The organism is Microbacterium sp. LTA6, from assembly GCF_045690355.1.
Classification (GTDB): domain Bacteria; phylum Actinomycetota; class Actinomycetes; order Actinomycetales; family Microbacteriaceae; genus Microbacterium.
Window position 1 is genome coordinate 454,717 of record NZ_CP147855.1, and the last position, 57,671, is coordinate 512,387.

47 protein-coding genes (1 of these 47 running past the window's edge) are annotated in these 57,671 nt (G+C 67.9%); 13 read left to right on the forward strand and 34 right to left on the reverse strand.

The genetic code is table 11. The features are described 5' to 3' along the window. The 8 genes from LTA6_RS02135 to LTA6_RS02170 form a co-directional block, all read right to left on the reverse strand. Positions 1-2,800, reverse strand: partial view of an efflux RND transporter permease subunit gene (locus LTA6_RS02135; protein WP_407358537.1) — the 5' portion only. Its footprint begins 833 nt before the window's first position; only the first 2,800 of its 3,633 coding nucleotides appear in the window; the start codon lies at positions 2,798-2,800; its stop codon lies off the left edge, out of view. A gap of 233 nt (positions 2,801-3,033) precedes the next feature. Further along, positions 3,034-6,909, reverse strand: a complete 3,876-nt coding sequence (gene rpoC / locus LTA6_RS02140; protein ID WP_341975818.1) for a DNA-directed RNA polymerase subunit beta' — start codon at positions 6,907-6,909, stop codon at positions 3,034-3,036. 81 nt (positions 6,910-6,990) lie between these two features. After that, complete coding sequence (locus tag LTA6_RS02145; RefSeq protein ID WP_341975819.1) at positions 6,991-10,485, reverse strand: DNA-directed RNA polymerase subunit beta; 3,495 nt, start codon at positions 10,483-10,485, stop codon at positions 6,991-6,993. 217 nt (positions 10,486-10,702) lie between these two features. Next, positions 10,703-11,014 (reverse strand): hypothetical protein, encoded by a 312-nt coding sequence (locus LTA6_RS02150; protein WP_363551208.1) that lies wholly within the window; start codon positions 11,012-11,014, stop codon positions 10,703-10,705. 129 nt (positions 11,015-11,143) lie between these two features. Further along, the gene (locus LTA6_RS02155; RefSeq protein ID WP_341975821.1) at positions 11,144-12,799 is read right to left on the reverse strand and encodes an ABC transporter ATP-binding protein; all 1,656 of its coding nucleotides are present in this window, start codon (positions 12,797-12,799) and stop codon (positions 11,144-11,146) included. Positions 12,800-12,819: 20 nt separating this feature from the next. Then, positions 12,820-13,770, reverse strand: a complete 951-nt coding sequence (locus LTA6_RS02160; RefSeq protein ID WP_341975822.1) for an ABC transporter permease — start codon at positions 13,768-13,770, stop codon at positions 12,820-12,822. Positions 13,771-13,828: 58 nt separating this feature from the next. Further along, complete coding sequence (locus tag LTA6_RS02165; RefSeq protein ID WP_341975823.1) at positions 13,829-14,833, reverse strand: ABC transporter permease; 1,005 nt, start codon at positions 14,831-14,833, stop codon at positions 13,829-13,831. Positions 14,834-14,919: 86 nt separating this feature from the next. Further along, positions 14,920-16,596, reverse strand: coding sequence for an ABC transporter substrate-binding protein (locus LTA6_RS02170; protein ID WP_341975824.1), 1,677 nt, complete (start codon positions 16,594-16,596; stop codon positions 14,920-14,922). Positions 16,597-16,767: 171 nt separating this feature from the next. On the opposite strand from LTA6_RS02170, the gene LTA6_RS02175 reads away from it, so the two are divergent. Then, positions 16,768-17,688, forward strand: coding sequence for a sugar kinase (locus LTA6_RS02175; RefSeq protein WP_407358538.1), 921 nt, complete (start codon positions 16,768-16,770; stop codon positions 17,686-17,688). A gap of 159 nt (positions 17,689-17,847) precedes the next feature. Here the strand turns inward: LTA6_RS02175 and LTA6_RS02180 are convergent, their stop codons facing one another. The 6 genes from LTA6_RS02180 to LTA6_RS02205 form a co-directional block, all read right to left on the reverse strand. Further along, positions 17,848-18,093 (reverse strand): GIY-YIG nuclease family protein, encoded by a 246-nt coding sequence (locus LTA6_RS02180; RefSeq protein ID WP_407358539.1) that lies wholly within the window; start codon positions 18,091-18,093, stop codon positions 17,848-17,850. A 122-nt stretch (positions 18,094-18,215) separates the two neighbouring features. Continuing rightward, on the reverse strand, positions 18,216-19,088 hold the full coding sequence (locus tag LTA6_RS02185) for a MurR/RpiR family transcriptional regulator (protein WP_363551202.1): 873 nt from the start codon (positions 19,086-19,088) through the stop codon (positions 18,216-18,218). A 14-nt stretch (positions 19,089-19,102) separates the two neighbouring features. Then, positions 19,103-20,608, reverse strand: a complete 1,506-nt coding sequence (locus LTA6_RS02190; RefSeq protein WP_407358540.1) for a glycoside hydrolase family 3 N-terminal domain-containing protein — start codon at positions 20,606-20,608, stop codon at positions 19,103-19,105. Next, positions 20,605-21,438 (reverse strand): carbohydrate ABC transporter permease, encoded by an 834-nt coding sequence (locus LTA6_RS02195; RefSeq protein WP_341975829.1) that lies wholly within the window; start codon positions 21,436-21,438, stop codon positions 20,605-20,607. Before LTA6_RS02195 ends, LTA6_RS02190 begins: the two co-directional genes overlap by 4 nt. Next, the gene (locus LTA6_RS02200; protein ID WP_407358541.1) at positions 21,435-22,406 is read right to left on the reverse strand and encodes a carbohydrate ABC transporter permease; all 972 of its coding nucleotides are present in this window, start codon (positions 22,404-22,406) and stop codon (positions 21,435-21,437) included. Before LTA6_RS02200 ends, LTA6_RS02195 begins: the two co-directional genes overlap by 4 nt. 13 nt (positions 22,407-22,419) lie before the next feature. Then, positions 22,420-23,715: a sugar ABC transporter substrate-binding protein gene (locus LTA6_RS02205; RefSeq protein WP_407358542.1), complete on the reverse strand. Its 1,296-nt coding sequence runs from the start codon at positions 23,713-23,715 to the stop codon at positions 22,420-22,422. A gap of 141 nt (positions 23,716-23,856) precedes the next feature. On the opposite strand from LTA6_RS02205, the gene LTA6_RS02210 reads away from it, so the two are divergent. Beyond that, positions 23,857-25,107, forward strand: a complete 1,251-nt coding sequence (locus LTA6_RS02210) for an LCP family protein (RefSeq protein WP_407358543.1) — start codon at positions 23,857-23,859, stop codon at positions 25,105-25,107. A gap of 7 nt (positions 25,108-25,114) precedes the next feature. Here LTA6_RS02210 and LTA6_RS02215 read toward each other — a convergent pair whose 3' ends face one another. Continuing rightward, positions 25,115-25,891, reverse strand: coding sequence for a hypothetical protein (locus LTA6_RS02215; RefSeq protein ID WP_407358544.1), 777 nt, complete (start codon positions 25,889-25,891; stop codon positions 25,115-25,117). A gap of 83 nt (positions 25,892-25,974) precedes the next feature. On the opposite strand from LTA6_RS02215, the gene LTA6_RS02220 reads away from it, so the two are divergent. From LTA6_RS02220 to LTA6_RS02230, 3 genes are all read left to right on the forward strand, one after another. Beyond that, positions 25,975-26,841, forward strand: a complete 867-nt coding sequence (locus LTA6_RS02220; RefSeq protein WP_363551192.1) for a fused MFS/spermidine synthase — start codon at positions 25,975-25,977, stop codon at positions 26,839-26,841. 120 nt (positions 26,842-26,961) lie between these two features. Next, a complete protein-coding gene (locus tag LTA6_RS02225; RefSeq protein ID WP_341975835.1) occupies positions 26,962-27,486 on the forward strand; it encodes a hypothetical protein in 525 nt (174 codons plus the stop codon). A gap of 46 nt (positions 27,487-27,532) precedes the next feature. Then, positions 27,533-28,021 carry a SprT-like domain-containing protein gene (locus LTA6_RS02230; protein WP_407358545.1) on the forward strand — a complete coding sequence of 163 codons (489 nt, stop codon included), beginning with the start codon at positions 27,533-27,535 and terminating at the stop codon, positions 28,019-28,021. Between the two features lie 11 nt (positions 28,022-28,032). On the opposite strand, the gene LTA6_RS02235 is transcribed toward LTA6_RS02230, so the two are convergent. The 4 genes from LTA6_RS02235 to LTA6_RS02250 all read right to left on the reverse strand — a co-directional run bounded on the left by LTA6_RS02235 (position 28,033) and on the right by LTA6_RS02250 (position 31,574). Then, positions 28,033-28,401, reverse strand: a complete 369-nt coding sequence (locus tag LTA6_RS02235; RefSeq protein WP_407358546.1) for a DUF3054 domain-containing protein — start codon at positions 28,399-28,401, stop codon at positions 28,033-28,035. A 154-nt stretch (positions 28,402-28,555) separates the two neighbouring features. Further along, positions 28,556-29,212 carry a 2-phosphosulfolactate phosphatase gene (locus LTA6_RS02240; RefSeq protein WP_407358547.1) on the reverse strand — a complete coding sequence of 219 codons (657 nt, stop codon included), beginning with the start codon at positions 29,210-29,212 and terminating at the stop codon, positions 28,556-28,558. A gap of 140 nt (positions 29,213-29,352) precedes the next feature. Then, positions 29,353-30,816 (reverse strand): ABC transporter permease, encoded by a 1,464-nt coding sequence (locus LTA6_RS02245; protein ID WP_341975839.1) that lies wholly within the window; start codon positions 30,814-30,816, stop codon positions 29,353-29,355. Next, entirely contained in the window at positions 30,813-31,574 is a 762-nt protein-coding gene (locus LTA6_RS02250; RefSeq protein ID WP_341975840.1) for an ABC transporter ATP-binding protein, read from the reverse strand. Before LTA6_RS02250 ends, LTA6_RS02245 begins: the two co-directional genes overlap by 4 nt. A gap of 140 nt (positions 31,575-31,714) precedes the next feature. On the opposite strand from LTA6_RS02250, the gene LTA6_RS02255 reads away from it, so the two are divergent. After that, positions 31,715-32,995 (forward strand): cation:proton antiporter, encoded by a 1,281-nt coding sequence (locus LTA6_RS02255; protein WP_341975841.1) that lies wholly within the window; start codon positions 31,715-31,717, stop codon positions 32,993-32,995. A gap of 46 nt (positions 32,996-33,041) precedes the next feature. Continuing rightward, positions 33,042-34,538, forward strand: a complete 1,497-nt coding sequence (locus LTA6_RS02260) for a dGTP triphosphohydrolase (RefSeq protein WP_341975842.1) — start codon at positions 33,042-33,044, stop codon at positions 34,536-34,538. A gap of 24 nt (positions 34,539-34,562) precedes the next feature. On the opposite strand, the gene LTA6_RS02265 is transcribed toward LTA6_RS02260, so the two are convergent. From LTA6_RS02265 to LTA6_RS02295, 7 genes are all read right to left on the reverse strand, one after another. Then, on the reverse strand, positions 34,563-35,198 hold the full coding sequence (locus LTA6_RS02265; RefSeq protein ID WP_341975843.1) for a response regulator transcription factor: 636 nt from the start codon (positions 35,196-35,198) through the stop codon (positions 34,563-34,565). Beyond that, positions 35,195-36,379 (reverse strand): sensor histidine kinase, encoded by a 1,185-nt coding sequence (locus LTA6_RS02270; RefSeq protein WP_407358548.1) that lies wholly within the window; start codon positions 36,377-36,379, stop codon positions 35,195-35,197. Before LTA6_RS02270 ends, LTA6_RS02265 begins: the two co-directional genes overlap by 4 nt. A 66-nt stretch (positions 36,380-36,445) precedes the next feature. Then, positions 36,446-37,237: a class I SAM-dependent methyltransferase gene (locus tag LTA6_RS02275; RefSeq protein WP_407358549.1), complete on the reverse strand. Its 792-nt coding sequence runs from the start codon at positions 37,235-37,237 to the stop codon at positions 36,446-36,448. A gap of 44 nt (positions 37,238-37,281) precedes the next feature. Continuing rightward, a complete protein-coding gene (locus LTA6_RS02280; protein WP_407358550.1) occupies positions 37,282-38,427 on the reverse strand; it encodes an AMP-binding protein in 1,146 nt (381 codons plus the stop codon). An 80-nt stretch (positions 38,428-38,507) separates the two neighbouring features. Continuing rightward, positions 38,508-39,434 carry a 1,4-dihydroxy-2-naphthoyl-CoA synthase gene (locus LTA6_RS02285; RefSeq protein ID WP_407358551.1) on the reverse strand — a complete coding sequence of 309 codons (927 nt, stop codon included), beginning with the start codon at positions 39,432-39,434 and terminating at the stop codon, positions 38,508-38,510. 84 nt (positions 39,435-39,518) lie between these two features. Further along, positions 39,519-40,475: a permease prefix domain 1-containing protein gene (locus LTA6_RS02290; RefSeq protein WP_407358552.1), complete on the reverse strand. Its 957-nt coding sequence runs from the start codon at positions 40,473-40,475 to the stop codon at positions 39,519-39,521. Between the two features lies 1 nt (position 40,476). Then, positions 40,477-40,809, reverse strand: a complete 333-nt coding sequence (locus LTA6_RS02295; protein ID WP_341978518.1) for a PadR family transcriptional regulator — start codon at positions 40,807-40,809, stop codon at positions 40,477-40,479. A gap of 117 nt (positions 40,810-40,926) precedes the next feature. On the opposite strand from LTA6_RS02295, the gene LTA6_RS02300 reads away from it, so the two are divergent. After that, a complete protein-coding gene (locus LTA6_RS02300) occupies positions 40,927-41,946 on the forward strand; it encodes a GNAT family N-acetyltransferase (protein ID WP_407358553.1) in 1,020 nt (339 codons plus the stop codon). Positions 41,947-42,121: 175 nt separating this feature from the next. Next, complete coding sequence (locus LTA6_RS02305; protein ID WP_341975850.1) at positions 42,122-43,102, forward strand: o-succinylbenzoate synthase; 981 nt, start codon at positions 42,122-42,124, stop codon at positions 43,100-43,102. A 19-nt stretch (positions 43,103-43,121) separates the two neighbouring features. Here the strand turns inward: LTA6_RS02305 and LTA6_RS02310 are convergent, their stop codons facing one another. Then, positions 43,122-43,748 (reverse strand): helix-turn-helix domain-containing protein, encoded by a 627-nt coding sequence (locus LTA6_RS02310; protein ID WP_341975851.1) that lies wholly within the window; start codon positions 43,746-43,748, stop codon positions 43,122-43,124. A 144-nt stretch (positions 43,749-43,892) separates the two neighbouring features. On the opposite strand from LTA6_RS02310, the gene LTA6_RS02315 reads away from it, so the two are divergent. Together LTA6_RS02315 and LTA6_RS02320 are read left to right on the forward strand one after the other, a co-directional pair. Then, positions 43,893-46,655, forward strand: a complete 2,763-nt coding sequence (locus tag LTA6_RS02315) for an MMPL family transporter (RefSeq protein WP_407358554.1) — start codon at positions 43,893-43,895, stop codon at positions 46,653-46,655. Then, a complete protein-coding gene (locus LTA6_RS02320; RefSeq protein WP_407358555.1) occupies positions 46,652-48,625 on the forward strand; it encodes a YhgE/Pip family protein in 1,974 nt (657 codons plus the stop codon). Before LTA6_RS02315 ends, LTA6_RS02320 begins: the two co-directional genes overlap by 4 nt. Before the next feature lie 357 nt (positions 48,626-48,982). Here the strand turns inward: LTA6_RS02320 and ccsB are convergent, their stop codons facing one another. The 5 genes from ccsB to LTA6_RS02345 form a co-directional block, all read right to left on the reverse strand. Continuing rightward, positions 48,983-49,948, reverse strand: coding sequence for a c-type cytochrome biogenesis protein CcsB (gene ccsB, locus LTA6_RS02325; protein WP_341975854.1), 966 nt, complete (start codon positions 49,946-49,948; stop codon positions 48,983-48,985). Between the two features lie 4 nt (positions 49,949-49,952). Next, positions 49,953-51,692 carry a cytochrome c biogenesis protein ResB gene (locus LTA6_RS02330; RefSeq protein WP_407358556.1) on the reverse strand — a complete coding sequence of 580 codons (1,740 nt, stop codon included), beginning with the start codon at positions 51,690-51,692 and terminating at the stop codon, positions 49,953-49,955. 19 nt (positions 51,693-51,711) lie between these two features. Continuing rightward, positions 51,712-52,509, reverse strand: a complete 798-nt coding sequence (locus LTA6_RS02335) for a cytochrome c biogenesis CcdA family protein (protein ID WP_407358557.1) — start codon at positions 52,507-52,509, stop codon at positions 51,712-51,714. Positions 52,510-52,525: 16 nt separating this feature from the next. Continuing rightward, complete coding sequence (locus LTA6_RS02340) at positions 52,526-53,176, reverse strand: TlpA disulfide reductase family protein (protein WP_363551165.1); 651 nt, start codon at positions 53,174-53,176, stop codon at positions 52,526-52,528. 73 nt (positions 53,177-53,249) lie between these two features. Further along, positions 53,250-53,654 (reverse strand): MerR family transcriptional regulator, encoded by a 405-nt coding sequence (locus LTA6_RS02345; RefSeq protein ID WP_407358558.1) that lies wholly within the window; start codon positions 53,652-53,654, stop codon positions 53,250-53,252. Positions 53,655-53,713: 59 nt separating this feature from the next. Here LTA6_RS02345 and LTA6_RS02350 point away from each other — a divergent pair, with 59 nt between their 5' ends. Continuing rightward, positions 53,714-54,622, forward strand: coding sequence for an NAD(P)/FAD-dependent oxidoreductase (locus tag LTA6_RS02350; RefSeq protein WP_407358559.1), 909 nt, complete (start codon positions 53,714-53,716; stop codon positions 54,620-54,622). A 46-nt stretch (positions 54,623-54,668) separates the two neighbouring features. On the opposite strand, the gene LTA6_RS02355 is transcribed toward LTA6_RS02350, so the two are convergent. Next, on the reverse strand, positions 54,669-55,298 hold the full coding sequence (locus tag LTA6_RS02355; RefSeq protein WP_407358560.1) for a histidine phosphatase family protein: 630 nt from the start codon (positions 55,296-55,298) through the stop codon (positions 54,669-54,671). Then, complete coding sequence (locus LTA6_RS02360; protein ID WP_341975862.1) at positions 55,298-55,672, reverse strand: DUF5684 domain-containing protein; 375 nt, start codon at positions 55,670-55,672, stop codon at positions 55,298-55,300. The genes LTA6_RS02355 and LTA6_RS02360 overlap by 1 nt, the downstream gene beginning before the upstream one ends. Positions 55,673-55,800: 128 nt before the next feature. Here LTA6_RS02360 and aspS point away from each other — a divergent pair, with 128 nt between their 5' ends. Continuing rightward, a complete protein-coding gene (gene aspS / locus LTA6_RS02365) occupies positions 55,801-57,582 on the forward strand; it encodes an aspartate--tRNA ligase (protein ID WP_407358561.1) in 1,782 nt (593 codons plus the stop codon). Positions 57,583-57,671 lie beyond the last annotated feature (89 nt).

The window sequence follows — 57,671 nt, forward strand, 5'->3', positions numbered from 1 at the left end:
CACCGACCCGCACGGCGGTGCCGCGGATCTCGCTCGCCGCCTTCTGCGCCTGCGCCATCCGGTCGGCCTCTGCCTGCTGCGCGGCAGACTCCGTCTGGCTCTCACGAAGCTGCTCGAGCTGCGCGTCTGCGGACTCGATGCCGGCCTGCGTCTGCTCGATCGCGGACACCATCGCCGCGATCTGCTCCTGCCGCTCGCGCTCCGCGTCGATCGCCGCCTGCTCCTCCGGTGTATTCGGTGCAGGCACGGCGGGAGCGGATGCCTCCAACTGCGCGAGCTGGGACCGCAGGATGCCGAGCTGGTCACGGAGGTCGGATCGCTGCGAGGCCGTGTCGTCGATCTGCTGGTTCAGCTCGCGTTCCGCCTCCTCCTTCTGCTCCTGCGCCTTCTGCTTCTGCTCGGCCTCGAGCTGATCGGCCGCCGCCTTCTGCGCGTCGGAGGTCTGCTTCGGCGTGATGGGGAGCACCATGCCGGCCACCGCGTCCACGCCGCCGCTGACGGAGGCGGTGCGGATGACGATATCCCGCTCCTCCCCATCCAGGACCACGCTGCCCGCCGGAGTTCCGTTCAGCGCGGCCGCGATCGCGGTGGCGATCTGCTGCTGGTCGAAGCCGAGCGCCGCCGCCTTCAGGGGATCGACGGAGACCTGCACGATCGGCTGCTCACCGCTGATGTCGCTGGTGGCCTTCTGCACGCCCCGCGCATCCTCGAGAGCGGTGACCAGAGACTCGCTCGCGGCCGCCAGCGCCTTCGGATCGTTTCCGATCACGCGCAGTTCGATGCCGCCTCCCGCTCCACTCGAATCGGCGGTCAGCACGTCGAACTGCTTCGGGTTTCCGAGCGTGGCGAGCTTCTTGTCGATGGCGACCTGCACGGCCGCCGCCTTCGCACCCTTCTCGAGTGTGACCTCGAAGGTGTTGACGTTCTCCTCCCCTGCACTCGTCGCGCCTCCGGGGATCGTCGATCGCACGCTCTCGACCCCCGTGACGCCCTGAAGCGCACGTTCCACCGGTTCGGCCGCTTCAATACGCGCCTCCACGTCTGCGGCCTCACCGGGCTTCTGCGTCACGGTGATGCTCTGCTGGCCGGATTCTCCGAGGAAGTCCGTCGGAATCTGTGTGGCGAGGAAGAAGGTCCCGAGGAGCACGACGGTCGATCCGGCGAGCGTGATGACGGGCCGTCGATGCGTCGCGCCGAGGAACGACATGAAGGTGCGCTGCAGGCGGTCTTCAGGGGCGCTCATCTCGGCGCGGGCGAACTCGCCGGCATCCATCACCGTCTCGGTCTCCGCGACCGGCTCCCCTTCTGTCTGCTGGGCCGCCGCACGTCGCAGCGCCCGCGGCCGCAGGAAGAGGTACGCCAGGACAGGAACGACGGTCAATGCGACCACCAGCGAAGCGGCCAACGCGATCGTCACCGTGATCGAGAACGGCCGGAACAACTGCCCCGTGACGCCGGATACGAAGGCGATCGGCAGGAACACGGCGATCGTCGTGGCCGTCGAGGCAATGATCGCGCCTGCGACCTGTTTGACCGAGGCGACGATATCCGCCGCCGTGGGCACGCGTCTCTCCGCGTGCCGGTTGATGTTCTCGATGACGACGATCGAGTCATCCACGACGCGTCCGATCGCGATGGTGAGCGCGGCGAGCGTGAAGATGTTGAGGGTGTTGTTCGACCAGAGCAGTCCGACCATCGTGATCAGAAGCGAGAGCGGAATCGAGACCGCCGCGATGACGGTCGAACGCCAGGACCGCAGGAACGCGAAGATGATGATGACCGCGAACAGGAGGCCGAGGCCGCCCTCGGTCGAGAGGTCCTCGATCGACTGCTCGATGTACGGCGCCTGGTCGAAGATCGGAACGAATTCGGCGTCCAGCGAGGCAGCGGCCTCGTCGAGGATCGCGGTCACCCCGTGAGAGATCTCGACCGCGTTCGCACCGGCGGCGGGCAGGACCTGGATCGTGAGCGCGTCCTTCCCATTCACCCGGGAGATGGAACCCACCGGTTCGGGCTTCAGGGCGACATCCGCGAAGTCCTGGATCTGGACGACGCTGTCCTGCACCTGGACCGGGAGCGCGCCGATGGCTTCGATGCTCTCCACGCCCGGGCCGACGTTCACGGCGACCTCGCCCGCGTCGGTGCCGATCTGTCCCGCGGACAGCACGGCGACATTGCTCTGCAGGGTGGCCAGGACCACGGCGGGATCGACCTTCAGACGCTCCACGTCTGCCGGTCGGAGTGAGATCTCGAGCTGCTGCGACTCACGGCCCTGCAGCGTGGCTTCGCGCACGCCCGTCACCGCGCGGATCTTGGGCAGGAAGCTCTGTTCGAGCGCGTCTGCGAAGGTGTTGGGGTCTTTCGTCGAACCGGCGCTGAGGACCATCGCCGGCAGGTCGGCTGCCGATCCCGACTGCACGACCACACCGGAATCCTTCGGCAGCGCGGACTTCACCGCATCGACGGCTGCCTTGATCGCACGAAGAGTCTCGTCGGCGTCGAGCTCGAACGGCCACGTGACCGCGACCTGCGCGCTGCCGGTCTGCGTCGTCGAGCTGATCGACGTGAGTCCGTTCACGCCCTTCAGAGCGTCCTCGACGGGCTCCGTGGCGAGCTGAACCATCTGGTCCGGTGCGAGCCCACTGGAATCCACCGAGATGTACGCTCCCGGCTGCTTGATCGACGGCATCAGCTCCTGGCGGAGCGATGTCATCGCGAAGAGGCCGAAGACCGCGACGGCGATCGTGATCAGGCAGACGATGGCACGGTTCGCGAGGCTGGCACGCGTGAGGAATGTCATGTGTGTGGTGAGTTTCGTTCGGTACGACCGGAGCAGAGACGTCGCGCTCCCGGGCCCTGGCCGCAGTGGAGCAACGATCTTTCTCAGCAAACCGTGTCCGGCTTCTCCTGCCATCCGCCGCTGGTACCGGCCGCGTCGTACCACGGCACGATTCATCGCCGCCGAAATGCTTGCCACACACACGAAGAAGGCCCCGGGGCGAACCCCGGGGCCTTCTTTCACTCAGTCACACCTCAGTTGTACGTACCGGGGGTGATGTCGTCCGTCGAGAACGCGTCGAAGTCGACGTAGCCGAAGTCGCCGTCCGCGTACGCGCCGTCGGATGCGAAGATCCGGTTCGGGTAGCGCTCGCTCTTGGCTTCTTCCGTCGCCTCGACCGTGACGTTGCGGTACTTCGCAAGTCCGGTTCCCGCGGGGATGAGCTTTCCGATGATGACGTTCTCCTTGAGACCGACCAGCGGGTCGCGCTTGCCCTCCATGGCGGCCTGCGTGAGCACGCGGGTCGTCTCCTGGAAGGATGCGGCCGACAGCCACGACTCGGTCGCGAGCGACGCCTTCGTGATACCCATCAGCTCCGGACGACCCGACGCCGGGCGCTTGCCCTCGGCGACAGCCTCGCGGTTGATCGCCTGGTAGCGCTTGAGGTCGACCATCTCACCCGGAAGCAGGGTCGTGTCGGCGTGATCGACGACGGTGACCTTGCGGAGCATCTGACGAACGATGACCTCGATGTGCTTGTCGTGGATCGGCACACCCTGCGAGCGGTAAACGCCCTGCACGCCGCCGACGAGGTAACGCTGAACCTCACGGGCGCCCATGACACGCATGACCTCCTTGGGGTCGAGCGTGCCGACGAGGATCGGCTGACCGACGGTGACGTGCTGGCCGTCCTCGACGAGAAGCGTCGCACGCTTCAGCACCGGGTAGACCACTGCCTCGTCGCCGTTGTCGGGCGTGAGGATGACCTTCTTGGCCTTGTCGGTCTCGTCGATCGTGATGCGGCCATCGGCCTCGGCGATCGGCGAAGCCGCCTTCGGCGTACGAGCCTCGAAGAGCTCCTGCACACGGGGCAGACCCTGGGTGATGTCATCCGCCGATGCCGAACCACCGGTGTGGAACGTACGCATCGTCAGCTGGGTACCGGGCTCACCGATCGACTGCGCCGCGATGATGCCGACGGCCTCGCCGATGTCGACGGTCTTGCCCGTCGCCAGCGAACGGCCGTAGCACTGCGCGCAGACACCGACGGCGGAGTCGCAGGTCAGCACGGAGCGGACCTTGATGCTCTCCACGCCGAGTCCGACGAGCTTGTCGATGAGCACGTCGCCCACGTCGTCATGTGCAGAGGCGAGGATCTCGCCCTTGCTGTCGACCACGTCGGAGGCCAGGGTACGAGCGAACACCGAGTTCTCGACGTTCGCATCGCGCACGAGCTCGCCCTGCGAGTTCGGAGCGGCGATCGGGAGCTCGAGGCCCTTCGACGTGCCGCAGTCCTCTTCGCGGATGATGACGTCCTGCGAGACATCCACCAGACGACGGGTCAGGTAACCCGAGTCGGCGGTACGCAGAGCGGTGTCGGCCAGACCCTTACGGGTACCGTGCGTCGCGATGAAGTACTCGGCAACCGACAGCCCCTCGCGGTACGAGGAGATGATCGGGCGAGGGATGATCTCACCCTTCGGGTTGTTCACCAGGCCTCGCATACCGGCGATGTTCCGGATCTGCAGCCAGTTACCACGAGCACCAGAGGTCACCATGCGGTTGATGGTGTTGTCCTCGGGGAAGTAGGCCTTCATCGCGGCCTGCACCTCGTCGGTCGCTTCGGTCCAGATCTTGATGAGCTCCTGGCGACGCTCCGAGTCGGTCGTGAGACCCTTCTCGTACTGCGACTGGACCTTCGCGGCCTGCTTCTCGTAGCCGGCGACGATCTCCGCCTTGTTCGGCGGGGTGAGGATGTCGCTCAGGGCGACGGTCACACCGGAGCGCGTTGCCCAGTAGAAACCGGCGTCCTTGATGCGGTCCAGCGTCGCAGCCGTCTCGGTCTTGGGGTACTCCTCGGCCAGCTTGTTGACGATCTGCGACAGCTTGCCCTTGTCTGCCTGCTCGCGGACGAACGGGTAGCCCTTCGGGAGGGTGTCGTTGAAGATCGCCTGACCCAGCGACGCGTCGACGAGGCCGTGGCGCTCGTAGCCCTCGGGAGCTTCGCCCTCGAGGAACGTCAGGCCGTGGATGCGGATGCGAGCCTTGGCCTGCAGGTCGAGGGTGCCCTCGTCCTTCGCCAGAATCGCCTCGGAGACCGAGCCGAACGCGCGACCTTCACCCTTGGCGCCGGCCTTGACCGTCGTCAGGTGGTGCAGACCGATGATCATGTCCTGCGAAGGAAGGGTCACCGGGCGGCCGTCGGACGGCTTCAGGATGTTGTTCGATGCGAGCATCAGCACGCGGGCCTCGGCCTGAGCCTCGACCGAAAGCGGCAGGTGCACAGCCATCTGGTCACCGTCGAAGTCGGCGTTGAACGCCGCGCAGACGAGCGGGTGGAGCTGGATGGCCTTGCCCTCGACGAGCTGCGGCTCGAACGCCTGGATGCCGAGACGGTGCAGCGTGGGCGCACGGTTCAGCAGCACCGGACGCTCGCGGATGATCTCCTCGAGCACGTCCCAGACCTCGGGACGGGTGCGCTCGACGGCACGCTTGGCGGCCTTGATGTTCTGCGAGTGACCGAGGTCGATCAGGCGCTTGATCACGAACGGCTTGAAGAGTTCCAGAGCCATCTGCTTGGGCAGACCGCACTGGTGCAGCTTCAGCTGCGGGCCGACGACGATGACCGAACGGCCGGAGTAGTCGACGCGCTTGCCGAGCAGGTTCTGACGGAAACGACCCTGCTTGCCCTTGAGCATGTCGCTGAGCGACTTCAGGGCGCGGTTTCCGGTACCGGTGACCGGGCGACCACGGCGACCGTTGTCGAACAGAGCGTCGACGGCCTCCTGCAGCATCCGCTTCTCGTTGTTGACGATGATCTCGGGGGCACCGAGGTCGATCAGACGACGAAGACGGTTGTTGCGGTTGATCACGCGGCGGTACAGGTCGTTGAGGTCGGAGGTCGCGAAGCGGCCACCGTCGAGCTGCACCATCGGACGCAGCTCCGGCGGGATCACCGGGACGACGTCGAGCACCATGGCGGCCGGGCTCATGCCGGTCTCCAGGAACGAGTTGACGACCTTCAGACGCTTGATCGCGCGGATCTTGCGCTGGCCCTTGCCCTCAGAGATCTGCAGGTGCAGGTTCTCTGCTTCGGCCTTCAGGTCGAATGCCGCGAGGCGACGCTGGATCGACTCGGCGCCCATGTAGGCCTCGAAGTACTGACCGAAGCGGTCCTGCAGCTCGTGGAAGACGTCGTCCTCCGGGCGGAGCGCACCGACCTCGAGCGTGCGGAAGTCTTCCCACACGCGCTCGAGCTTGGCGATCTGTTCGTCTGCACCCTTGCGGATGAGCGACATCTCCTTCTCGGCGGCGTCCTTGACCTTCTTCTTCGCGTCGGCCTTGGCACCCTCGGCCTCGAGAGAAGCGAGCTCCTCCTCGAGGCGAGCCAGGCGCTCAGCGATCTTCGCGTCGCGACGATCACCGAGCGTCTTCAGCTCGAGACGGATGTTGTTCTCCTGCGTGCCGAGGTCGCGGTGACGAGCATCCTCGTCGACCGAGATGACCATGTACGCGGCGAAGTAGATGACCTTCTCGAGGTCCTTCGGCGCCATGTCGAGCAGGTAGCCGAGACGCGAGGGGACACCCTTGAAGTACCAGATGTGCGTGACGGGGGCGGCGAGCTCGATGTGGCCCATGCGCTCACGACGGACGGAGCTCTTGGTGACCTCCACGCCGCAGCGCTCGCAGACGATGCCCTTGAAGCGGACACGCTTGTACTTGCCGCAGGCGCACTCCCAGTCGCGGGAGGGTCCGAAGATCTGCTCACCGAAGAGGCCGTCCTTCTCCGGCTTCAGTGTGCGGTAGTTGATGGTCTCAGGCTTCTTGACCTCGCCGTACGACCACGCACGGATGTGGTCGGCAGTGGCCAGGCCGATGCGAAGCTCATCGAAAGTGTTTGACTCGAGCACTAGTTCTCCTGTGTCGGAAATTCTTTTTGAGAAGTCTGGCTTCGGCGGCTCAGGGAATCAGATCCCTGAGCCGCCGAAGGATTAGATCTCGTCGATCGAGGCAGCCTCGAAGCGGCTGGAGATGTTGATCCCGAGCTCTTCTGCTGCGCGGAAGGCCTCGTCGTCGGTGTCGCGGAGGTTGACCAGCGTGCCGTCGGCCGAGAGAACCTCGACGTTCAGGCAGAGCGACTGCATCTCCTTCATGAGCACCTTGAACGATTCCGGGATGCCGGGCTCCTGGATGTTCTCGCCCTTGACGATCGCCTCGTACACCTTGACGCGGCCGAGGATGTCGTCGGACTTGATCGTGAGGAGCTCCTGCAGCGCGTAAGCGGCACCGTAGGCCTCGAGGGCCCACACTTCCATCTCACCGAAGCGCTGACCACCGAACTGCGCCTTACCACCGAGCGGCTGCTGGGTGATCATCGAGTACGGACCAGTGGAGCGTGCGTGGATCTTGTCGTCGACCAGGTGGTGGAGCTTCAGGATGTACATGTAGCCCACCGAGATCGGCGCCGGGAACGGCTCGCCGGAGCGGCCGTCGAACAGCTGCGTCTTGCCGGTCGAGTCGACCAGGCGCACACCGTCACGCGTCTTCAGCGTCACGTCGAGGAGACCTGCGATCTCCTCCTCGCTCGCGCCGTCGAACACCGGGGTGGCGACCTTGGTGCCGGGGGCTGCCTCGAAGGCATCCTTCGGCAGCTTGGTTGCCCACTCGGGGTTGCCCTCGACCTTCCAGCCCTGCTTGGCGATCCACCCGAGGTGGGTCTCCAGCACCTGGCCGAAGTTCATTCGACCCGGGATGCCGAGCGGGTTCAGGACGATGTCGACCGGAGTTCCGTCCGCGAGGAACGGCATGTCCTCGATCGGGAGGATCTTCGCGATGACGCCCTTGTTGCCGTGACGGCCGGCGAGCTTGTCGCCCTCGGTGATCTTGCGCTTCTGGGCGATGTAGACCACGACGCGGCGGTTGACGCCGGAGCCGAGCTCGTCGTCGCCGTCTTCGGCGTTGAACTCCTTGACGGCGATGATCGTGCCCTGCTCGCCGTGCGGAACCTTCAGCGACGTGTCGCGAACCTCGCGGCTCTTCTCGTTGAAGATCGCGCGGAGCAGGCGCTCCTCGGCCGACAGCTCGGTCTCGCCCTTCGGCGTGACCTTGCCGACGAGGATGTCGCCGGGGCGAACCTCGGCGCCGATGCGGATGATGCCGCGCTCGTCGAGATCCTTCAGGAGCTCCGGGCTGACGTTGGGGAGGTCACGGGTGATCTCCTCCTTGCCGAGCTTCGTGTCGCGGGCGTCGACCTCGTACTCCTCGATGTGGATCGAGGAGAGGGTGTCGTCCTTGACGAGGTCCTGGCTGAGGATGATCGCATCCTCGAAGTTGTAGCCTTCCCAGGTCATGAACGCCACGAGGAGGTTCTTACCGAGCGCGAGCTCGCCGTTCTCGGTGGCGGGTCCGTCGGCGATGACCTCGCCGACCTCGACACGCTCACCGGCCGAGACGACGACCTTCTGGTTGTACGACGTGCCCTGGTTGGAGCGGTCGAACTTGCGCAGGTAGTACTCCTTGGTGCCACCCTCGTCGAGCATGAGGACGACGCGGTCTGCGGAGACCTCGGTGACGACACCGGCCTTCTCGGCGGTGATCACGTCACCGGCGTCGATGGCGGTGTAGCCCTCCATACCGGTTCCGACCAGCGGCGAGTCGCTGCGCAGCAGCGGCACAGCCTGACGCTGCATGTTGGCACCCATGAGGGCGCGCTGTGCGTCGTCGTGCTCGAGGAACGGCACCAGCGAGGTCGCGACCGACACCATCTGGCGCGGCGAGACGTCCATGTAGCCGACCTCTTCCGGGTGGAACAGGTCGACCTCGCCGCCGGGACGGCGGGCGAGGACGCGGTCCTCGCGGAAGTGCCCGTCCTTCTTCAGCGGAGCGTTGGCCTGAGCGACGATGAAGTCGCTCTCCTCAGAAGCCGTGAGGTAGTCGATCTCGTCAGTGACCTGACCGTCGACGACCCGGCGGTACGGCGTCTCGATGAAGCCGAAGGAGTTGATGCGCGCGAACGTCGCGAGCGCACCGATCAGGCCGATGTTCGGGCCTTCCGGGGTCTCGATCGGGCACATGCGGCCGTAGTGGGACGGGTGGACGTCACGGACCTCGACGCCTGCGCGGTCACGGCTCAGGCCACCGGGGCCGAGCGCGGACAGGCGGCGCTTGTTGGTCAGACCCGCGAGCGGGTTGTTCTGGTCCATGAACTGCGACAGCTGAGACGTTCCGAAGAACTCCTTGATCGCGGCGACGACGGGGCGCACGTTGATCAGGGTCTGCGGGGTGATCGCCTCGATGTCCTGCGTGGTCATGCGCTCGCGGACGACGCGCTCCATGCGGGACAGACCGGTGCGGACCTGGTTCTGGATCAGCTCGCCGACCGCGCGGATGCGACGGTTGCCGAAGTTGTCGATGTCGTCGGTGGCCAGACGGATCTCGGCCTTCTTACCGGCGCGGATCCCTTCGAACGTCTCGACACCGGCGTGGATGCGCACGAGGTACTTGATCGTCTCGACGATGTCCTGGACCGTCAGCACGGAGGCGGAGAGCGGTGCTTCCAGACCCAGCTTCTGGTTGATCTTGTAACGACCGACCTTCGCGAGGTCGTAGCGCTTCGGGTTGAAGTAGAAGTTGTCCAGCAGAGCGCGGGCAGCCTCGGCGGCGACCTGCTCGCCCGGACGCAGCTTGCGGTAGATGTCGCGGAGGGCATCTTCCTTCGTGACGATGGTGTCCTTCGCCAGGGTCTCCTCGATGGAGGGGAAGCCGGCGAACTCGACGAGGATCTCCTCGCTGGTCATACCCAGCGCCTTGAGGAACACCGTGACCGACTGCTTGCGCTTGCGGTCGATGCGCACGCCGACCTGGTCGCGCTTGTCGATCTCGAACTCGAGCCATGCACCACGGCTCGGGATGACGCGAGCGGAGACGATGTCCTTGTCGGACGTCTTGTCCGGGGTCTTGTCGAAGTAGACACCAGGCGAACGCACGAGCTGCGACACGACGACGCGCTCGGAACCGTTGATGATGAACGTGCCCTTGCCGGTCTGCAGCGGGAAGTCGCCCATGAAGACCGTCTGGGTCTTGATCTCACCGGTGAGGTGGTTCATGAACTCGGCCTCGACGTACAGCGGAGCGGCGTAGGTCTTGCCACGCTCCTTGCACTCCTCGATCGAGTACTTCTCCGGCTCGAGGTACGGGTTCGTGAACGACAGCTGCATCGTCTCGCCGAGGTCCTCGATCGGGGAGATCTCCTCGAAGATCTCGCCGAGACCCGAGATCTCGTTGACGTCGTTGCGGCCGGCCTTCTTGGCCTCGGCCACGCGGGCCTTCCAGTCGTCATTGCCGACGAGCCAACCGAAGGACTCGGTCTGCAGAGCCAGAAGGTCTGGGACCGTCAGGGTGTCGGAGATCTTGGCGAACGAAAGACGGGAAGCTCCGCGTCCGTTCTTAGTGGTGGTGGATGTGGATGCGTTGCGAGCAGCAGCCAAGGGAATAACCTCCGTGAGCCCCGCAGGGCTTCTGATTCCTTTGTCGTCAGGTGGGGTTGCGCGCCCGAATGCTCAACTTCTGCCGACCACCATATGAGGGCAGGGAGAAACGAGCGCAACTACCAACTATACGTACGAATCCACGACATGGCAAGCTCAATCCTTGACCAATTACGGATGCTGCGGTAAAAGCATCCGCATCCACCTTCTTCGACTGCTACTCCTCGTGCGGGATGTTGCCGCGGCACGCTTCGCCCGGGCTCGGCACCGCTCCCTTCATGTCTGCACGCACGTACATCCCGTAGGACTGGACCTCCCCGCCGGTGACCGCGTCATCGTCGAGGAACGGGAACGGGTTGCCCTCAACGCCGTCCGGCAGATCCCGCCCGGAGTAGTGGCAGGCGGAGTGCGCTCCGTCGCCGCCGCGGACGTCACCGCCCTGTCCGTTGTACTCGCCGGCCATCGCGGTGCCGCCGCTGCCGAGCACCAGGCCCAGCGCGAGCGCGCACCCCCACATCATCTTCTTCATGGTCTTCCCTAACCCCAGAGGAAACACCGGGTCGTCGCCCACGGCGACTCGGGCGCGACGATGTCGCACGAGAGTGAAGCTAGTCCTCTCCCCCGCGACGCACAAGACCTCTGCGCGCGGGGGAAACGGTCAGGATGCGATGTTCAGTTCGTTGCCGGGGATGGATGCCAGCAGGCGGCGCGTGTACGGATCGCGGGGGTTCGTGAAGATCTCCTCGGAGGATGCCGCCTCGACGAGTGCGCCGTCCTTCATCACGCACACATAGTCACTGATCAGTCGCACCACCGCGAGGTCGTGCGAGATGAACAGGTACGACAATCCGTACTCCGACTGCAGGTCGCGCAGGAGCTTGAGCACCTGATCCTGCACGAGCACGTCCAGCGCAGAGACCGGCTCGTCGCACACGATCAGTTCCGGCGACAGCGCCAGCGCCCTCGCGATCGCGACGCGCTGCCGCTGACCGCCCGACAGCTCGGAGGGGTAGCGACGAAGCATCGACTGGGGCAGGGCGACGTCGTCGAGGAGCTGCCGCACACGCTTGCGGCGATCGGCGCTGCTTCCTCGCTTGTAGAAGTCCAGGGGCTCCCCGATCAGCCGCTCGATGGTGAACATCGGGTTCAGGCTCGAGTAGGGGTCCTGGAAGATCGGCTGCACCTTCTGCCGGAAGTTCTTGGCCTCCGCCTTGCTCAGCGACGAGATGTCCTGGCCCTCGTATCGGATCAGGCCACTGGTCGGCTCGATGAGCTTCAGCAGCATCCGCGCGGTGGTGGTCTTCCCCGACCCCGACTCCCCGACGATCGCGACCGTCTCGCCGCGCGGGATCGAGAGCGACACGTCGTTGACGGCGACGAAGTCCTCGTGGCGACCGCGCACCGGATACACCTTCGTCAGGTTCTCGATCTCGACGATGTTGTCGGCGGGCTTCGCCTCGTCGGTGACCTCGGCCTCCGCGCGCTCCTCGACCCGGAACGCCTCCGGACGCAGGCGCGCAGCGGCGACGGACGGAGCCGCGGCGACGAGCGACTGAGTGTAAGGATGCTGCGGAGCCTCCAGGATCTGCCGTGCCGGCCCCTGCTCGACGACCTTGCCGCGGTGCATGACGATGACCCGCTCGGCACGCTCCGCGGCGAGACCGAGGTCGTGCGTGATGAGCAGCACGGCCGTGCCCAGCTCGCGCGTCATCGCGCCGATCTGATCGAGGATCGTCTGCTGCACGGTGACGTCGAGGGCGCTCGTCGGCTCGTCGGCGATGAGCAACCGCGGCTTGCAGGCGAGTCCGATCGCGATCAGCGCGCGCTGACGCATGCCGCCGGAGAACTCGTGCGGGTACTGCTTGGCCCGCGCTTCCGGATTGGGCAGGCCGGCGGCGGTGAGCGCCTCGACGACCTTCTCCTGCACGTTCTGGCGGTTCGCCAGCCCGTGCGCGAGCAGGGTCTCGGCGACCTGGGTGCCGATCTTCGCCACCGGGTTGAGGTTCGACATCGGATCCTGCGGCACGAGACCGATGTCGCGGCCGCGGATCATGCGCAGCTCGTGCTCGGAGGCGTGCGCGATCTCGCGTCCATCGAGGCGGATGCTGCCCGCAGCGACCCGCCCGCCACCGGCCAGCAGGCCGATGATCGCCATCGCCGTGGTGGATTTGCCGGAACCGGACTCCCCCACGATCGCGACGGTCTCACCGGCGGCGATCTCCAGGTCGACGGCCTCGACCGCATGGACGACGCCGTCCATAGTCGAGAAGTCCACCGCGAGGCCTTCCACGGAAAGCAGCGGAGCGCCTGACATCTGATTCTCCTTCGAGGCGCTCATCGCGCCCTCGTCCTCGGGTCCATGGCCTCGCGCAATGCCTCACCGAACAACGTGAAGCCGAGCGCGGTGATCGCGATGCAGATACCGGGAAGGAACGCCAGCTGCGGCGCGATCGCCAGTTCCGACTGCGCGTAGGTCAGCATCCGCCCCCACTCCGCTGTCTCGGGGCGACCGCCGCCGAGGCCGAGGAACGACAGCGCCGCGGCGTCGATGACCGCGGTCGCGAGTGTCAGCGTTCCCTGCACGATCACCGGTCCGATCGCGTTCGGCAGCACGTGCGACATCGTGATCTGGCCGCGCCCGAGACCGAGCGTCTGGGCCGAGAGCACGTAGTCGGCTGAGCGCTGCTGGAGCATCGACGCGCGCAGCAGACGCGCGAAGATCGGCACGTTCGACGCACCGATCGCGATCATCACCGCGAACGGCGTCTGCCCGAGGATCGCGGCGATGGACACCGCGAGCAGCAGGTTCGGCACCGAGAGGATGATGTCGACGAAGCGCATGATGAGCGTGTCCACCCAGCCGCCGAAAGTACCGGCGAGGAGGCCGAGCAGCATGCCGCCGGCGAGGCCGAGGGCCGTGGAGATGACTCCCACCAGGAGCGACGCCTGCGCGCCCCAGATGAGCTTGGAGAGCACGTCGCCGCCGAAGCGATCGAGTCCCAGCGGGAACTGCGCGAGCTCGCCCGGCCCCGGGATGTGCGTCGGCGTGATGAATTTCGCACCGGGCAGTGCCGTCTCCGGGTAGGGCGCCAACAGGGGCGCCAAGCCCGCGACCAGCAGGAACAGCAGCACGATCGCGGCGCCGACCCATGCGGTGGGGTTGCGGCGGAGCCGTCGGAAGACGTCTCGCCAGAAACCGCCGGGCCCTTCGTTGAGGCCGGCCTGGGCGATGGCCACCGTGTCGATGACCCCGCCGCCCTGTGCGGGAGGGAGTGCGACGCTCATGAGGCGGACTCCTTTCGAGCGGTCGTGCGAGCGGTTTGCGGAGCTGTCGGAAGGAGCATCACTGCACCCTCACTCTCGGATCGATGAAGCTGTATGAGACGTCGACGGCGAGATTGATCAGCGCGTAGGCGATCGCGATGAAGATGATGAACCCCTGGAGGACGGGGAAATCCCTGGCGAAGATCGCTCTGGCGAGGAACGACCCGATACCGGGGAAAGCGAACACCGTCTCGGTGAGCACCGCGCCCGAGATCAGCAGTCCGGTCTGCAGACCGATCGTCGTGATCACCGGGAGCATCGCGTTGCGCAGGATGAATCTGTTGCGCAGCGTCGAGCCGGCGACGCCCTTCGCGCGACCGGTACGGACGTAGTCGGCGTTCTGCACCTCGAGCACGCTCGCTCTGGTGATGCGCACGATGATCGCGAGCGGGATCGTGCCGAGCGCGAGCGCCGGCAGGATGAGATGCACGATCGCATCCCATGACGCGTCGAATTCGCCGGTGATGATGCCGTCCCAGACGTAGAAGCCGGTCGGATGCGTGGCGTCTATCCGCGCGTCCTGCCTGCCGTCGGACGGCAGCCAGCCCAGCTCCACCGCGAAGATGTACTTCAGGATGAAGGCCAGGAAGAACACCGGAATGGTGATTCCGATCAGGCTCAGAACCACCGAGGCGTGATCGGTGAGCTTCCCGTGGCGACGGGCGGCCCAGTAGCCGAGCGGAATGCCGACGCCGATCGCGAAGATCAGCGCCATCACGCTCAGCTCGAGAGTCGCGGGGAACCGCCGGAAGAACTCTTCGACGACGGGGCGGGACGTGACGATCGATGAGCCGAAGTCACCCTGGAGGAGTCGCCCCATCCAGATGAAGTACTGCTCGAGGAGCGGTCGATTGAAGCCGTAGAGCTCGTTGACGCGCTCGATGGCCTCGGGGGTCGCCTTCTCGCCGAGGAGGGCGATGGCCGGGCCGCCGGGGAGCGCGCGGACCCAGGCGAACAGAAGGATGCTCAAACCGATGAGCGTGGGAATGAGAAGCAGCAGTCGCCTGCCGATAGTGCGCAGCACGGAGATCTCCGTCGATCGGGTGGGTTGCCGGATCCCGGTCCTCGCCGTGGGCGGGGACCGGGATCCGACTACTCAGTCGGTCAGGCTTACTTCGTGAGGACGATGTCCGTGAAGACCTCGTCGTTCACCGGGCTGGCCGGGTAGCTCTTCACACGCGAGTCGAACGCGAGCGTCGGAGCCGGGTGCGCGATCGGGACACCGGGGATGAACTGCGCGACATCCTCGTTGATCTCCTCGTAGAGCGGCGTCTGCTCTTCGAGGCTCGAGACTCCCCGCGCCTCAGTGAGCTTCTGGAAGAGCTCCGGGTTGTCGAAGCCCCACTCCGCGGACTTCTGACCGAAGAACACGCCGACGAAGTTGTCGGTGTCGTTGTAGTCGCCGGTCCAGCCGAGGAGGTGGATGCCGTGGTCGGAACCAGCGGTGATCTTCTCGAGGTAGTCCGGGTTCCAGGCATCCGTGACCGGGTTCACCTTCACGCCGACCTCAGCCAGCTGCGATGCGAGCACCGTGTAGATCTGCTCGGGGTCCGGCATGTACGGGCGCGAGACGTTGACCGGGTAGTTGAAGGTCAGCGTCAGCGGGTTGTCTGCCGTGAAGCCCGCTTCCTCGAGCAGAGCCTTCGCCTTCTCCGGGTCGTACTCGTAGGTGGTGACGCCTTCGTTGTAGCCGTTGACGACTGGCGGAACGAACTGCGTCGCCTTCTCCGTGCCATCAGGGAGCACCTGCTTGATCAGGGCATCCTTGTCGACGGCGTACGAGAGCGCCTGGCGAACACGGATGTCCTGCAGCTCCGGAACGACCTGGTTGAACGCGAGGTAGAGGACCGTGAACGGCGGACGCGACTCCATGTGGAAGCCGTCGTCCTCGAGGGCCTTGCTGTCGGCAGGGCCGACCAGGTCGTAGCCGTCGATGTCGCCGGCTTCGAGCGCCTGCCGGCGTGCGGTCGGGTCATCGATCGTGCGGAAGATGATCTGCTCGATCTGTCCCTTGTCGCCCCAGTAGTCGGGGAAGGCCTTGAGCGAGACCTGCTCGCCCGGAGCCCACTCTTCGAACTGGAACGGGCCGGTGCCGACCGGGTGCGCAGTGGCGTACTCGGAGAGCACAGGAGCCTCGGCGGTTCCGCCGACCTCATCTGCGGCGAACTCCTGAAGCGCGGAAGGGCTCTGCATCCCGAACGCGGGCAGCGAGAGGGAGGGGATGAACCCGGCGAACGGCTTGTTGAGCTCGATCGTCACCTTGTTGTCGCCGTCCGGCGTGCAGGACTTGTAGACCGCGTTGGCCGGGTCCGAGGCGTAGCCGTGGAACAGCTTGTTGTAGTAGTAGCCCAGTGCCTCGCTCGCGGCGAGACCGGTCCAGTTGAACCAGCGGTCGAAGTTGAAGCAGACGGCCTCCGCGTTGAACGGCGTGCCGTCGTGGAAGGTCACGTCCTCCTTCAGCGTGAAGGTGTGGGACATGCCGTCCTCAGCCGACTCCCACTTCTCTGCGAGCAGCGGCGCCGGGTCTGCGGTTCCCGGCTCGGTGCCGACGAGGCCTTCGAACATCTGGCGGGAGACGCGGAAGGTCTCGCCGTCCTGAGCGAAAGCGGGGTCGAGGCTGGCCGGGTCGGAGGATGCTGCGAAGACGAACGTGCTGTCGACGTCCTTCGCCGTCTCCGAGCCGCCGTCTCCGCGATCGCTGGCGACGCAACCAGCCAGGACGAGCGCGGCGAGTGCCGCGCCGCTGACGGCGAGGAGCCCTCGCCGGCGCATGGGTGTGTGGTGCATGGTGGTGACCTTCCCTATGTGGGCGCTTCGATGCGCGTGCCCGATGCGTCGTCGCATCCGGCACGGTGATCCTTTGACGCTACCCAGCCGCGTTCCAGTTACCAAGTACAAACAGGTTGCAATCCGGTATCGGCTGCTTCGGCTCCCCGACGATCCGGTAGTGTCCACAACGTGCTCGACTCCGCTCCCCTCGCCGTCTGCGTCGGCGAAGGTCTGGTCGCACTGGTCCCCGCCGTCGCAGCGCCGCTCGAGGAATGCCGGACCTTCCACCGCTCGCTCGCCGGAGCCGAATGGAACGCCGCCATCGCCCTGGCCTCGGCCGGAATTCGCACCGCTGTCGTCTCCCGGGTCGGCGATGACGGCTTCGGCCGGTTCCTCACCGCGGAACTGCGCCGCCACGGCGTCGACGACTCCGCCGTCGAGATCGATCCGGACGCACCCACCGGGCTGTACGTGAAGGAGCTCACCCCGCTCCCCGTCGGCGCGGTGGAGAGCCGGATGCATTACTACCGCTCCGGGTCGGCGGCCGCCGCGATGTCACCGTCGACACTCGCCAGGCCACCGGCATCCACTCTGCTGAGCGAGGCGGCGCTGGTGCACACCTCCGGGATCACTCCGGCACTCTCTCCTGGCGCGAGGGCCGCACAGGATGCGCTTTTCGCGGATCGCCCGGCTGGCCGCCTGCTCAGCTTCGACGTGAACTGGCGCCCGGCGCTCTGGCGAGGCCGAGAAGACGAGGCCAAGGCGCTGCTGGCCGACTACGCCGGCCGTGCCGACGCCGTGTTCTGCACCCGGCCAGACGCCGAAGCCGTTTTCGGCACGGCCGATCCGCAGCGCCTGCGCGACCTGTTCCCCGAACCGCGCTATCTCGTCGTCACCTGCCCGACCGGGGCGACCGCTTTCGACGGCGCGGAGCGCGTCCAGAGCGACGCGCTCGAAGCGAATGTGGTCGAGACCGTCGGTGCCGGCGACGCCTTCGCCGCCGGTTTCCTGGCCGGGGTCCTCACCGGGCTGTCGCTCTCCGGGAGCCTGGCGCGCGCTCACCGGATCGCCACCAGGGCGCTCGCGAGCACCCGCGACCACGTCGACTGACGGCGTTATTCGCTCCGTCGGTCGTTGAGCGAGCGAAGCGAGACGAAACGCAGAGATCTTGCGTCGAACGCCAGACAGGCACGTTTCGTCTCGGTCGCTGCGCTCCCTCGCTCAACGACCGTGGGGAGGGACCCAACGCGATCGCTGGCGCTCCCTCGCTCAACGACCGGCGGTGCGGTTTCGGACGCTCCAACCGATCACAGCATCCAAGCCACCCTCGATGAAGGCCATCCTCTTCGCGTGGCTCCAGCCCTGCAGTCGCTTCTCCCATGCGAAGGCCTCATCGATACGGGCGAAGTCCGCACTCCAGATCAACTCCACGGGAAGCCGACGCCGCGTGTAGGCGCTGCCCATCCCCTCCTGGTGCTGCACGAGGCGCAATCCGAGGTCACGGGTGCTCCCCACGTAAAGCGTCCCGTCAGAGCAGCGAAGGATGTAGACGTATCCCATGGCGCGCAACATACGCGCGGTCTCCGACATCGCTCGCCGGATGGGCGCGTCTCGTCTCGGTCTCTGCGCGCCCTCGCTCAACGACCGGGTACAGGGCGGCCGAGCGCGGCATCGCGGGTGAGCTGCAAAGGGATGGCGACGGGTTCGCCGCGGTGCTGCACGACGCGCACGAAAAGGATGTCGACCAGGGCCAGCTGCGCGATCCGACTCGACATCGCCGCCATCCGGAAGGGCGACTCGCTGGCGTGCGTCAGCAGCACGACGTCGGCCGCGAGGGCCAGCGTCGAGTCGTTCACGCTTGTGATCGCGACCGCGAGAGCCCCCGCATCACGCGCAACCTCGAAAGCACGCACCGTCTCGGCCGTCTCGCCGCCGTGAGAGACGGCGATCACGACATCGTCCTTCGTGCGCAGTGATGCCGTGGTCAACGCCAGGTGCGGATCCGGCGAATGCGAAGCCGAACACCCGATGCGCACGAGCTTCTGCTGCAGATCCTGAGCGGTGAGTGACGATGCGGCCTGGCCGAGGATGTCGATATGACGTGCGGCGACGACGGCACGAGCGACACGATCGAGCGTCGGTCCGTCGAGGCCGAGCGCGGTCTTCTCGATCGCGTCGATCTCCTGCGCCGCGATCTTCGCCGCGACCACCGAAGGCTCGTCGTCCTGATCGATCGCGGTGTTGTCGAGGCTGAAGCGCGCCTGCTGCGCCTGGGCAAGGGTGACAGCGCGAGCGACGGCGACCCGCAGCTCGCGATAGCCGCTGAAGCCCAGCGACTGCGCGAAACGGGCGACCGTCGACAGCGAGGTCCTGCAGAGCTTGGCGAGGTCGTTGATGGCGAGGTCGACGACGAGGGTCGGGTCACCGAGGATCGTTTCGGCGACCCGCCCCTCGGCGGCACTCAGCCGGGGGACCGAACGGCGGATCAGCGCGAGAACGTCAGCGTCCACGGCGCCCATCGTCGTCAGCCGGCCTCGATGAGCTGTTCTGCCGCCCTGCCGAGCAGTCTCTCGCGGGCGACTTCGGCGCCGAGGCGGCTCGCGGCGCCGACCTCGACGGTCGGCAACGGCAGGGGGTGCCTGGCCGCGAGCCCCACGTTGACGACGGCCGCGGCGGGATCGAGGACGGCAGCCCGCTCGACGAGCGCCCGCTGGCCGGCATCCGCATCGGGACGATCGACGAGCACCACTGTCCTGCCGCTGGCGGCGACCGCGTCGGCGAGCGCACTCTGCTGCGCGTCCGCGCTGCTGCTCGCGACGTCGAGCCGCACCAGGAAGTCGCCGGCGGCGAGCGCCTCGGACACGAAGCCTGCGGCACTGTCGACGGCCAGCGAGGAACGCTGCCGCGCGTCCACGACGGCGAGGGCGGATGCTGCGACCAGCGTCCCACCGGTGACGGCGATGGCGCGGTCGACGACGGCCGCGGCATCGAAGTCGATCGGCTCGGCGGAGAGTTCGGATGCAGCGGCACGGCGCAGGGACGCGAGCGCAGCCACTCGCGCGGCGGCCTCTTCGACCCGCTCCCGCGACAGCGAGCCTTCGCGGAGCGCGGCGACGATTCCGTCCCGGGCGGCGAGGAAGTCACGGCGATCCTGGTCGGGCAGCGCGGCCGCACCGGGGTTCGTCGGATTGCCGATGCAGAGCAGGTCGGCGCCCGCGGCGAGCGCCTGTGCCGCTCCGCCGCCGATCCCCACGGTCTCGCGAATGGCCGCCATGTCCAGCGCATCGGTGATGATCACGCCCTGGAAGCCCCACTCCCGGAGCATCCCGAGCACGCGGGGATTGAGAGTCGCCGGCGCCTCGCCCCATGCGGGGACGATGATGTGCGCGGTCATGACGGCATCGACGCCGGCATCCACCGCCGCGCGGAACGGCTCGAGGTGCACCCGTTCGAACTCGTCGATGTCGAGGGCGATCTCCGGCAGTGCGTGATGGGAGTCGAGGTGGGTGTCGCCGTGGCCGGGGAAATGCTTGACGCACGCGGCGACCGCACCGTCCTGGATGCCGTCGACCTGAGCCACAACGTGGCGGGAGACGAGGTGCTCGTCGGAACCGAAGGAGCGCACGCCGATGACCGGATTGCGCGGGTCGGTGTTGACGTCGGCGACGGGCCCGAGGATGACGTTGCCGCCGATGGCGCGCACACGTCGGGCGAGTTCCGCCCCGGTCGCCTCGGTGGCGATGAGGTCGTCGAGGGCACCGAGTTGCGCGGCTCCGGGGAGCGTCGAGCCGGTCGCGGACTCGAGCCGGGTGACGCTGCCGCCCTCCTCGTCGATGCCGATCAGAGCATCCGGATTCGCCTCCTGGATCGACGCGCTCAGCGCGGACAGGCCATCGCTGATGTTCTGTCCGAAGTAGACGACGCCGGCGAGCCCGTCGCGGAGCTCGGAGAGCAGCCACGGCGGCGCCTCCGTTCCGAGGAAGCCCGGCCAGAGCACGCCGTTGGCGAGGCGGGCGAGATCGTCCCTCATCCCTTCACCGCGCCGGCGACCATGCCGCTGGACAGGCGGCGCTGAACGATGACGAAGAAGATCATCACCGGAATCGTGATGATGGTGGATGCCGCCATGATGCTGCCCCAGTCGTTGGAGTGCAGTCCGAAGAACGACTTCAGACCGATCGCCACAGTGTACTGATCCGCTGCGCCGCCCAGCATCGTCATTGCGAAGATGAACTCGTTCCACGCCGTGATGAAGCTGAACACGCTCGTCGCGACGAGTCCCGGCATCACGAGCGGCAGCAGGATCGAACGGAACATCCGCCACCAGCTCGCGCCGTCGATGTACGCGGCTTCCTCGAGTTCGACCGGGACCGCCTGCACGAATCCGCGCAGCATCCAGATCCCGAAGGCGAGCGAGAGTGCGATGTACACGATGATCAGTCCGAGGATGCTGTTGAGCAGTCCGAGGCTCTTCACCTGCAGGAACAGCGGGATGACGAGTGCCTCCAGCGGAACCATCTGCACGATGAGGATCAGCATCAGCACCGTGGTGCGCAGCTTGAACCGGAACCGGGCGACGGCCACCGCCGCGAGCAGGCAGACGAGCGCGCTGACGAGGACGGTGGCGAGCGCGACGATGGCGGAGTTGCGCAGGAAGGTGCCGAACCCGCCCTCGGTGAGCACGAACGCGAAGTTGTCGAAGGTGAACTCCTGAGGCAGGAACGTCTGTCCGCCGCTCGACGCCTTCTTGTCGAAAGCGCTGGCGACCATCCAGTAGACCGGGAAGAGCGTGAAGATCAGGACGGCCGCGATGGCGACACCGATTCCGATCCGCGACAGGAGTGGACGTCGGGTGCTCACAGTTCGTCCTCCTTCATCAGGGAGCGGATGTACACGATGGTGATCACGATCAGCACGAGGGTCAGCAGCACGGCGAGCGCGGCGCCGAAGCCGTAGCGGTTCTGGCCGAATGACTCGACGTAGGACCAGACGCCGAGATTGAGCACGGTCCGGTTGGAGCCGGCGCCGCCCGGCATCAGGTACACCTGCGCGAAGACCTTGAAGTCCCAGATCGTCGACAGGATGATGACGACCGAGAACACCGGCTTCAACGTGGGGAAGATGATCTTCCAGAAGCGCCGCCAGGCGCCGGCGCCGTCGAGAGCCGCTGCTTCGAGCATCTCCTTCGAGACGCCGAGGAGGCCGGCGAGCACCGTGATCGCCACGAACGGGAACCCGTGATGGACGACGTTGAGCAGCACGATCGCGTAGAAGGACCACTGGTTCGTGAACCAGTTCACCGATCCGTCGATGAGACCGAGATCCTGCAGAACGGAGTTGAAGATGCCCCGGTCGGCATCGAAGATGAAGGTCCAGACGTAGGTGCCGGTCACGGCGGGCATCGCCCACGCGACCATGATGCAACTCGAGACGATGGTGCGCCACACGATGCCCAGTCGGGCAAGGAGCAGGGCGACGAGGGTTCCGACCGTGACCGTCACGAAGACGGCGACGGCCGCGAAGCCGACGGTGTTCGGGAGGACGACGCTCCACAGCGTCGAGTCGGTGAGCGCCTCGATGTAGTTGCCGAGGCCGATCCAGTTGCTCTCGCCGGTGTTGATCTCGCGCAGCCCGTAGTCCTGCAGCGAATACAGGACCACCTGCACGAGCGGCCAGAGCATGAGCACCGCGAGGATGACCAATCCGGGTGCGAGCAGGAGCCAGGGACGGGCCTTCGCCAAGGGGAACCCGCGGCGGGCGCGGCTGCCGGCCGTGGAAACGGATGACTCCGCTTCCATGGCCGGCAGTGGTGTCTGCACCATCGACATCGTCGGGTACCTACTACTGGTTGAGCAGTTCGGTCATCTCAGCGGCGGCATCCTTCGTCGCGGTCGCGACGTCCTTCTGCCCGCTGAGAATCGCCTGGATCATCGCGTTGGTCGTCTTCTTCGCCTGCACGGCACCGAAGTTCGGAGTGACCGGGACGGATGCTCCGCCCTCGACCATCTGCTTCGCGAACGGAGCGACGAGCGGGTCGGTCGAGGCCAGCGCCTCTTCCATCGCGGACTGGACGCCCGGGAAGTATCCGGTCTCGGCGGCCCACTGCTCCGCGAACTCACCGGTCGTCATCAGGTTGACGAACTCCCAGGCGAGATCGGCGTTCTCCGTGGTGTTGAAGATCGAGAGGTGCGATCCGCCGAGGACCGACGGCGAGATGCCCTCGTCTTCGCCGGGGATGACAGCGGCGCCCAGCTTGCCCTCGAGTTCCGGGTTCGCCTCGACCAGCGCCTTCGGCGTCCACGATCCGGAGAGCATCATGGCGACGTTGCCCTGAGTGAAGGCGTCGCGCAGATCCGTCTCCTTCCAGGTGGTCGCACCGGCAGAGGAGAAGCCGTGCTTCAGCGCGAGGTCGGTGTAGAACTCGATGCCCGCCTGTGACTCCTTGCTGTCGAGTTCGCTCGTCCAGGTGTCGCCCTTGAGCGTTGCGATCTCGCCGCCGGCACCCCAGACCCAGGGGTACACGTCGAACTCCGCGTCACCTGGAACGGGGAACGGGAGCATCTCGGGCTTCGCCGCCTTGATGACCTCGCCGGCCGCGATGATGTCGTCCCAGCTCTCCGGAGCCTTGAGCCCGAGCTCCTCGAAAACGTCGGTGCGGTAGACGATCGAGCGGACACCCGCGTACCACGGCATGCCGTAGAGCTCGCCGTCGTAGGTCCCGGCGACCTCGAGCCCCTCGACCAGATCATCGCGGAGCCCCTTCTCACCGTCGACGTACTCACCGATCGCCTCGAGCGCACCGGCATCGGCGAACTCAGCCGTCCAGGTGGTGCCGGTCTCGGCGATATCGGGCGTGGTGCCACCGGCGATCGCCGTCACGAAACGGTCGTGGGCATCTGCCCACTGCACCTCTTCGATGGTGACCTTCGCTCCGGTCTTCTCTTCGAATGCCGCGGACACCGCGTCGTAGAAGGCGGTCGAGTCGGGGTTGGTGCCCTTCATGATCCAGACGGTGAGCTCCTTGCCCTCGCCGTCGGTGCCGCCGCCGTCGGCAGGCGCGGTCCCGCCAGCGCAGGCCGCGAGGCCGAGGCTGACAACGGCGCCGAGCGCCAGGGCCGGAAGTATGCGCTTGTGCATCAGGGATCTCCTCTTTGAAACGTCCTGGGCGGCATCGGGTGCGCACCCTGGGGATAAGTATTCACGACTAACTAATTGCCTGCAAGTTTTTCTCAGAATGTGGCCGGACTGTGACAAGAACTTCCGTCGTAGGCTCGCGGCATGCCTCGTAGGGGAAACGGCGATGACCGCGCAACGCTGGCACGTCATGCGCACCACCCGACACCGGGTCCGCTGTCCGCCGCCCTCAAGCTTCTCGGCATCTCACTCGGCGTGATCCTCGTCTCGGCCGTCGCCGTCTCTGCGTTCGTCGTCACGGACATCCTGGGGCGGGTCGGGGACGGTGCGGTGGCTCTGGAGGACGCTCCGGATGTCGCGCCGCCGTCGCTCGGCGCCTACCCGAGCGACAAGGCGTTCAGCATCCTCGTCATCGGGACCGACGAGTGCGGCGAACGCGCCACCGCTTTGCTCGGCGCGCGCTGCGCGGAGGCCGATGGGGGCAGCCGCAACGATGTGAACCTCCTCGTGCACGTCTCGGCGGCGCCGAGGAACGTGACGGTCGTCTCACTCCCCCGCGACCTCATGGTTCCGGTGCCGGACTGCACGCGCGAAGACGGTTCCGAAGCGTCAGGCATGTCGAAGGCGCCGTTGAACTCCGTGTTCGACCATGCCGGCATCTCCTGCGTGGTCAAGACGGTCAGCGATCTCGCCGACATCCCCATCGAATTCGCCGCGAAGATCGGCTTCGACGGCGTGATGGCGGTCACCGAGGCGATCGGCGGTGTCGAGGTCTGCATCGCCGGCGACGGCATTCGAGACGAGCAGGCAGGTATCGACCTCCCGCCGGGCACCCACACGATCTCCGGGCCGGACGCTTTGGCGTTCATCCGCACTCGGCACGGCGTCGGCGACGAGAGCGACCTTGCGCGCATCTCGAATCAGCAGCAGTACATGTCACGGCTGGCGAAGAAGGTGCTGAGCGCCGAGACCCTGACCGATGTGCCGAAGGTGCTGCGCCTGGCGAATGCGATCGCTGACAACATCGTCCCCAGCGAGGAACTGCAGAATCCGCTGCGGCTCGCCGAGCTCGGTCTCGCGTTGAACGATGTGCCGTTCAGCGACTTCGTTTTCGTGCAGTACCCGAACGTCGATGACCCCGACAACCCCGGCATCAAAGTCGCTCCGAACTGGGAGGCGGCAGACGAGCTCTGGGCCGCGGTGAAGGCAGGGCAGCCGCTGCAGCTCACCGGCGACGTCGCGACGCACGAAGGCGTCGAGCTGGTGCCACCGACGGCACCGGTTGAACCTGCACCGACCTCGACGGATGCACCTGCGGTTCGGGCTACCCTGCCTCCCGAGATCTCCGGGCAATCCCTCGAGCAGGAGACCTGCTCGGTCGGCAACCAACGGTGACCTCAGGTCAGGGTCCGTTCCAGCCGCGCACGTGGTGCACCGAGGCCGTCTTCGGATACGAGCCGGCCGGTGCCGCCACTTCGAAGAGGTCGATGAGCAGGAACAACGGGTAGTCCGGAGCCTGCGGGACGCGGCGGACCACGATGCCCTCGCAGCCGATGACGGTCTCACCTCCACCCCAGATCACCGTCCAGGTGTGGGGTCGGGACGCGTCGAAGGGAAGCGGAACCTCGGCCATGTCGGTGTCGAGGCGCGGGTCGGAGTGCGCCTTCACGCCGGACCGTGCCACGCTGCGGTGCGAGCCGATCGCTTCGGCGTCGATCTCGAACACGCAGATCTCGCCGGCGGCATCCGCCCGCTCGTGCTCGGTGCCCACCAGCCAGGCGGCGAGCATGCATCCGCCATCGCGGCTGGCGCTCACCGCGATGTCGACGCGGCCCGAGCTCGGCGCCCACAGCAGCTGCGTAGGTGTGACCGTACGGACCGCCAGCCCGTCCGGGCGGTGACGGTGCGTTCCGTCCGATGAGCCGAGTCGTCCGGAATGCACGCCGGTCTGCAGGTTCGACACCCGCAGCGGGGCATCCTCCGGTCTCCAGTCCGGCTGGTCGGCATCGATCCTCAGCAGCACCCCGTCATCGGCCGTCTCGAACCGCGCGGCGGAGCGGTCAGGCGTGGTCCAGTGCGGAAGATAATGCGCGACCCACAGGTCGGGACGGGGCCCGTCGGCGAAATCGTCCTCGATGTCAGGGCGACGGGTCGGGGCATCCGGGAGGGCTTCGATCACGCTGGCAACCGTACCGGCCGTCACGGACACCGGACGCGGCACAGGCCCCGCATCTCGACGCAGGCAGCGCGTAGTCTCGTCTCATGGGCAGGATGCGATCGAAGGACACCGAGCATCCCGAAGCCCGTCTCGACCACGGCGGCATCGCCCGCATCATTCCGTCCGAGTTCACCAGCGGCTTCGAGCTCATCGTCGACGGAACCCCGCAGTCGCACGTCGACCTCGATGATCCGACGCATCTGCACTTCGAGTACATCGTGCGGATGGGCGCCGTCATCGATCAGCTCACTTCACCGGGTTCCGCGCTCACGGCGGTGCATCTGGGCGCGGGCGCGCTGACGATCCCGCGATACATCGATGCGACGCGACCGGGCTCACGCCAGCAGGTCATCGAGCTGGAGGCGCCGCTGGCCCAACTCGTCCGCGAGCATCTGCCGTTACCGAAAGGGGCCTCGATCCGCATCCGGATCGGTGACGCCCGAGAGGGCGTGCGTCGCCTGCCGCCGGCGCTGGCGGGCAGCTGCGACCTCGTGGTCTCCGACGTCTATTCCGGAGCGCAGACCCCGGCCCACCTGACCAGTATCGAGTTCTACCGCGAGCTCTCGACGCTGCTCGCCCCCGGCGGTGTGCTGCTCGTCAACGTCGCCGACGGACCAGGGCTCGCGTTCGCCCGCAAGCAGGTGGCGACGATCGCCGACGTGCTGCCCGAGATAGGGATCCTCGCCGACACGCAAGTGCTCAAGGGACGCCGATTCGGGAACCTCGTCGTGGCGGCATCCGCCACTGCGCTGCCGACCGAGTGGCTGCCGCGAATCCTCGCCGCCGGCCCCCATCCGGCCAAGCTCGCGCAGGGCGCCGAGGTGAAGGCTTTTGTGCAGGGCGCGCGCATCGTCACGGACGCGGATGCGGTGGCATCCCCTCGACCCGACGCCTCACTGTTCCTGCGCTGAGCCCTTCTGCAGCTCTGATCGCCGAGATCCATGACGGGTCCGCGGCTTCCAGGCGTGCCGCCCCTGGCCTGCCCGGATCGACAGGCAGACTGGAACGGGGACGCACACGGAGGGAGTGACATGAGTTTGATCCAGGGATACCACCAGGAGACGCTGCGTGAGCTGGTCGACCTCGACGCCTGCGCTGCGCGACTCTCGGAGATCGAGGCGCAGCGGAGCCTCCCGGCCCTTCTGGAACGGGTCTGGCTGCTGAAGGTACTGGGCCGATTGGATGAGTCGCTGACGCTGGCCGACGAGGCCGTGCGTCAGGCACGCATGGCGGGCACCCGCAAGGACGTGCTGCGCGCGAGGGTTCTCCACGCGACGATCCTGCAGTACCGCGGCGCGCACGCCGCCGCGGAACAGGAACTCGCCACCTGCGCCGCCGAGGCCGAGGGACAGCGCTGGCTGTCGATCGCCGCCTTCGCACACCAGCACCACGGCAAGAACGCCTATGACGCCGGCGACTACGAAGAGGCTCGAGAGAGCTTCAAACGTTCGCTATTCCTCCGGCGGGAGTCCGGTGCCGACGACAGCGAACTGGAGACGGCGCTGCTCGCAATCGAGGCCGCCGAACGTCGACGGCCCGCTCAGCTCGTCGGCTGAGCCGTCGATCGGCCCGAGTGTCGGCGGTATGGCTTAGCCTGAGCGCATGGCCGATCTTGACCGTGTGCGCATCTGGGGCGAGGCGCTGATCAGGGTTCACCTCGACGAGTCCTGGTCGTTCGGCTTCGACCACGCCAAGCGCCGCGCCGGACAGTGCGACTACACCCGCAACCGGATCACGGTCTCGCGATATCTGGCGGCACGCTTCGAGGATGACGAGATCCATCAGGTCCTGCTGCATGAAGTGGCGCATGCCCTCGCCGGGCACGCCGCCGCGCACGGACCGGCCTGGAAGCGCGTCGCCAAGGAACTCGGCTACGTCGGCGGCACCACTCATCACGGTGAGACCGCGGTCGAGCTCGCCCCGTGGGTCGGCCGCTGCCCCGAGGGGCACGTGACCTATCGGCACCGTCGTCCGAGCAGACCGACGTCATGCGCACGCTGCTCGCGCACCTTCGATGCGCGCTTCCAGTTCGATTGGACCCGGCGCGAGATCAGCTCCGACACTCGACTCGCCGCGCAGATGCCGCGCTGACGTTCGCCCGGCTACTCCGCGCTGGCCCGGCGACGTCGGAGCAGCGCCGTCACAGCCCGCCAGCCGACGATGAAGACGCCGAGGGTCAGCGTCGCGACGACGATGAAGGGCACCTCGGCGGTGTCACCGCTGACGACGCGGAGCAGCATCCCTCCGGCGACGGTGACGATCCAGACGACCACGCCCCAGAGGAGCGACCACGGCTGCCGCGGCCGCGCCGGAAGGAGCGCGGCGACCGCGTGCCCGACCAGGAGCGCCACCAGGAACGGCCAGGCCGTGAGGAGGAATCCTGCCGGATCCTCGGAATGCGACGCACGGCCGATCACGGCGAAGATGAGCACCAGTACGGCGTCGAGGATCAGAGCGGGAACGTACCTCATGCCTCGACCCTACGTCGCGGGGGCATGGGCACGCGTGGGCTGGCTGGCGGTTCGGCGATCCCGCCGCCCGAGATCAGGACATCACCCCGAGATCAGGAGGATTCCGCCGAAATCCTCCTGATCTCGGTCGCGTCTCCTGATCTGGGGCCGCGGTTCATCTAAAACGAACGAAACGGCCATCCTCCAGCATCGGCACCAGGTCGGTCGCGTCCAGCGCGGCCGCTTGTTCGGCCGTCGACGGCGCGAGTCCGGATGCTCCGATCTTCGCCGTCGCGGGTATGCCACCGGCGATCTCGCGCCCCGAGCCGCTCGCGCCGAGCAGATGACGCAGGGCACCGGACAGCGCTCGGAAGCCCTCGGCGGCGACCGCCGCCTCCGGTGAGGTGTGGTCGATGCCGAGGTCGGTCAGCGCGGCGACGATCGCGCCGGCGCCGAGATGATCCTCCACAGCGAACCGCATCAGCCCCTCAGCATCCAGTTCGCCCGCGGCGATGACGGCGACCGACGTTCGCTCTCCCGTCCGCTCCTGCACGGTCTGCACCGCCCGGGCGACGGCGGCGGCATTGCGAATACCGCCGACGAGAACCGTCGGTGCGGACGCTGCGGAAGCCACGGCCGCGCCGTTCCGCGACCAGCGCACAGCGTCCGCGAGGACGACCTCGGTGGTGGATGCCACGGCATCCACCACCGTCGAGGAGAAGCGAAGCACGTCGACGACCACGACGACATCCGCCGTGGCGAGGCGCTCGAGGCCTGCGACGCCCCACTCGAGACGGACCTGATAGGTGGACTGATCGAACGGCGAAGGCATCCGTCCAGCCTATTCGCCGGTGGCGCCGGCATCCCGAGATCAGGAGAGTGCCCCGAGATCAGGAGGAATTGCCTGAAACTCTCCTGATCTCGGGCGTTGCTCCTGATCTCGGACGGCCCTCCGCGAGAACTGGATCCGGCTCAGTCCGCGGCGAGCGCCTCCACCGGCGCGACCCGCGTGGCGAGCCGTGTCGGAGCCGCCGCAGCCACCAGGGTGAGCAACGCGGTCGCCAGCACGATGATGACGACGGGCAGCCACGGCACCTGCGGGGCGACGAGCCCGGCTGGGTTCATATCGGGCGGCGTCGGAACGGATCCGAGCAGCGATTGCGCGGCGATCCATCCGTATGCGACGCCGAGCACGAGGCCGGTGAGCGTCGCCGCAACCGTGATGTGCGTCGCTTCCAGAAGCACCATCGCGCGCACCTGCCCGTTGGACAGACCGATCGAGCGCAGCAATCCCAGCTCCCGCCGACGCTGCACGACACCGATCGTGAGCAGGTTGACCAGGCCGACGGCGGCGATCACCGCGGAGATCGCGACCAGCACCATCATGATCGCGGCGAAGGCGTCCATCGGCGCGAAGAACTCCGCCGGAACGTCTCCCTCCACCTGGCTGATCATCAACTGCTTGGCCGACTCCATCGCGACGGCGAACATCGTCACCAGGGTCACACCCATGACCACGCCGATCGCCATCCGCGAAGATCGCTCCGGGTAGCGCAGCGCGTTCTCGGCCGCGAGTCGGGCGGTGGCGCTCGAACCGAGCATCCGCCCGACCAGGCGCAGCACGGGCGGCATGAACAGCACCGACCCGAGCGCGAGCCCGGTGAACGAGAGGATGCCGCCGACGAAGGCGACGACCACGCCGAGCGGGGTGACGAGTCCGACCACCACGCCGGCAGCGAGGAGCGCGGCACCCGCGATGAGCAGCACCCAGGCACCCACGTGCCGCCCCGGCCGACCGGAGACGTCGTCATGAGAACGCTCGACCGAACCGCCGAGCGCCTGCAGCGGCGTCACGGACAGAACCCGCCGCGAACCCGCCCAGGCCGCGGCCCAGGTGGTGAGGGCGACGCCGATCGCGGGCAGGGCGATCAGGGGCTGGATCACCGAGAATCCGCTCGGCGCATTGTCGAGCAGCTGCGCGCCGACCTGAACTCCGACCACGGCCAGCACGAGACCGGCGAGCAGACCCAGGACTGCGCCGATCACGCCGACGATGAATCCCTGCCGGCCGACCTCGGCGCGCTGCGCGCGCGCGGTCGCACCGATCAGACGCATGAGCGCGATCTGCCGCGTGCGCCCGGCGATGATCGTCGCGAACGTGTTCGCCGTGACGATCGCCGCGACGTACATCGCGACCCCGGTGAGCAGAACCGAAAGCAGGGCGACGACGAAGGCGAGCGTGCCGCTGTCGCCGATGTACGGATCGGCCTGGAGGACGACGCCGATGTAGGCGGTGACATCGACGAGCACGACACCGAATCCCGCGGACAGTGCAGCGACGAGGATGCTCGCCCCCATGCCGCGGTCGCGGAGCCAGCCGACTCCGGCGGTGCGCGATGCGCGCTCCGGCACGGTGGCTGCGGCGACCGCGGTCACGCTGCGACCTCGGCGGCGAGCATGTACGCCGAGATCTCCTCGGCGCTCTGGCGCGGGTGGTCGGCGACGATCCGGCCGTCGCCGAGGAACAGCACGCGATCGGCATGGCTGGCGGCGATCGCGTCATGCGTGACCATCGCGATCGACTGGCCGTGATCACGGCTGGCTGTCGCGAGGAGCCGCAGCACCTCGCGCCCGGTCTTCGAGTCGAGGTTGCCGGTCGGCTCGTCCGCGAAGACGAGGTCCGGCGAGGTGGCCAGCGCCCTGGCGATCGCCACGCGCTGCTGCTGACCGCCGGAGAGCTGGTGCGGGCGGTGCCGCAGCCGCGATCCGAGCCCGAGGGTCTCGATGAGGCCGTCGATGCGGGCCCGCTCGATCGCGCTCGGGCGGCGTCCGTCGAGCTCGAAGGGCAGCATGATGTTGCCCAGTGCGTCGAGGGTCGGCACCAGGTTGAACGCCTGGAAGATGAAGCCGACGCGACGGCGACGCAGGATCGTCAGATCGAGGTCTCCGAGGCCGGTGATCTCGGTGTCGCCGATCCATGCCCGCCCCTCGGTCGGGCTGTCCAGGCCCGCCATGATGTGCATGAGGGTGGATTTGCCGGAGCCGGAAGGGCCCATGATCGCGGTGAACTGGCCGCGGCGGATGCCGACGCTCACGCCGTCGAGGGCATGCACGGTGCCTTCGCCCGTGCCGTAGGTCTTCTTCAGGTGCTGGACGCGGGCGGCGAGCCCCAGGTCGGTGGTCGTGATCTCCATGCTTTCGACGGTACGGAGAGCGGATGCTCCGACGCGTCGCCCGTGCGGAGCATCCGCGTACATCGGAAGGATGATCCTCGGGGCCGCTATTCTCAGCAACGGGGACCCCATCGAAGCCCCGAGGACGAAAGGATCCTGTCGTGCCTGCTGTCGTCCTGATCGGCTTCGCCGCCGTCGTGCTGTGGTCACTGGTGTCGCATCGTTTCGAGCGCTGGGGAGTGGCCGGCCCCGCCGGTCTCCTCGTGCTCGGCGCGGTCGCCGTGATCTGGGATGTGGAGGCGTTCGCGACGGCCATCGATGCACCGCCGACCGAGAAGATCGTTGAGGTGATTCTCGCGGTGCTGCTCTTCGTCGACGCGATCGAGGTCAAGGGCGGGCTCTTCGGCAACGAGGGGCGAGTGACCCTGCGGCTCGTGCTCATCGCACTGCCGATGTCGCTCGTGCTCGGGGCAGCGGCCTCCTGGCTGCTGGTCCCGGAGACGGCACCGTTCCTGATGATCGTGATCGCCTGCGTCATCCTTCCCACCGACTTCGCGCCCGCTGCCGAGATCCTGCGGGTGCGCTACATTCCCGACCGCGTACGACAGATCCTCAACGTCGAGAGCGGCTACAACGACGGAATCGTCTCGCCGCTCTTCGCGATGATGCTGCCGCTCGCGACGATCTGGGCCGAGATCGTGAGCAATGCCGGGAAGGACCTCTCCGATGCCGAGATCGACAAGCGCTCGGATCAGGTGGGCGAGGCGATCATCGGTGCCGTTCCGGCGACGCTGGTCGCCATCCTCCTCGGCGTGGTCCTGGGCTTCGTCTGCGGAACGCTGGTGCGGCTGTGCCGTCGGCATCAACTGGTCTCCGATGCCGGTGTGCGCGGCGTGATGCTGCTGATCCCGCTGATCGCCTACGGAATCGCGACCCTCCCCGCCCTCGGGGCAAACGGCTTCGTCGCCGCATTCGTCGCCGGCATCGCCTACCGGATGGCCCGCACCCGTGGCGAGGAGGAACGTGCCGTCGCGCACGACGAACTCGTCCTCGTCGAGGAGACCGGCACGCTCGCGGCGAACTTCGTCTGGTTCATCCTGGGCGGCGCTGCACTGCTCGCGTTCTCGGCGGGAGTGGGCTGGGACGTGGTCCTGCTGGCACTGCTCGCGTTGACCGTGCTGCGGATCGTCCCGGTGTATCTGTCGCTGATGGGCAGTTCCGTCGCGCCGCGCGAGCGGTTGCTCATCGGTGCACTCGGACCGCGCGGCACCGCATCGATCGTGTTCGGCCTGCTCGCTTACAACGCGCTGCCCGACGAGCAGGGAGAACTCGTACTGGTGGTGATGGTCGTCACCGTCGTCGGCAGCATCGTCCTGCACGGACTCGCCGCGCCGCTGCTCCTGCGTCGGATGAGTCCGGCGGGACGCGCGAAGCTCCGCTGACGCCACCCTCTTCGCAACGCAGCGCGGCGGATGACACACTGACCTCATGCCTCAAGACGGACTCGACCCCCGCCAGACCCGACGCATGCCGGAGATGCTCGACGAGTTCCAGCGCGCCGAGGGGCACCCGCACTTCCGCGTCGACGTGGAGCGCATCCGCTTCTCCCCCTTCTACTCACGGCTCTCCGCGGTCACCCAGGTGATCTCGCAGACCGGCGCCGGGCTCGCCGTGCACAACAGGCTCACCCATTCGATCAAGGTCGCGGCCGTGGCACGGGCGATCGCGACGCACCTGTCGACGCGTACCGACGAGGCGAGCCGGATCGTCGCCGAGCTCGGCGGCGCGCATCCGGTCGTGGTCCAGGCCGCCGCAGCAGCGCACGACCTCGGTCATCCCCCGTTCGGGCACCTGGGTGAGCACACTCTCGATCGCCTGGCGCGCGCCCGGTTCGGGCTGACCGAGGGATTCGAGGGGAACGCGCAGACCTACCGCATCCTCACCCGCCTCGACGAGCACGATCGCCCGGGCGTCGGACTCAATCTCACCGCGGCGGTGCGCGCCGCCGTGCTGAAGTACCCCTGGCGGCGCGGCCTCGGCGGAATCCGCCGCGGCGGCACGAGCAAGTTCAACTACTACGCGGTCGACGAGCAGGACGCACGTCAGGCGCTCGCCGCCTATCCCCTGATCGGCGAGGGACAGCAGACGGCCGAGTGCTCCATCATGGACATCTCCGACGACATCGCCTACTCGCTGCACGATCTCGAGGACTTCTATCGCGCCGGCCTACTGACCCCCACGACGCTTTCCACCGAGTTCCGGGCTTGGCACCGCGACCTCACCCGGCTCCGCGTCGCCGACCAGGACTTCCTCGCCGCCGATACCAGGACTCCGGGGCACTCGCTCGAGCTGCTCTGGCGCCGGCTCCGCGGCAAAGACGGCTGGATCGCGGATGCGGATGCCTTCGGCGCAGCCGTGGCGAAGGTCGGCGCCGAGGTGATCGACGGGCTCCTCGCCGAACCGTTCGATGGCTCCCTCTCCAGCGAGCGGTCCCTCGCGAGATTCACGACGGCATGGATCGCGCGCCTGCAGTCGTCGATCGAAGTGCACCGGAACCCCGACATCCGCTCGGGCCACGTCAGCCTGAACCGGCAGGCCTGGCACGAGGTCGCAGTGCTCAAGTTTCTGCACGAGCGGTTCATCCTCGAACGCCCGGATCTCACCGTCTACCAGCGCGGACAGGCCAGCGTCCTGGAGCGGCTCGTCAGCGGCTTCGCCGCCTGGCTCGACGACCCCCTCGACGCCCGCCGCGCCCCGCGCCGACTGCTCGACCTCGTGCAGCTCGCCGACGACGACTATCGCCGGTTGCGGAAAGATGCGCCGGAGCTGCTCGAGACGCACACCGCCACGGAACTCCATGCTTTCGCCCGTGGCCGCGGCATCATCGACTACGTCGCCTCGCTCACGGACGCCCAGGCCGTGTCGCTCGACGCGATGCTGGCGGGTCGGACCGAGCGTCTGTGGGATGCCGGTCAGGGGCTGTGACGCCCTCGGCCGCAGGCCGGCCGCTCAGTTCAGCCCGTGCTCGAACGCGAACACCACCAGCTGCACCCGATCACGCAGCGCCAGCTTGGCGAGGATCCTGCTGATGTGCGTCTTCACGGTCGCCTCGCTGAGGTACTCACGGGCAGCGATCTCGGCATTCGACAGACCCCGAGCGGCGAGAGCGAAGATCTCCCGTTCGCGGTCGGTGAGGTCGGCGTACTGAGGCGGAACCGGCTTCGGCGCCTCGGTGAAGTGCTGGAAGAGGTCGCGGGTGGCGGATGCCGCGATCACCGACGACCCCGAATGCACGGTGCGGATCGCGGCGAGCAGGAACTCCGGATCGGCGTCCTTCAGCAGAAAGCCGCTCGCCCCCTGGCGGATCGCCCGCGCGGCGGCCTCGTCGAGGTCGAAGGTCGTGAGCATCACGATGCGCGGTGGATCGGGCTGGGAGAGGATCTCCGCCGTCGCGGTGAGCCCGTCCATCACCGGCATCCGGATATCCATCAGCACGACGTCGGGCCGGGTCTCCCGCACCACGTCGAGGGCCTGACGGCCGTCTCCCGCTTCGCCGACGACATCGAGGTCGGGTTGGGAGGCGACGAGCATGCGGATGCCGGCACGGAACAGCGCCTGATCATCCACGAGAACGACCCTGATCATGCCCTGCCTCCGATGGGGAGCGTCGCCCGGACGACGAACTGTGCGCCCTGATGCTCAGCCTGCAGGTTACCGCCGACGAGTTGCGCGCGCTCGCGCATGCCGATGACGCCGTGCCCTCCCTGGCCGACGACCCGCTCGCCGGTCACGGTGTTGCGCACCTGGATGTCGACGCGATCAAGGAGCCAGGCGAGGTGCACGTCGACCGCGCCGTCGCCGTGCCGGATCGCGTTCGTGAGCGCCTCCTGCAGGATGCGATACACCGCGAGCTGGATCGCCGCCGGCGGCTCGCCCGGAGGCATCGGATCGACGGTGATGCGGGGCTCGACCCCGGCGTGCCGCACCTGCGCGAACAGCGTCTCGAGGTCGGCCAGCGTCGGTTGCGGGCCGTCGCCCTGGCGATGGCGGAGCTGGGTGAGCAGCATCCGGACATCGGAGAGCGCACCGCGTGCGGTCTGCGCGATCGTACCCAGGGCTTCCTGCGCCAGCTCGGGCTGCACGGCGGCCGCGTAGCGCGCGCCGTCGGCTTGGGCGATCACGACCGCGAGTGAGTGCGCGACGATGTCGTGCATGTCCCTGGCGATCCGCACTCGCTCCTGCTCCTCCGCGGCGACGGCTTCGGCCTGAGCCTTGGCCACCTGCGTCTCCCGGCCCTTCACCACCACTCGCCACAGCAGTCCGGTCCCCCACGACATCACCATCGCCAGTACGAAGACCGAGCCGATCAGCGCCGCACTCGTCGCGACCCTCAGGGTGCTCGAGGCATCGGTCAGAAGTCCTGACCAGATCAACGCGAAGTAGATGCCGCCCAGCACCCCGCCACCGAGTGCCGAGACGCCGCCGATCCACAGCACCCGCCTGCTTCCCCATGCCGATGTCGCAAACAGGATGAGGAGAATGGCGATGTTGTACGCAGACGGCGGGAGCCCAGCCCCCATCTGGATGACCGCCCCGATCCACGCGATTCCGAGGGCGAGCGCGGGCGAGAGGCGACTGATCGCGGCCGCGCCCCAGAGGATCACGCCGACGACGACATAGATCGTGACGGCGATGGGACCGGAGTGGATCCAGACGCTCAGCTCATTCGTACCGGCAAGGAAGGACAGCGGCGCCGTCACGGCGAAGCCGACGATCGCGCCGACGATGTCGAGCACGAGCCAGGTACGGGAGACGGGGCGGATCACTCCCCTACGCTACGCGGCGCCCCGCGCTCCCCGCATCCGCCTCGAGATGTATCCCGCACCGACTCGTCAGGCGCGGCAGAGGATCTCGCCGTGGGGCACGAGGTACCAGCCGTCCTCGGCATCCGCCCAGCGCTTCCACGCGTCGCTGATCGCCTGCAGATCCGTGGTGGTCGCGCGATCCTCCCGCACCAACTGCCTGGCCAACGCGGACTCGAGAATGCGGTCTGCCCACATCCCGCCCCACCATGCGCGTTCGGCCGGAGTCGCGTAGCACCAGGTCGACGCGGTGGCGCGGACATCCGTGAAACCCGCCTGCCGCGCCCAGGACAGCAGCTGCCGACCGGCGTCGGGCTCTCCGCCGTTCGCCCGTGCCGCAGCGCGATAGAGCTCGAGCCACCGATCCAGCTCCGGAAGCAGCGGGAACCAGATGAAGCCCGCATAGTCGGCGTCGCGCGCGGCGACGATGCCACCGGGCACCGTGACACGGCGCATCTCACGCAACGCCTGCACCGGGTCAGCCACGTGCTGCAGCACCTGATGCGCGTGCACGACGTCGAAGCTGTCATCGGCGAAGCTCAGGGCGTGCACGTCCTCGACGGAGAAGTCGACGTTCGTCACCCCACGGCTCGCGGCGAGTTCGCGCGACAGCGACAGCGCCGCATCATCGATCTCCGTCGCGGTGACCCGATCGACGACGCTGGCGAAGTCCATCGTGATCGTGCCCGGTCCCGCTCCGACGTCGAGAAGTCGCGTCGAGGCGCCGAGGTGGGGCCGGAGGTACTCCGCCGAGTTCGCGATGTTCCTGGTGTTGTGCGAACGGAGGACGGATTCGTGATGTCCGTGCGTGTACGAGGCCATGCGTGCCAGTCTGGCATGCCGATCGGGAGCGATCGGCCGGCGGATCAGTGCAGGTCGGCGACGGCCCGACGGATGCTGTCGCGATCGGGCTTGCCGGACGGGAGCGTCGCCAACTCGTCCACGAGGATGAGCCGCGCGGGTCTGGCGTGCTTGCCGAGCTCGGCAGCCACCACCTCGCGGGCATGGGCCAGCTGCTCGGACTCGCTGCGGCGGAGCGCCTCACCGCGGGCGGCGACGATGACGGATGCCTCTCCCCAGCGTGCGTCCTCCACCCCGACGACCACCGCCTGATGCAGCCCTGGCACCAGGCGCACGATGCGCTCGACGCGGTCGAGTGAGATGTTGATGCCGCCCGAGACGATGACGTTGTCGGCCCTGCCGTGCACCCGCACGATGCCGTCCTCGTCGACGAGCCCGAGATCGCCGGTGCGGTACCAGCGGATGCCGTGCCGGTCGCGCACGAACGTTCGCGCCGTCAACTCTGCATCACCGAGATAGCCGTCGGCGAGCATCGGGCCGGCGAGGTGCAGCTCGCCATCGACGGAGTGCACAGCAACCGTGTCGAGCGGCACACCGTCGTAGACGCACCCGCCGCTCGTCTCGGTCGATCCGTAGGTGCGCACGAGCGGAGCACCGAGATCAGCGGCCCGCTCCCGCAGTGGCTCGGGCAGCGCCTGGCCACCGACGAGGATCGCCCGGTACGCCCGCAGTGCCGCACGTACCCCTGGTTCGTCGGCCGCATCGAGGAGCGTCGCGAGCTGCGCCGGCACGAGAGCGGTGAACAGCGCTTCGTCGCCCCGGCGCACCATCGACAGCGTCGCCTCTGCGAACGAGCTGGGAGAGAACCGCCCCTCCGGCGCGACGGGCTCGGTACCGGCGAGCGCCGAGCGCACCAGCACCTGGAGCCCGGCGACGTAACCCACCGGGAGAGCCAGCAGCCAGCGCCCGCTGCCGATGCGGGCCGCAGTCGCCTCTGCGCTCGCACGCAGCGCTTCGCCGCTCAGAGCGACCCTCTTCGGGACGCCGCTGGATCCGGAGGTCGCGATGACCGCCGCTGTGCCGTCCGGTACCCGCTCCGGCGCGCTGGCGAGCATTCCGAATCCGAGCGCCGGTCCGCCGTCGAGGGCGTGGCGCAAAGCGGCGAACACCTCGGCGGGGTCGTCGGCATCCGTCGGAATCAGCGAGACCATCCGTCACTCCCCCGCAGGCATGATCTGCTCTCCACAGTTCTGGTCGGGAGCGGGTCGTGCGCGATCGATGACATGACGGCCTAGTAGTGCCAGGGGAAGGAGGACCAGTCCGGGTCGCGCTTCTCGAGGAAGGAGTCGCGCCCCTCGACCGCCTCGTCGGTGCCGTATGCGAGGCGGGTCGCCTCGCCTGCGAAGACCTGCTGGCCGACGAGACCGTCGTCGACGGCGTTGAAGGCGAACTTCAGCATGCGGATCGCGGTGGGCGACTTGGTGAGCACAGTGCGCGCCACCTTCAGCGCCTCACGCTCGAGTTCGGCGTGCGGAACGACGCGGTTCACAGCGCCCGCTTCGTAGGCGCGCTGCGCCGAGTACTCCTCCGCGAGGAAGAACACCTCACGCGCGAACTTCTGTCCGGTCTGGCGCGCCATGTACGCCGAGCCGTAGCCCGCGTCGAAGGATCCGACGTCGGCGTCCGTCTGCTTGAACCGCGCCTCTTCGGCGCTCGCGATGGTGAGGTCGCAGACGACGTGCAGGGAGTGCCCGCCACCGGCGGCCCAACCGGGGACGACCGCGATGACGACCTTGGGCATGAAGCGGATGAGACGCTGCACCTCGAGGATGTGCAGGCGCCCTGCTCGCGCCGGGTTCTGCACGGCGGTCTCGTCGTCGGAGTACTTGTAGCCGTCGCGACCGCGGATGCGCTGATCGCCACCGGAGCAGAACGCCCAGCCGCCGTCCTTCGGGCTCGGCCCGTTTCCGGTGAGGAGCACGGCGCCGATCTTCGGATCCTGGCGCGCGATGTCGAGCGCCCGGTAGAGCTCGTCGACGGTGTGCGGGCGGAAGGCGTTGCGCACCTCAGGGCGGTTGAACGCGATGCGGGCGACGCCACCGTCGTGCGAGACGTGCGCGGTGATGTCGGTGTACTCGGCGGCACTCTTTCCGTCGACACCGGGCGCGAGCACCCATTCGGCGGGATCGAACAGGTCGGAGACGAATGCGTTGGCCACGGGATCCAGCCTATTCCTCACCTCGCCCTCACCACGCAGGGAGCGCCGCCTCCCGGGAGAGGCGGCGCTTCCTGACGATGCGGATCACGCGCGGCGCGCACGCATGGTCTTGATCCAGCCGTCCACTGCATCCCACGCGGCGAACGCCACGAGGGAGAAGCCGGTGATGACAGTGAGGACTTCCATCGTGTCGCTCTCGACCCCGTTGCCGGTGAAGACGAAACTCAGGAACTCCGGGTTGATCAGCTCGCCGCGCATGAGCAGCGTGACCGACCAGACGGCGAAGGCGACGGCCAGCAAGGTGTTGATCACCGCAGCGCCGACGGTCCACCGCCGCTTCGCGTACACGGCGACCGACAGCAGCGCCTCAGCCACGATCAGTGCAAAGAGGACGCTGATCCCCCACGGCCACAGTCCCGGGTTCAGCAGCGGAATGGGATCGCCGCCGGTCGGGAAGAACCCGATGAAGGCATCCCAGAAGACCGCCCCGACGCCGATCGCGAGGAAGACGAGTGACGCGATGGCGTCTGCCCGCCCTGCGCCGCTCGGCGTCGGTTCCGGCAGCTGGTCGACGTCCCATTTCACCCCGGTGTCGGCGCCGGTGCGCTCGAGCACGAAGAAGACCAGCGTCACCCAGAAGCAGACGTGCACGATGACCGAGATGCCCACGCCGATCGCGGCGCCGATGATCTCGCCGACGGAGGCCCGGTCCAGCGCCTGCGCGAGCGCGACGCCGCCCATCGCGCAGACCGGCACGATGACCAGCAGCAGCTTCAGCAGCCGCCACCAGGTCAGGAAGTACTTCGGACCGATCAGGTGCAGCGGCTGGTCGGCGTAGCCGGCGGCCAGGATGCCGGGGTCGCCGAGCTCGGTGAGGACGGCGCGCTCGGCATCCGTCCGGCTCTCGCCCTGCTCGACGCGCGCTTCGACGGCGTCGGAGATCGACGCCTCGAGCTCGGCGCGGACGTCGTCCTGAGCTGTCGGCGTCAGGCTCTTGACCGTGGCCGCGATGTAGCGCTCGGTCAGTGTGTTCGTGGACATCTCAGTTCTCCTCTGCGGTGAGGCCCGCGATCGCAGTGGTCAGCGATCGCCATTCGTCGGTGAGGGTGTCGGCGAGGCGCATGCCGGCATCCGAGGTGCGGTAGAACTTGCGAGGCCGCGCCTCGTCGGTGTTCCACTCGCTCGTGAGGTACTCCTGCTTCTCCAGACGGCGGAGCAGCGGGTAGAGCGTGTTGGCGTCGGTGGCGAAGCCGCGGCGCTCGAGATCTTCGAGCAGTCCGTAGCCGTACCCCGGGGCGCGCAGCAGTTGCAAGCACGCCAGCACGATCGTGCCGCGCCGCAGTTCCTGCAGGTGCGTATCGAGGATCTCGTTCATGTTCATCACATTACTGTGCGTCACACACTATTATCAACGACACATTCCTGTGTGCTCTGACGACCGGCCGGGTTCCGGCCACGACCGCGCGGCAACGAGACCGCTAGCGTGGGTTTCATGTCAGTGGAGATCACACGCATCGACCCGTTCGACGACGCCGCGGTCGATGCCTGGTGGGATGCCTACGCCACGGCCGAACGCGCGGATCGCGGCCCCGCCGCGCCGCTGTGGAGTCGCGAGGAATCGCGCAGCGAACTGCAGCAGGACTCGACGGTGGTGGAGCGCCGCGCTTTCCTCCTGCGCTCGGACGGCCTCGTCGTCGGATCAGCAAGTCTGGCGCTGCCCCGCAAGGACAACACGCACATCGCGCACCTCGCGGTGTGCGTCCGCCCGGAACACCGACGCCGCGGTTTCGGCTCCACGGCGTTGGCGTTCCTCGAGGGCGAGGCGCTGAACGCCGACCGCACCACCGCGCAGTCGGCGGCGTCGTGGCCGCACGAGCTCGGGCCCGAGGGAGCCGGCGCACCCGGCCGAGAGTTCGCTCGGCGGCATGGATACACGCTCGCGCTCGGCGATCTGCAGAGCCGCCTGCCTCTCCCGGTCGACCCCGCTCTCCTGGACCGCATCGAGGCAGACATCGCTGATGCGATCGCGGGTTACGAGATCCGCAGCTGGGTCGGCCGCGTGCCCGATGACGTCGTCGAGGGCTGGGCGATCCTCGATGCATCGGTCGATACCGAAGCGCCGAGCGGCGATCTCGACATCGAGCCGGTCACGCCAGACGTCAGCAGCATCCGCGAGTCGGAAGAACTCATCGAACGACAGAGCCGTACATCCTTCGGCACGATCGCTCTGGCGGCAGACGGTTCAGCAGCGGCGTACACGCAGCTGGTGGTCTCCGGCGACGACGGCAACGCCTACCAATGGGGCACCCTGGTTCGCGGCGCCGACCGCGGGCACCGGCTGGGCACGGCGGTGAAACTGGCGAACTTGCGGATGCTGCAGCACGAGGCACCGCAGGCCCGCGCCGTCTACACCTACAACGCCGAGTCGAACGCGCACATGCTGGCCGTGAACATCCTGCTCGGCTTCCGCCCGAGCGAGCGGATGGGCGAACTGCAGAAGCGCCTCGGCTGACCAGGAGCATGGTTCATAACTCAGGAGAAATTTCCAGAAGGACCCGCAGCGTCCCCGGCAACACGCCGATCATCGCATCGCACGCCACCTCGAGCGACGAATTCTCCTGAGTCATGAACCGGCGCGCGGGCGGCGCGGATGCCGCGTGACGGCGTCGACGGGGCACAATGGGCACATGCTCCCGACGACGCTCGCAGATCTCCTCGATTCGGCCAGGGTGGTCGCACTCCCGATGCACACGCGCTTCCGCGGCGTCGACACCAGGGAGGCGCTCCTGTTCGAAGGACCGGAGGGATGGGCGGAATTCTCGCCGTTCCTCGAGTACGGCGACGACGAGGCATCCGTCTGGCTGTCAGCCGCGATCGACTTCGCCTGGCGTGCACAGCCGGAGCCGCTGCGCGACCGGGTCAACGTGAACGCGACTGTTCCGGCCGTCGACGCGGCCCGCGTCGCCGAAGTACTGTCGCGATTCGCCGGATGCCGCACGACCAAGGTCAAGGTCGCAGAACCGGGACAGGCCCTCTCCGACGACATCGCCCGGGTTCGCGCGGTGCGCGAAGTCATGGGACCGGAGGGGCGCATCCGCATCGATGCCAACGGTGCGTGGAACGTCGATGAGGCGGAACGCGCCGTCCACGCCCTGAACGAGTTCGACCTCGAGTACGTCGAACAGCCGTGCGCGACCGTGCCGGAGCTCGCCGAGCTGCGACAGCGGGTGAAGTACATGGGCATCCCTGTCGCCGCAGACGAGAGTGTGCGGAAGTCATCGGATCCCCTCGCCGTCGCGCGCGCCGGTGCTGCGGATCTGCTCGTGATCAAGGCGCAGCCGCTCGGCGGGGTCACGCACGCCCTGCAACTCGTCACCGCGGCGGGTCTCCCGGCCGTCGTGTCCAGCGCCCTCGACACGGCCATCGGCCTGTCGCAGGGCGTGACGCTGGCGGCGGCCCTCCCGCGACTCGACTACGACTGCGGCCTCGGCACGTCTTCGCTCTTCCTCGACGACGTCGCGGACTTCCGGGCGGAGAACGGCAGCATTCCGGTCGGGCGGGTGACTCCGGATGCTGCGGCCCTGGAGCGCCTCGCGGCATCCGCCGATCGACGCGAGTGGTGGCTGGCGCGGCTCGAGCGCTGCTACGAGGTTCTCGCGGCGCGCTGACGTCGGTTCGCGACCGACCTCACCTCTCCAGCAGCAGCAGCTCCACGAGCCGGCCGAGTTCCTCGCTGCCGGCATGACGAAGCTGGGCTGCGTCGTGTCCCGCCATCGCACCGCGCACCGTCATCCCCTCCCAGACGATCATGAGCATCCGGGCCGCGGTCTCGGCGGGCAGTCGCAGCCGGAACGTGCCTTCGGCGACGATGTCGGTGATGATCTCGGCGATGCTCGACACCATCTCCCGCTCCTGCGCGAGGTAGGCCGCACCGAATGAGGGATCGCGGAGCGCGCGGATGCGGATCTCGCTCATCATCATCACGCCGAGGCGATCATCGCCGCCCGAGTCCATCACCTGCTGCACGAGCTCGACGGGGTCGCATCCATCAGCGAGCGCACCGCTCACCGCGAGTTCGGCGACGCGCGCCCGCACGGCGCTCACCCGTACCTCGGCGACGCTGCCGGCGAGCATCAGGAAGAGCTCGTCCTTGGATTCGAAGTTCGAGTAGAAGGCGCCGCGCGTGAAACCGGCGCGCTCGCAGACGGCCTCGACCGTCGCTCCTTCGAGGCCGACTTCGGCGAAGACCTGAGCCGCAGCCTCCAACAGACGGGCGCGCGTGTTCTCGCGGCTCCGGGTAGCCGGTGTCGTCATCGAAACCTCCAGCCTTCACTCTCGCACGACCACCGCGCGGATGTCTCACACCCGGTGCACAGCCTTTCGCGCGCTGATGACCCTACGATACATGTATGTATCGGATACATCCGTGTATCCAAATCGGATCGACGGAGGAACCGCGTGTCCACTCTCCTGTCCTCGCTCGGACGCTGGTCGTATCGGCATCCGTGGCGCGTGCTCGCGTCCTGGCTGCTCGCGCTCGGCCTCGCCGGCACCGGCGCGCTCGTGCTGGGCGCCGGTACCGACAACAGCTTCTCGATCCCCGGAACCGAATCGCAGGCGGGCCTCGAGCAGCTCTCCCGCTCGTTCCCGCAGGTGAGTGGAACCAACGCGCAGTTCATCGTCGTCGCGGCCGACGGTGATCACGTCACCGATGACGCCTATCGCGAGCACATAGAAGACACGGTGGACGATCTGTCCGACCTCGACGAAGTGCTCGCGGTGACCTCGCCCTATGACGAACTGGTCACCGGCATGGTCAACGAAGACGAGACCGCCGCCATCGTGCGCCTGCAGTTCGACGGCGAGGCGAGCGATGTCTCCGCCGAGACGAAAGACGTCCTGAACGCCGCCGTCGACGACCTGGCGGCCGCGCTTCCGGACGGCAGCCAGACACAGCTCGGCGGCGACCTGTTCGCGCTGTCCATGCCCACGATCACGATCACCGAGGCCGTCGGTCTCCTGATCGCGCTCCTGGTGCTCATCGTCACGTTCCGCTCGTTCGTGGTCGCCGGCCTCCCCCTGCTCACCGCGATCCTGGGAGTCGGAATCTCGATGGCCGGCATCTTCGCCGCCACCGCCTTTGCGACCGTCTCCTCGACCACGCCGCTGCTGGCGCTGATGCTGGGACTCGCGGTCGGGATCGACTACGCGCTGTTCATCATGGCGCGGCACCAGGATCAGGTCCGCGACGGAGTGGATCCGGAAGAGTCCGCCGCCCGCGCGGTCGGCACCGCCGGCTCTGCCGTCGTGTTCGCCGGGATCACGGTGCTCATCGCGCTGATCGGTCTCGGTTTCGCCGGCATCCCGTTCCTGACGACGATGGGAATCGCCGCATCCGTCGCCGTCGCCATCGCCGTCGCGATCGCGGTGACCCTGACACCGGCGCTCCTCGGGTTCATGAAGGGCCGAGTCGCCGGTCGGCCCAAGAAGGCGCGGATGCCGAAGAAGGGCGCCCCCGTTCGCGCGCCGCGCCGCGCCGCCAGCGCGCGCTGGGTCGAGGGTGTGACCCGGCGTCCGGTGCTGACGTCCCTCGCCGTGATCATCGGCCTGGGCATCGTGGCCATCCCCGCGCTCAGCCTCAACCTCGCTCTGCCCAACGCCGGAGTGCTCCCCAAGGACTCCGAAGCGCGGCAGAGCTACGACCTCGTCGGCGAACAGTTCGGCCCTGGCTTCAACGGCCCGCTCATCCTCACCGGCACCATCGTCACGTCGACCGACCCGCTCGCCCTCATGGAGGACCTCGGCGATGCCGTGGCCCAGGTCGACGGTGTGCGAGAGGTCGCGCTCTCGACTCCGAACGAGACCGCTGACACCGGAATCGTGCAGGTCATCCCGGAGACCGCGCCCGACGACCCCGCGACCGCCGACCTCGTGCGCGAGCTGCGCTCGCACCACGACGAGTGGCTCGATGAATTCGGCATCGACCTGAAGGTCACCGGCTTCACAGCTGTGGGAATCGACATCTCCGATCAGCTCGGCGCGGCGCTCCTGCCGTTCGGCATCTTCGTGATCGGCCTCTCGCTGATCCTGCTCACGATCGTCTTCCGATCGCTCTGGGTGCCGCTCACCGCAGCGTTCGGCTACCTGCTGTCGATCGTCGCCGCATTCGGCGTCGTCGCCGCCGTGTTCGAGTGGGGCTGGTTCGCCGATGCCCTGCACGTCGCGAAGGTCGGCCCGATCATCAGCTTCATGCCGATCGTCCTGATGGGCGTGCTCTTCGGATTGGCCATGGATTACCAGGTGTTCCTCGTCTCGCGGATGCGAGAGGACTATGTGCACGACCCGCTGTCGAAGGATCCGGAGACTCGGCGAGAGGCCGCACTGCGCGCCGTTCGCACCGGCTTCACCGGCTCGGCGAAGGTCGTCACCGCCGCGGGCCTGATCATGTTCGCCGTGTTCGTGGCGTTCGTCCCGGAAGGCGACTCGTCGCTGAAGCCGATCGCCCTCGGCCTCGCGGCCGGCATCGCGATCGATGCGTTCCTCGTGCGGATGACGCTGATCCCCGCCCTGATGGCGATCCTCGGCGAGCGCGCCTGGCAGATCCCGGCATGGCTGGAGCGGATCCTGCCGAGCGTCGACATCGAGGGAGAGGCCGTCGAACGCGAACGCCACCTCGCGGCCTGGCCCGGCGACGATTCCGTGATCGCCGCCGACGAGCTCCCCATCGCGGGTGCCGCGCCCGTGTCGCTGCGCCTCGCGCCCGGGGGAACGCTCGTGGCGACCGGCGCCTCGCGCGGCACGCTGCGTGCACTCGCTCTGACCGTGACGGGCCGGGTGGCTCCGGAGGCCGGACGCCTGCGCACCGCGGGACATCTGCTTCCCGGACGCGCCGCCTGGGTGCGCGCCCACGTCGGCTGCGTGCTCATCGACGACCCAGACACCGCCGTCCGCGACCTCGACGAAGCCCTGCGCGGGCGCACGAGCCTCGTCGTGATCGACGGCATCGACCGGATGTCCGGCGCTGCACGCGACCAGCTCATCGCCCGGTTGCGCGATGCCGGGTCGGAGGTCGCCATGTTCGCCTCGGCAATGGATGCGGATGCTGCGCGAGCGCTGCTGGCAGACGCCGGCCGCGGCGAGGCATCCGTCGTCGACCTGCGCACACCCGCCACGATCATCAGTCCGGAAGCATCCGCCGAATCAACCGAGGTGAACGCATGACCCTCTCCATCGAGCGCGCACGCTCCCGCAAGCCCATCACGTGGCTCACGATCCTCGGGATCCTGCTGCTGCCGGCCGCCGTCGGCGGCATCCTGGTCGCAGCCCTGCAGAATCCGACAGAGCGCCTGGATTCGATGACCGCCGCGATCGTCAACCTCGACGAGCCGGTGAAGGTCGATGGGCAACTCGCCCCGTTGGGGCGCCAGCTGGCATCCGGCCTCGTCGAAGGGTCAGACGACCTGGACTCGAACCTGACCTGGGTGATCTCCAACGAAGACGACGCTGCCGCAGGGCTCGCGGACGGTTCCTATCAGGCCGTCATCACGATCCCGGAGAGCTTCTCGGCCGCTGCCACTTCCTCCGGGCAGGCGATCGCCGACGGCGGCGGATCCGCAGCGGACAAGGCGGAGAAGGCCACCATCACCGTGACCACGCCCGAGGACGGGCTCGTCGCCGACGATCTCATCACCGGGCAGATCGCTTCGGTCGCCGCATCGACGATGGGCACCATGCTCAGCGAAGCGACGATGGAGAACGTGCTCGTCGGCTTCACGACGATCGGAGACCGGATCGGCGAGGCCGCGTCCGGCGCCGCCGAGCTCGCGTCCGGGGCTCGGGGTGCCGCGACCGGCGCCGCCGCGATTCCCGATGGGGCGACGAAGCTCGCCTCCGGCGCATCCCAGCTCGGATCCGGAGCGACGGATCTCGCGAACGGGCTCGACACGATCGCCCAGAACACCCGCGGTGCCGCATCCGGTGCGGCGCAGATCGGTTCGGGCCTGACCGGCGGCGCGACCGCCCTGGAGGCGAACGGCATCGTCGCCGATCCCGTGTACGGCGCCGCGAATGGCAGCGCAACCGCGACAGGGCAGGTCGCCGAAAAAGCGTCGTCCCTGTCCGCCCAACTGGCGAATCTCCTCGGGACCTGCGACGCGGCCGCCACTCCCGCTCTCTGCACGGGACTCCAGACCGCATCCGCCGACGCCGCGGCCCTCGATAAAGCCGCCGCCCAGGCATCAGGTGCTGCCAGCGGCACTGTCTACGCGCTCACACAGTTCGATGCCGCCGCATCCGCTGAACTCGCGTCTCAGATGCGTCAGGCCGGCGACGGCGCCACAGCTCTCGCGGGCGGCCTCACCCAGCTCGCCGGCGGCGTCGACCAGTCGAGCGCGGGCGCGCGCGCCCTGTCCAGCGGCGCTGGGGAACTGTCCGGCGGCGCCACCGCGCTGTCGACCGGCGCATCGGAGCTCGCCACGGGGCTCGACACTCTGGCCACCGGCACGGGCGACCTCGCCGGTGGTCTGCGCACCGCCGCCGACTCGCTGCCGTCGTTCAGCGACGAGGAGTCGACCTCGCTGGCCTCCGTCATCGCCGACCCCGTGTCGAGCAACGCGACGACGGGCACGATCTTCGGTCCGACCGCGATCCCGCTGCTCGCCGCCGTGGTGCTGTGGTTCGGCGGGCTCACCTCGTTCATCGTGATGCGTGCCCACACCGAGCGGACACTGACCTCACGGCGCTCCTCGGCAGCCCTCACCCTCCGCGCCTTCACCCCCGCGGCGTTGATCGGTGCTGCACAGGGCCTGCTGGTGGCGCTCATCGTGCAGATCGTCGCCGGATACGGTGCCGCGGAATGGTGGGCCTTCGCCGGGACCGCAGTGCTGTCGGGCATCGTCTTCGCCGCGGTGAATCAAGCCCTCGTCGCCCTGTTCGGTGGAATCGGGCGCTGGATCAGCGCACTGATCGGCGTGCTCGCCGTGGCCACCGGCCTCATCTCCACGGTGCCGGGCTGGCTGGCAGGAATCGGAGCTGCACTCCCCACCGCTCCGGCGTTCACCGGCCTCATCGCCGCGAACGGCGGCGCGATCGCGGCGCTGGTGGTGTGGGCGGTGCTGTCGATCGTCGCGACGACGATCGCCGTCGCCCTACGCCGCACCACCTCGACGAAGGCGGTGCTCGCCACGGCGTGATCGCCGCGGCGGGCCCCGCTGGCCCGGCATCCGCCCCGACGGGCGACCCGTCCGGCCAGCACCTCCGGCACCGTGCACGACTTCGGATTTCACGCCCGACAGGCCGCCATGAAGGCACCGGCCTCGGCGAGTCGTCATCCGGCTCCGAAGCTGTGCACACAGCATCCGTCAGCCCGCGGGAATTCAGATCATCCCGTGGGCTGAGACCTGTTCGGGCGATAGGACCGTCACACCGAGCACAACTTCGGATGCTCCGATCGAAACGCCGCTAAAACAGCGCCGACCACGGCGTGTCGCCATCCAGCTCCGACGTTGTGCCCGCGGCGCATCGCCGCCGCGCACGCACGCCCGCCTGGGTCAGCTGAGGCCGGAGTACGCGTGCAGGCCCTTGAAGAAGACGTTCACGATCGTGAAGTTGAAGATCACGGCGGAGAATCCGACGATCGCGAGCCACGCGGAGCGGCTGCCGCGCCAGCCGCGGGTCGCCCGCGCGTGGATGTAGCCGGCGTAGATGACCCAGATCACGAACGTCCAGGTCTCCTTGACGTCGAAGCCCCAGTAACGGCCCCAGGCGTCCTGCGCCCAGATCGCGCCGGCGATGAGCGTGAAGGTCCAGAGGATGAAGCCCACGATGGTGAAGCGGTACGCGAGGCTCTCGAGCCGGTCGGAGCCGGGGAGCGTGCGCAGGAACCCGGGGCCGGTCTTCGCCGCGTTCTCGCCGACCAGGCGCTCGCGGCGCGCCTGCATCAGCTGGATCACGGACAGGGCGAATGCCAGCGCGAAGAACGCCGTGCCGAGCGATGCGACGAAGACATGGATGATCAGCCAGATGCTCTTCAACGGGTCCATCAGCGGCACGACGGCGACATAGAAGCTGGTCGCGGCGCCGCCGAGCAGCACGACGACCAGGCCGATGATGAAGGTGCCGAGGAAGCGCAGGTCGAGCCGCGTGAGCACGGCGAGGAAGACGGCGACGACGAGCAGCGTGCCGATCATCCCGAACTCGTACAGGTTCGCCCACGGCACGCGTCCAGCGGCGATGCCGCGCGTCACCGTCGCCGCCAGATGGAAGAGGAAGGCGAGAACGGTGAGCGAGGTGCCGATCCGTGCCATCACGAAGCCCTGCGCAGGCGCGGGCACCGAGGCGTCTGCGGCGTAGGCGTTGCCTCGCGCCCCCACCCCGACGAGCTCTGCTTCGCTCCTCGCGTCTGCGGTCACCTGCGAGCGCCGCGCCAGGTCGAAGGCGTAGGCCACGAAGGCCGCCGCGTAGATCGCGATCGCGGTCCACAGCAGGATCGGCGAGAGCACGTTGAGCTCGAGCATGGTGTCAGTCTACTTTCGGGGTATCGGATGCCGCCGGGCCGGCGGGGGACGCAGGTGTCTCATCCGCCGGCTCATCGCGTCGGGTCGACCCGCCCGCGGCATCCATCAGTCGTGCGTGACCTGCGACGAGGTCATCGACCGCCGCAGCGAGCGTCGGGTCCTCACCGCGAGCGAGACCGGCGTATTCCAGCGAGACGACACCGTCCTCGCCCGAAGCCTTCACCCAGACGCGGCGACGGGGCACGAACAGCGCGAGCATGAGGCCGCCGAGCGCCGACAGGGCGAAGACGAGCACCCACACGGCGGAGGCGTCGTGGTGGATCTGGAGCGATGCGAACCGCTTGACGGACTGCGAGGCGTCGGTCGCCCCGTCCGGCGACTCGTCTTCGAAGGTCACGGTGCCCAGGCCGTTCGGCAGGTCGCCGGTCTCTCCGGGGCCGAGCTCGATGGACTTCACGTCCGTCGTGCGGCCGGCGAGCTTCTTCATCCCCGTCGTGTCGAGCACGTACACGGACTTCGGGATGCCGTCGTTGATTCCGAGGTCGCCGGAGTACACGTCGAGTGTGAGCAACGGGTTGATCAGGTCGCCGTACCCCGAGGCGATGGCGCCCTTCTGGCCGGACGCGGCCGTCGGATAGAAGAAGCCGATCAGACCCAGCTGTTCCGGCATGCCGTCGGTGACCTTGACGACGCCGAGGGAGGTCATGTTGTTGTCCTGCGGGAGGAACGGCACGCTGTTGCGGTAGACGATGTCGCCGGCGGCGTTGCGCACCGTGATGGTGGGCGCATAACCGTTGCCGAGCAGATAGATCTGGTCGCCGCCGACGCCCAGCGGGTGGTTCACCCTGACCGCGCCGTCCGTGGACGAGCCGGTCGTGTCCTGCACGCTCACGTTCGCGGAGAAGTCGCCGGCCTGCCCTGAACCCGGCTCGCCGAACGGCTGGTAGGTGACATCGAAGGAGTCGAGCCTCATCGCATACGGGGTGAGTGCGTCGTCGGAGACGAAACGTCCGCGGTTCATCGAGTCGTAGTCGACGAGCGTGTTCGCGAAGGTCTCCCCCTCGACCAGGACGCGCTGGCCGGTGTAGGCGAAACCGCCGCCGACGCCGACCGTGATCAGCACGCCGACGAGCGCGAGGTGGAACAGGAGGTTGCCGGTCTCGCGCCAGTACCCGCGCTCTGCCGAGACCGAGAACGAGTGCCCCCGGTCGTAGCGTTCGACGCGGTAGCCGAGGGACTTCAACTGTTTCGTCGCGATATCGATCGATGCGGATGCCGCAGCATCCGCGTCCGAAGCCTCGCGCCGCACGGCGCGGAAGTCCTCGAGCCGCTGCAGGCGGGAGGGGGTGCGCGGCGGCCGCGCACGGAGAGCCTTCGCGTGGTGCTTGATGCGCGGGATGACGCAGCCGACGAGCGAGGTGAACAGCAGCAGGTAGATCGCGGAGAACCACGGCGACAGGTAGACGTCGAACAGCTTCAGCGCATCGAGCACCGGGAACAGGTCGGGATTGTTGCGCTCCCACTGCGTGACGCCGTTGGGGTCGGCCATCCGCTGCGGGAAGATCGATCCGGGGATCGCGGCGATCGCGAGCACGAGCAGCAACACCAGGGCGGTGCGCATCGACGTGAGCTGACGCCAGCTCCAGCGCAGCCAGCCGACGAACCCCAGTCGCGGCTGGGTGATGGAGTCGTCACCGTCGACGTGGTCGGATGGGCGGAGCGGATCGCTCGAGTCGTTGTTCACGGCATCCTGAGGCTTCGATTCAGAGCGGGAGGAAGACACTGCCCATCACCGCCGTCAGTCGCGACATGATGTCGGTCCAGAGACCGGTCACCATCAGGAGGCCGAGCACGATGAGCAGGATGCCGCCGATGATGTTCACCAGGCGGATGCGGCGGCGCAGGAACCCGACGGCTCTGGTCGCCCAGCCGAAGCCGAGGGCGACGAGCAGGAACGGGATGCCGAGGCCGAGCGAGTAGGCGATGCCGAGGAACGACGCACGCCAAGGGTCACCGACATTCCAGGACAGCGACACGATCGTCGTGAGGGTCGGCCCCATGCACGGCGCCCAGCCGATGCCGAGGGCGACACCGAGCAGCGGTGCACCGATGATGCCCGCCTTCGAGTCGACGTGGAAGCGGAACTCCCGCTGCGCGAAGGCGAAGAGACCGAGGAAGACCAGCCCCATCAGGATGATGACGCCGCCCAGCACACGGGTGATCACCTCGCCCCATTGCGCGAAGAAGAGCCCCGTGGCCCCGCCGAGCACCGTCCATGCGACGAACACGACCGTGAAGCCGAGGATGAACAGGAGGACGCCGAAGACCAGGCGGCCGCGGCCGGTGGAGTCTCCGGTCGTTGAGCGAGCGGAGCGAGACGAAACGCCCTCAGCCTCAGCACCCGCGCTCGACCGTGGAGCCACCGCTCCCCCGATGAAGCCGAGGTAGCCGGGAACCAGCGGCAGCACGCACGGCGAGAGGAAGGAGACGAGACCCGCGAGCATCGCGACGGGGATCGCGACCCACAGCGCGCCGGATCCGATGATGGCGTCGGTGTTCACGACGCTCCCGCGGCGCTCACGAAGACTCCGCGAGCGCGTCCTTGACGAGCGTGGAGAGGATCGAGGTGCCGTCGATCGGCCCGATGATGCGAGCGGCGACGCGGCCCTGCTTGTCGAGCACGAGGGTGGTCGGCGTCGCCTGGATCGGAACCGCCTGAGCGAACGCGAACTTCGCCTCGGCGGTGTCGACGTCGATGAGGCTCGGGTACGTGATCGAGTACTCGTCGGCGAACGCCTTCGCAGTGTCGGCCTGATCCCGGGTGTTGATGCCGACGAAGGAGACCCCGTCGCCTTCGTACTCCTGCCAGACCGATTCGAGGTCGGCGGCCTCCACACGGCACGGCGCGCATCCCGCGTACCAGAAGTTCACGACGGTGACCTGACCCTCGAGGTCGGCGCTGTCGAAGTCCTCGCCGGTCTCGGTGACGCCGCCGAAGACGACTGGCTCGCCGCGCTCGCTCTCGGGAATCTCGACGATCGCTCCGTCGGCGGCGACGTAACCGGTGTTCTCACCGCTCAGGAAGGACTCGCTGACCGGATCGGGCGCGCAGGCGCTCAGACCGATGGTGAGTACCGCGGCGAGCGCGGCTCCGACCGCACGACGAGAGCGTCGAGTGCGGGAGCGGCGGCCGCTGCGATTCGGGTCAACCGTCGAGGCGAGTGGCACGATTCTCAGTTTACGCGCGAGACCCTATGGGCCAGCCGGATGCAGGGGCCGCCGAACGGCTCGGCCCACGGCGTCAGAACCGAGCGAGCACGTCGGCGACGCCGGCACGGAACCGCGGGCACGTCGCGATGTCGTGCGACCGGCACCGCATCGCGTGCTCGGTCATCTCCCGCGAGCGCCGCATCTCCTCCATCCTCCGGTCGAGGTCGTCGAGATGCTCCTGCAGCACCTGATGCCGGCCGGCGCTGCCGTCATCGAGCAGCACGCCGATCTGCTCCAGGCTCATCCCGGCTGCCTTGCTGCGCTGGATCACCGCGATACGGACGACGTCGTCTTCTCCGAAGCGCCGACGTCCTGCTGCGTCGCGTTCCGGCCGGAGCAGGCCCACCGCTTCCCAGTGTCGGAGCACATTGGTCGGCAGGCCGAATCGGGTCGCGACGTCGCCGACGGACCACGGATGCTCAGCATTTGACTTCATGTTGACATGAAGTCACAGACTGGCCGTGAACGCAAGAGCTTCGACAGGAAGGACCACCCATGTACGACGCGATCGTGATCGGCGCGGGCCCCGCAGGACTGCAGGCGGCGCTGACCCTCGGGCGGATGCACCGCTCCACCCTTCTGCTCGACTCCGGTGAGTACCGCAACGGCACCGTCCTGCACATGCACAACGTGATCGCCAACGACGGCACCGCCCCGGCGGAGTTCCGGGCGACGGCCAGAACGCAGCTCGCGTCCTACGCCGATGTCGAGATCCGTGACATCGGCGTCGACCGCATCGGTGGAACCGAGGACGAGGGATTCACCGTGACGCTCGCGGACGGCTCGAGCGTCGACGCGCGACGGATCGTTCTCGCCACCGGCGTCGCCGATGACCTCCCCGACATACCGGGGCTGAGCGCACAGTGGGGACGGACAGCGTTCAACTGCCCGTTCTGCGACGGGCACGAGCATGCGGGGAAGTCCATCGCGATCCTGGGACCGGCGCCGCGCGCCGAGCATCTCATCGGGCTGCTGGGTCGGATCGTCGGCGAGATCACCGTCTTCCCGGTCGGCGAAGCTCATTCGGATGACGAGCGGCGGATGCTCGAGGCCCTCGGCGTCCGCGTCGGAGCCGCGCCCGTCGACGCGGTGGAATCAGTCGGAGCCGGCGTGCGGATCAGAGCCGGCGCCGAGGAAGCCTTGGTCGCCGGGGTGTTCGTCGCCGCGGCATCCGTCCGCCAGCGGGCTCCCTTCGCCGAGCAGCTCGGATTGCGGATGCTGCCCTCCGGCGCGATCGAGATCGACGACTTCGGCCGCACCTCGACGCCCGGGATCTCGGCAGCCGGCGACCTCGCGCACCGCGCATCCCTCCCCGGACTGATGGCATCCGTGGTGATGGCGTCGGCCGCCGGTCAGCTTGCGGCCGTCGGCGTGATCCAGTCGCTGATGGCGTCCGAGCACTGACCCTCGGTCGCTGCGCTCCCTCGCTCAACGACCGGGTTGAGGGCCGTCAGACGGCGCCGACGTCGACGGCGTCGTCTGTTGCCGCGGGCTCCGCGTACGCGACCTCACGCCACACGTCGCCGACGCGCTCGAACGACGTCACGCTCGACAGCGCGCAGCGACGGGTGCGCGGATCGTGGCGCAGCGGGAGACCGGCGACACGGAGGTGCGTGATCCAGATCGGCGCCTGGTGCGAGACCATCACGACGTCGCCGTCTGCTGCGGCATCCCATGCCTCGTCCATGATGCCGAGCATCCGCTCCGCGACCGCGGTGTAGGGCTCGCCCCAACTCGGCAACGAGGGCTGACGCAGATGCCACCAGTTCAGCGGGTTCATCAGGGAACGACGCATCTGCGTCCCCTCGAACACGTTCGTGGGCTCGATCACACGGATGTCGATCTCGGGCACGAGGTCGAATCGCTCGGCGAATGGTTCGGCCGACTCCTGCGCCCGCTCCAGGGGTGAGCTGTAGAGCTCGGTGACCGGCCGGGCGAAGGCGGCGACATGGTCTGCCGCCGCCTTCGCCATCCGCCGGCCGGATTCACTCAGGTGATAGTCCGGAAGTCGGCCGTAGAGCACGCGGTGCGGATTGTGCACCTCACCGTGACGGACGAGATGCAACCGGGATGCCGTCATCAGGCCTTGCGGTATTCAGCCGAGCCGAAGCCGAGGATGAGGTAGCCGATGTACGGGAAGAGGAACAGCAGGAAGAACGAGAACACCCCGCCCTTGCCGAAGCGCTGGCCGAGCTTGATCGCGACGATGATCCCGAAGACGATGTTGACGATCGGGATCAGGTAGAGCAGCGCGAACCAGCCGGACATGCCGGCGATGCGCACCAGGAGGATGACGTTCACGATCGGGATGATCGCGAGGATGCCGGCGTGGCCGGCCTTCGTGAACACCTTCCACAGGCCGATGACGACGAGGATGTAGAAGATGAGCGCGATCACGCCGTTGGTACCGGAGAAGATCGATGCGTAGAGGTCAGAAATGCCGTTGGAGTCCATGGGGAGCCTTTCGTTCGAGCCGATCATACTGATTCCCCGCGTCCGCACGGGGAATCACGCCGAAGACGCACCATGACCCCCCGTAGAATGGGCGGGTTCGTCATTTCCCAGATCAGGAGGAAACTTCCGTGCTTCGCACTCACACGTCCGGCTCACTGCGAGCCGAGCACATCGGTCAGACCGTCACCCTTACGGGTTGGGTCGATCGTCGGCGTGATCACGGAGGAGTCGCTTTCATCGATCTGCGGGATGCCTCGGGCATCGCCCAGGTCGTCATCCGCGACGAGGAGATCGCCCATCCGCTGCGCAACGAGTTCGTGCTGAAGGTCACCGGCGAGGTCTCTCGCCGCCCGGACGGCAACGCGAACCCGAACCTCCCCACCGGCGAGGTCGAGCTCATCGCGTCGACCGTCGAGGTGCTGAACGAGTCCGCTCCGCTCCCCTTCCAGGTCTCGACCGCGGTGGCCGAGACCGAGACGGTCGGCGAAGAGGCGCGACTCAAGTACCGCTACCTCGACCTGCGTCGCCCGGCGGCGGCATCCGCTCTGCGTCTGCGCTCGAACGTCTACAAGGCGATCCGCGACGTGCTGCACGAACGCGACTTCACCGAGGTCGAGACCCCGACGCTGACCCGCTCGACGCCGGAAGGCGCTCGCGACTTCGTCGTGCCCGCTCGTCTGCACCCGGGCAGCTGGTACGCGCTGCCGCAGTCGCCGCAGCTGTTCAAGCAGCTCCTCATGGTCGGCGGCGTGGAGAAGTACTTCCAGATCGCACGCTGCTACCGCGACGAGGACTTCCGCGCCGACCGTCAGCCCGAGTTCACGCAGCTCGACATCGAGATGAGCTTCGTCGACCAGGAAGACGTCATCACGCTGATGGAGTCGCTGATCCAGGCGATGTGGGCGACCATCGGCGTCGAGGTGTCCGTTCCGCTGCCCCGGATGACATACGCCGACGCGATGGCGAAGTACGGCTCCGACAAGCCCGACCTGCGCTTCGGTCTCGAGCTCGTCGAGGCCACCGACTACTTCACGGAGACCCCGTTCCGGGTGTTCCAGGCTGAGTACGTCGGCGCTGTCGTCATGCCTGGCGGCGCGAGCCAGCCTCGCAAGACCCTCGACGCTTGGCAGGACTGGGCCAAGCAGCGCGGCGCCCGTGGCCTGGCGTACGTGCTCTTCAACGAGGACGGCTCCCTCGGTGGCCCCGTCGCGAAGAACCTGTCCGAGGCCGAGCAGGCGGGCCTGGCTGTGCTGGTGGGCGCGGCCCCCGGAGATTGCGCGTTCTTCGCGGCCGGTTCCGCGAAGGACAGTCGCGCGCTGCTCGGTGCAGCGCGCGTCGAGATCGGCCGTCGCCTCGACCTGCTCGACCCCGACGTCTTCGCGTTCACGTGGGTCGTCGACGCTCCGATGTTCGAGTCCGCAGCGGACGCCGTGGCATCGGGCGATGTCGCCGTCGGCGCAGGTGCCTGGACCGCCGTGCATCACGCCTTCACGGGCCCGAAGCCGGAGTTCGCCGACACCTTCGACACCGACCCCGGCTCGGCTCTCGCCTACGCGTACGACATCGTGTGCAACGGTTCCGAGCTCGGAGGCGGCTCGATCCGCATCCACCGCGAAGACGTCCAGAAGCGTGTCTTCCAGGTGATGGGCATCAGCGAGGAGCAGGCCGACGAGCAGTTCGGCTTCCTGCTCGACGCGTTCAAGTTCGGCGCCCCGCCGCACGGCGGCATCGCACTCGGCATGGACCGCGTCATGCAGCACCTCACGAAGACCGACTCGATCCGCGACGTCATCGCCTTCCCGAAGTCCGGCAACGGTTTCGACCCGCTCACCGCGGCGCCGGCGCCGATCACGCCGGAGCAGCGCGCCGAGGCCGGCGTCGACTTCGAGCCGGAGGACGACGAGGCCTGAGTCTGAGCCGAAGAGACCCCGTGCTGCTGTCAGCGGCACGGGGTCTTTTCGCGGCCCACCTCCCGGTCGTTGAGCGAGGAGCGCAGCGA

What these genes read in the sequence shown, in the direction of transcription:
- LTA6_RS02150 (WP_363551208.1), bottom strand. Translation starts at nt 11,014, where the DNA reads ATGAAGAAGATGATGTGGGGGTGCGCGCTCGCGCTGGGCCTGGTGCTC.
- LTA6_RS02155 (WP_341975821.1), bottom strand. Translation starts at nt 12,799, where the DNA reads ATGTCAGGCGCTCCGCTGCTTTCCGTGGAAGGCCTCGCGGTGGACTTC.
- LTA6_RS02160 (WP_341975822.1), bottom strand. Translation starts at nt 13,770, where the DNA reads ATGAGCGTCGCACTCCCTCCCGCACAGGGCGGCGGGGTCATCGACACG.
- LTA6_RS02170 (WP_341975824.1), bottom strand. Translation starts at nt 16,596, where the DNA reads ATGCACCACACACCCATGCGCCGGCGAGGGCTCCTCGCCGTCAGCGGC.
- LTA6_RS02190 (WP_407358540.1), bottom strand. Translation starts at nt 20,608, where the DNA reads ATGAGGGACGATCTCGCCCGCCTCGCCAACGGCGTGCTCTGGCCGGGC.
- LTA6_RS02200 (WP_407358541.1), bottom strand. Translation starts at nt 22,406, where the DNA reads ATGTCGATGGTGCAGACACCACTGCCGGCCATGGAAGCGGAGTCATCC.
- LTA6_RS02205 (WP_407358542.1), bottom strand. Translation starts at nt 23,715, where the DNA reads ATGCACAAGCGCATACTTCCGGCCCTGGCGCTCGGCGCCGTTGTCAGC.
- LTA6_RS02210 (WP_407358543.1), top strand. Translation starts at nt 23,857, where the DNA reads ATGCCTCGTAGGGGAAACGGCGATGACCGCGCAACGCTGGCACGTCAT.
- LTA6_RS02220 (WP_363551192.1), top strand. Translation starts at nt 25,975, where the DNA reads ATGGGCAGGATGCGATCGAAGGACACCGAGCATCCCGAAGCCCGTCTC.
- LTA6_RS02225 (WP_341975835.1), top strand. Translation starts at nt 26,962, where the DNA reads ATGAGTTTGATCCAGGGATACCACCAGGAGACGCTGCGTGAGCTGGTC.
- LTA6_RS02230 (WP_407358545.1), top strand. Translation starts at nt 27,533, where the DNA reads ATGGCCGATCTTGACCGTGTGCGCATCTGGGGCGAGGCGCTGATCAGG.
- LTA6_RS02235 (WP_407358546.1), bottom strand. Translation starts at nt 28,401, where the DNA reads ATGAGGTACGTTCCCGCTCTGATCCTCGACGCCGTACTGGTGCTCATC.
- LTA6_RS02240 (WP_407358547.1), bottom strand. Translation starts at nt 29,212, where the DNA reads ATGCCTTCGCCGTTCGATCAGTCCACCTATCAGGTCCGTCTCGAGTGG.
- LTA6_RS02250 (WP_341975840.1), bottom strand. Translation starts at nt 31,574, where the DNA reads ATGGAGATCACGACCACCGACCTGGGGCTCGCCGCCCGCGTCCAGCAC.
- LTA6_RS02260 (WP_341975842.1), top strand. Translation starts at nt 33,042, where the DNA reads ATGCCTCAAGACGGACTCGACCCCCGCCAGACCCGACGCATGCCGGAG.
- LTA6_RS02265 (WP_341975843.1), bottom strand. Translation starts at nt 35,198, where the DNA reads ATGATCAGGGTCGTTCTCGTGGATGATCAGGCGCTGTTCCGTGCCGGC.
- LTA6_RS02275 (WP_407358549.1), bottom strand. Translation starts at nt 37,237, where the DNA reads ATGGCCTCGTACACGCACGGACATCACGAATCCGTCCTCCGTTCGCAC.
- LTA6_RS02280 (WP_407358550.1), bottom strand. Translation starts at nt 38,427, where the DNA reads ATGGTCTCGCTGATTCCGACGGATGCCGACGACCCCGCCGAGGTGTTC.
- LTA6_RS02290 (WP_407358552.1), bottom strand. Translation starts at nt 40,475, where the DNA reads ATGTCCACGAACACACTGACCGAGCGCTACATCGCGGCCACGGTCAAG.
- LTA6_RS02295 (WP_341978518.1), bottom strand. Translation starts at nt 40,809, where the DNA reads ATGAACGAGATCCTCGATACGCACCTGCAGGAACTGCGGCGCGGCACG.
- LTA6_RS02300 (WP_407358553.1), top strand. Translation starts at nt 40,927, where the DNA reads ATGTCAGTGGAGATCACACGCATCGACCCGTTCGACGACGCCGCGGTC.
- LTA6_RS02305 (WP_341975850.1), top strand. Translation starts at nt 42,122, where the DNA reads ATGCTCCCGACGACGCTCGCAGATCTCCTCGATTCGGCCAGGGTGGTC.
- LTA6_RS02310 (WP_341975851.1), bottom strand. Translation starts at nt 43,748, where the DNA reads ATGACGACACCGGCTACCCGGAGCCGCGAGAACACGCGCGCCCGTCTG.
- LTA6_RS02320 (WP_407358555.1), top strand. Translation starts at nt 46,652, where the DNA reads ATGACCCTCTCCATCGAGCGCGCACGCTCCCGCAAGCCCATCACGTGG.
- ccsB (WP_341975854.1), bottom strand. Translation starts at nt 49,948, where the DNA reads ATGCTCGAGCTCAACGTGCTCTCGCCGATCCTGCTGTGGACCGCGATC.
- LTA6_RS02345 (WP_407358558.1), bottom strand. Translation starts at nt 53,654, where the DNA reads ATGAAGTCAAATGCTGAGCATCCGTGGTCCGTCGGCGACGTCGCGACC.
- LTA6_RS02350 (WP_407358559.1), top strand. Translation starts at nt 53,714, where the DNA reads ATGTACGACGCGATCGTGATCGGCGCGGGCCCCGCAGGACTGCAGGCG.
- LTA6_RS02355 (WP_407358560.1), bottom strand. Translation starts at nt 55,298, where the DNA reads ATGACGGCATCCCGGTTGCATCTCGTCCGTCACGGTGAGGTGCACAAT.
- LTA6_RS02360 (WP_341975862.1), bottom strand. Translation starts at nt 55,672, where the DNA reads ATGGACTCCAACGGCATTTCTGACCTCTACGCATCGATCTTCTCCGGT.